This window comes from Legionella maceachernii (genome assembly GCF_900167045.1).
In the GTDB taxonomy this organism is placed as follows: domain Bacteria; phylum Pseudomonadota; class Gammaproteobacteria; order Legionellales; family Legionellaceae; genus Tatlockia; species Tatlockia maceachernii.
In genome coordinates, this window is the sequence record NZ_FUXJ01000016.1 from 1 (window position 1) to 57,671 (window position 57,671).

Sequence of the window (57,671 nt, forward strand, 5' to 3'; positions counted from 1 at the left end):
TAATGGTACTCTTTACGTAGGCTCTACGTCAGACATCATTAAACGAACTTGGGAACACAAAAATAAAGTCATTCCTGGTTTCACTGCTCAGTATAACGTACATATGCTGGTCTATTATGAAGCACATGAATTATACGTTGAAGCAGCACGACGTGAAAAACGTTTCAAAAATTGCCAAGACAATGGAAAATAAATTTAATAGAGAAACTAAACCCTGAATGGCGTGACCTGTATGAAGAAATTTGCCAATGATTTAGATCGAATGGATGCCGCGGACAAGCCGCGGCACGTAGGCGGCAGGTGAATTGTCAACAGACCCTAATCAATCATAAAGAGATTTAATACGTAGTAATGTGTTCATTTATTTGTTATGAGTAAAAGAAAAAACGTTAATCCCTGAGATTATTCTTTGGAAATAGCAAAAGAGCTTAAAGCCAAATTTAACTGAGTGATCAATTCATTCGGTGACATTTCTCCCACCAGCCGTAAATGGGTTAGCTCGTTTCCTAGCCCATTAAGGAATAAAAAAGTAGGGGGAGCAACGACATTAAATTGACTCAGTAGCGCTCTCTCTTGTGCTCTGTTTTCTGTGATATCCACCTTGACCACAATAAAGTCTTTTAATGCTTCTTTGACTTGAGGGTCGTTGAAAACGGTGGATTCCATCAGCTTACAAGAGGTGCACCAATCAGCATAAAAATCGAGCAAAATGGGTTTGCCCTTGGCCTTAGCAATTGCTTTTTGCAATCCGGATAGAGTTTTTACAGTTTTATTGGGTGTTGTTACTGTTGCCGTATTCGCAATTTGTAAACTGGCTAAGGGTTGCAAAGGATTGGTTGCTCCCATACTGGCACCTATTAAAACCAATAAACCATAAACCAGCAAAATGATGCCGAACCCTTGGCGGAATTTATCCAAGTTAGTCAGAGCGCGAGTAAGTGCTCCGCAATAAATGCCTGAGAAAACAAGCAGACTTGCCCATAAAGCCATACTCAAAGGCCCAGGTAGAATACGCTCTAAAAGGAATAGAGCGACAGCGAGTAATAAGACACCAAAAAATGACTTAACCGCATTCATCCATTTACCCGCTTTCGGCAGCCATTTTCCTGCCGAGATACCAATGACTAGGAGCGGTGTTCCCATACCAAGGCCTAGAAAAAATAAAGCAGAACTCCCCAAGACAGTGTCCCCAGTGTGGGCAATGTAACCTAAAGCCCCAATGAGCGGTGCAGTCACGCAAGGCGATAAAATGAGCGTGGATAGACAGCCCATAATGGCAGCACTAATGTAATGGCCGCTTGATTGACTCTGGCTCACATGGGCTAATTTGGCTTGCCAAGAAACAGGTAAACGCAAGTCATAGAATCCAAACATGGATAGCGCTAGCAGGATAAAGACCAGGCTAAATAGACCAATGACCCAAGAGGTTTGCATCACTACTTGCAAGTTACTGCCAATCTTCGCGACAAGAGCTCCTGCTATTGCATAAGTAAGTGACATGCTTAGGACGTAACTTAAAGAAAGTAGAAAGGCTTTGCGGAGAGATAGATCGTGCCCATGACCAACAATAATCCCTGAGAGCACCGGTACCATGGGTAAGACGCAGGGCGTAAAAGAGAGGAGTAAGCCAAAACCAAAGAAGCTCAGAATGACAATGGCCCAATGATGATCAAGAAAAACCGTTTCTATTGGGTCATTTTTGTCATTGGGTTGCTCTGGTACTGTCGCTTGTTGTGCTTCTAGAGCATTGGTTTCCATGCTCACATCACTCAATGCCAGGTTCTTATCAATGGTTAGTTTAATTTGTTTGGTTTCGGGCGGGTAACAAAAACCATCATCGGCACAGCCTTGGAATTGTACATTAATGAGACTTTCTCCGGGTTGTTCGCCGAGAATTGCTACAGGCAAAGAAAGCTGGTTGCGATAGACGGTGTACACTCGTCCCTGCTGATCAGTTTTTTGGGTTGCGGCAGGAAAACGAATCGTTCCTAAATGTGTATTGCTATTGGATTCTTCGGTTAATTTAATGCGATCACGATAAAGGAAATAACCGGGTTTCACTTGCCAATTGATGACAAAAGTGTTCGGATCCACCCGTTTTGTTTCAACTTGAAAGACTTCGGAGGCGGGAAGCGGTGTAGCATAGCTAACAATGGAAGCAATCCAGAATAGTATAAATAAAAACCATTTCTTCATGGTATGCCTTTCTTGTCTGTAAAATAGGTGACCATTGTAGTTCCCAGAATAAAAAAAACCAAAATTTTTTTTACTTTTCCCCTTGAAAGTTGCATTGTTGACCCCATTTGGCATGTCATCAGCAATGCATCGAGCGGTGCAGAGCTAAAAAGTCAGAGCTTACTCTGAGAATTATAGGCGATAATTAAAATCAGGAGAGAACAAGTATGAAAATTCGTCCTTTACACGATCGTGTTGTTGTTCGTCGTATGGAAGAAGAGCGTACCACAGCAGGTGGTATTGTTATTCCAGATAGCGCTACCGAAAAACCAATGCGTGGTGAAATCATTGCAGTTGGCCCTGGTAAAGTGCTGGAAAACGGTGATCTTCGTGCCTTAGCCGTTAAAGTGGGTGATGTCGTTCTGTTTGGTAAATACTCTGGTACAGAAGTCAAGATATCCGGCCAAGAAGTGGTTGTGATGCGTGAAGATGACATCATGGGCGTGATTGAGAAGTAATTTTAGATTAAGGAGACTGTAAGAATGGCTAAAGAATTACGTTTTGGCGACGATGCTCGTCAACAAATGCTTGCTGGTGTAAACGCATTGGCTGATGCAGTTAAAGCAACAATGGGTCCAAGTGGACGTAATGTTGTTCTGGAAAGATCATTTGGTGCACCTACTGTAACAAAAGATGGTGTTTCTGTTGCAAAAGAAATTGAGTTTGAAAACCGCTTCAAAAATATGGGCGCCCAAATGGTGAAAGAAGTGGCTGCTAAAACTTCTGATGCGGCTGGTGACGGTACCACTACTGCTACTGTATTAGCACGCGCTATCGTGGTAGAAGGCCACAAAGCGGTTGCAGCGGGTATGAACCCAATGGATTTGAAACGCGGTATTGATAAAGCAGTGGCTGCTGTAACCAAAAAATTGCAAGACATGTCTAAGCCTTGCAAAGATGGCAAAGCAATTGCACAAGTAGGTACCATTTCTGCGAATTCTGATCAAGCAATCGGCTCTATCATCGCTGAAGCAATGGAAAAAGTAGGGAAAGAAGGCGTTATTACTGTTGAAGATGGCAATAGCCTTGAAAACGAATTAGCTGTTGTTGAAGGGATGCAGTTTGATCGTGGTTATATTTCTCCTTACTTCATCAACAATCAGCAAAACATGAGTGCTGAGCTTGAGCATCCTTATATCCTCTTGGTTGACAAAAAAATCTCAACCATTCGTGACATGTTGTCCGTATTGGAAGGGGTTGCTAAATCAGGACGTCCTCTGTTGATCGTTGCTGAAGATGTGGAAGGTGAAGCATTAGCTACTCTAGTAGTTAACAACATGCGTGGTATTGTTAAAGTATGCGCAGTGAAAGCACCTGGTTTCGGTGACCGTCGTAAAGCGATGTTACAAGACATTGCTATCCTCACTGCAGGTGAAGTGATTTCTGAAGAAGTAGGTACTAGCTTAGAAAGTGCTACTCTCGACAGCTTAGGCACTGCAAAACGCGTTGTTGTGACCAAAGAAAACACTACCATCATTGATGGTGAAGGCAAAGCAGCGGACATCAATGCGCGTATTACGCAAATTCGTGCTCAAATGGAAGAAACCACTTCCGATTACGATCGCGAAAAATTACAAGAGCGCGTTGCGAAATTAGCTGGCGGTGTTGCAGTTATTAAAGTAGGTGCTGCCACTGAAATCGAAATGAAAGAGAAAAAAGCTCGTGTAGAAGACGCTCTCCATGCAACTCGTGCTGCAGTAGAAGAAGGCATTGTTGCGGGTGGTGGTGTCGCATTAATTCGTGCGCAAAAAGCATTAGACGGCTTGAAAGGCGAAAATGCTGATCAAGACATGGGTATTAATATCCTACGCCGTGCGATCGAATCTCCTCTTCGCCAAATCGTAGCAAATGCTGGTTACGAGCCTTCTGTCATCGTTAACAAAGTGGCTGAAAGCAAAGATAACTTTGGTTTCAACGCAGCTACTGGCGAATACGGTGATATGGTTGAGATGGGTATTTTAGATCCAACTAAAGTAACTCGTACTGCATTACAAAACGCAGCTTCTGTTGCTAGCTTAATGCTGACTACTGAGTGTATGGTTGCTGATCTACCTAAGAAAGAAGAACCTATGGGCGCTGGTGATATGGGCGGCATGGGTGGAATGGGCGGTATGGGCGGCATGATGTAAGCCTTCCATTTTGCTCAAAACTTAAAACCCGCCTTTTGGCGGGTTTTTGTTTTTGAGGCATTTAGTTAAGAAAGATAGACCAACGGGAAAATAGAATTAAGTGCGTCTTGCATAAACTGCAATGGATAAAATGACTAACCCCATTCCTAGACCTTGTAAGTAACTCAACTGCTCTCCAAGGATTAACCAAGCAAGCATCACGGTCGCTACCGGCATAATCGCTGTCGAAAGTGAGGCCATGGTTCCATCGACGCGTCGTGCGCCAAAATACCAGAAAACATAGAATAAACCCGAGCTTAAACCCAGGAAGATAAGAATTAACCAGGTTGAGGCAAAGAGCATTAAAGGATTAAAGGAAAAAAAAGGAATAAAGAAAAGTAAAATAACGGCATTAATCGCATTAATCACCGACGAAATTAAAAAAACTGGGAGCCGATTAACATGAAGCTTACACAACACATAATAAGTGGCTTCAGGAAGCAGGGAGAGTAAGATAATGGCATCGCCAAAAAAAGAATGATGTAAGCCAATCTTATGCCATTTATCCCATGCAATCACTAAAAGCCCAAGCGTTGCAAAGAGGATACAACCCCCTTTTTTCTTGGAGATCTGCTCTTTAAGAATGAGCCAACACATCAATGCAATGGTGGCAGGTAAGGCACTGGTGATAATGCCAGCAACATTAGCGTCGGTATAGTGTAATCCCAGAAGCATAAGGCAATTGAATAGCACACCTGCAGTCAAAGCCTGTGCAAAAATAAAATACCAATCTTGGCGGTTAAGTTGCGAAAAATGGTGGCGAAGACTAAGTCGCTTCGCAGGGGTTAGCCAGTGGAGTGGGAAAAGAATGAAAGCAGCTAGGACAAAACGCAGTGTGAGAATAAAAAGAAGAGGCAATGAAGAGACAAGGCATTTGGAGAAAACAATATTCAGCCCGACCATGAGTTGTGCAAGGATAAGGAAACAAATTCCTTGTAGAAAAGAATAGCTTCTGTTTTTTAACATAATAACTCTCAGCCAAAATGCGGATTTCCTGCAAAAGCATATCAGTTATCCAGAAAAGGATGCTTATCTTTTTTGCGCATAGTGTTTGCATTCAGCGTCATCTCACGCCATTGAGAGGGCGTTTGACCGAAGGCTTGTGTAAAACTTCGGCTAAAGGCAGCTAGATTTTCGTAGCCAATTTGATAAGCAATTGAGGCGATCGAAAGGTTCTCTGTGCTAAGAAGCAATTGCGCTCGCAAAAGTTTTTTCTTTCGCCAGTAGTCTGCAATCGTTTGCCCTGTCATTTTTTTAAATCGTCGTTGCAATTGGCTAATGCTGAGATGACAGAGCTGTGTTAGCCCCTCGATATGAATAGGCGCTGCAATGTGGTTGTCGATCCACTGTTTCACTAATAATACTTTATTATCGAGCACTGGTGCTAAAACTTGCGAGACCAATTTGAATAACAGGTTTTGTATTAAATAATCGGAAAAACTATCCTTCTCTTCTTGCAACAAGTAGCTTTGCGTAAAATGCAAGAATTTTAGAGTAGTGGTGGTTAACGTGAGAAACGCCGGAACCAAATTTGCATTAAACAAAGCGTTCGGTGTCGTCAGGTCGGCAATCAAAAACAGATTTTCTCGGCTAGCGGCAAAACAATGGATCGCACCAGGTGCGATAAAGGCGGCAGTGTTGCTATGGACAACACCTGAATAAACACCGTTTTTAAGTTCCATAATGCCGTTAATAGGTAAAACAAGTTGAGCAAAATCGTGGCTATGGCTACAATGCTCTGTTGCATATGAACGCAGAGATAAGGGTCGCTGATCAGAAATCATGAGAGTCAACTTTTAGCCCAATAAATAAATTAATTGATTATTATATCACCAACAATACCTAAATATGGTATAGTATGTCTTTTTAGCCGTCTATAGGATTTGTTTGTATGTCATCTTCTGATAAGTCTAATTCCAAAAAAATTAAACCCAATCATGAAGGCGCTTCCCGCGCTGTACGAATAGAGGTCTGCTACAAGATAGCAGAACGAGAGTCTTTCTTTGATGAAAAGGCAATAAAGGATAGTGATCACATTAGAATTCAATTGCCCGAAGGCTTTCTTTTAGTGTGATCTGCTGTTTAAACCGCACGCCACAAAGAATCCAGAAAATATTGCTTCGAGTCAGTAAAATTTCTGACAATTTCAAATCCTGTGGTGCGGGCCAATTTAGAGACTTTGGAAAAAGTGTATTTATGCGACGACTCCACGTGAATTGCTTCAAATTCTTTAAATTTAAATGCTTTTTTTAAAGCCTCAATATAAACAATCTGCGCTTTATTGCTGACGAGATAGCTCTCCATTCTTTTTAAATAAACATTGTATGTGCCATAATGATAAAACGATTCAATATTGAAGTTGGCTCCGAGCTCATGATTCATACGTCTTAAAAGATTTAAGTTAAATTCTCGGGTAATTCCACCCCGATCATTATAGGCTTGCATTAGCACATCAATGTCTTTAAGTAGATCAAAACCTATAAAGACATAGTCGCCTGGATGAAGAAAATTTCTCGTCATACCTAAAAATTCTTTTGTGGAATTCAAATCAAAATTGCCTATGCTTGAGCCTAAAAACAACACCAAATTGCGCTTTTTAGAAGTAGAACTTAACCATTTTATGCCATTCAAATAATCCGCATTTAGGGCTACGGTCTCAAGATGAGGGAGTTGCTGATTAAACTGCTCGATGATTTGAGTGAGGTATTTCTTTGAAATATCGATGGAGTAGTAGCTAAAAGATAAATGGTCAGTCAAAAAATAATCGATAAGTAGACGTGTTTTTATTCCTTCACCAGGGCCTAATTCAATAAGATTAAATTCTTCATTTTTTAATAAGAGGGATAAATCCTTTTTATAGTGGTCCAAAATTTCCAATTCGCAATCAGTCAGATAATAATCAGGATGATGGGTAATTTGGTTAAACAGTTCGCTGCCGTATTCGTCGTAAAAATATTTCGAATTGATTTCTTTATGCGCTTTTGAAAAACCAACGAGAACATCATGAGCAAATTCTTGTTTTTCATCATGAAAAAAGTTGACGTCATCGACAGCTAGAGTTTTAAATTTAGCAGACATGGTTTTCCCCTCTAATTATCCTTCGCTAAGCGAATTCCGCCAAACTGCCAGCGTTTTTCTGGTTGAAAAAAATTGCGATAACTTGCCCTAATGTGCGATTCCGGTGTAGCGCAACATCCTCCTCGTAGTACCATTTGGTTAGCCATAAATTTGCCATTGTATTCACCTAATGCACCCTCTAGAGGCGCATAGCCTGGATAGGGTTGGTAAGGGCTTGATGTCCATTCCCATAAATCACCAAAAAATTGTTGAGGTTGTGCTTGATTTTGGAGTGCTGATTCGGGATGGAATAGACCTTTTTCCATGAAATTATTATGGTGAGGTGTGATGTTTTTAAAGCGAACAAAATGTTCCCATTCTGCTTCTGAAGCCAATCTTGCTCCACGCCATCTTGCATAGGCATCAGCCTCGTAATAACTCATGTGACTGACAGGTTCTGCGGGATTTAATGGAATGAGTCCATGCAAACTAAAAAGATGCCACTCATTATCCTGGTTATGCCAATATAAGGGGGCTTGCCAATGGTTCTTTATAACACAATCCCATCCATCGGAGAGCCACCAGCGAGGCTCTTTATAACACCCAGCTTCAATAAATTCCAAATATTCTTCATTAGTGACTAATCGAGAAGCGATAGCATAGGGTGTTAAGTAGGTTTTGTGGTACGGACGTTCGTTATCAAAACAAAAATTTTCTCCACGGTAGCCGATTTCAACAATTCCCCCTTCCATATCAACAAAACTTAGTTTGGCCGGGGTGAGAGAAGGAGAGGCTTGCAGTGGATGGGATTGGTAAATAGGAAAATTGGGGTCATGAGAAAAATTATGTTTAATATCCATTAACAAGAGTTCTTGGTGTTGCTGTTCGTGATGAAGTCCAAGTATTACCAAGGGTTGAATTTCATTAAGCTGTAGGTCTGATATCTCTTCTAGCAAACTTAGCATATGGACATCAACGTGGTTGCGATAGGCATAAATGGTTTCCACTGTCGGTCTTGATAATAAACCACGTTTCGCCCGTGGATAGGGATGACCAATCGCTTGATAATAAGAGTTAAATAAATAATGAAAAGAGGAGTCGAACGGTTGGTAGTTGGCCAACCAATGCTTAAGAATAAATATTTCGAAGAACCAACTGCTGTGTGCCAAATGCCATTTAGGTGGACTGACGTCTTCAATGCTCTGAATGACATAATCTTCAATCGTCAGTGGTTGACAAAGATTCTCAGTTTGCTGACGCACGATTTTAAAGGCCTGGATAAGTTCCTTTCTCATTGAATGACCTAACATACGGGACATTAAATTAAAGTATAGTCGGATTTTAAAAGAGTGAATTTTTATTTAAATCAAGTAGGTTGGCCTTAGCGCTACCTGATCATACTGAATCTTCTACACACCCTTGAAAACCAGTCCAACTCAGTTCTCGATCTCCTGCGGCTTGTCCTGCGCTAAAAGGCTAGACTTCACGGACAAGCCGCAGGGCGTAAGGAAGAGGTATTAAGAAACAAAGGATAATCATAGGCGAATTGGTTAGGGCGAGGCTCAACCACTGCTAATTTAACTCTTCCAGAGCATTGACAGCTTCTAGCCATTCTTCCTCAGCCTGTGCTGACTCTTGTTGCAGGGTGTTTTGTTGTTGCAGTAATGTTTGCAATTTTTGTTGTTGTCCGTCTTCATAAAGCGTTAAATCCGCTAAGGTCTCATCTAGTTTAAGGAGGCGTTGGTGCAATAAATCCACCGTTTGTTCCAGTTTCTTTATACGATTTTGTAAGGTTTTTTTCTCTCGATAGGAATTGGTGTTGGGAGCTTGTGGCACTTCTTTGTTTGATTCCCTGTTTTGTAACCACTGGTGATAATCTTCCAAATCACCTTTGAAAGGCTTAACGTGCTGCTGATAAACCAGATAAAAATCGTCCACGGTTGTGCGCAAAAGATGGCGATCATGAGAAATCAATATAAGAGCACCTTCATAACTTTGCAGCGCAATTTCTATGGCTGAACGCATGTTAAGATCAAGGTGGTTGGTGGGTTCGTCAAGCAGCAAGAGATTTGGTTTTAACCAGACTAATTTGGCTAAAGCTAACCTTGCTTTTTCTCCCCCTGAGAAATGATGGATAGGCTTTAGTGCCATGTCACCAATGAAATTAAATCCGCCCAAATAATCACGAATGGTTTGTTCTCTGGTTTCAGGAGATAACGCTTGAATGGTTTCTACAGGGCTCAATTGATAATCCAATTCGTCCAATTGGTGTTGGGCGTAATAACCAATTTGTAAATTTGGAGAGCGATGGATAGTTCCAGACAGAGGGGGAAGGGCACCGGTTAATGTTTTAATTAAGGTTGACTTTCCTTCGCCATTGGGGCCGAGCAAAGCAATCCTATCACCTGGGTTGAGAACCAAGTTGATTCTATTTAATACGGCTGCCTTATCCTCATAACCCGCTGATACGTGATCACAGCGAATGAGTGGGTTGCCGGCACGGGAACAAGGGTAAAACTGAAAAGAAAAAGGAGAATCCACTTGCGCTTGGGCAACAATATCCATTTTGGCAATCGCATTCAGTCGACTTTGAGCTTGTTTAGCTTTCGACGCTTTGGCACGAAATCGATTCACATAGGTCATGAGATGATTTATTTTTTGCTGCTGCTTCTCGTACACCAGTTGTTGCAAAGCCAGTTGTTGTGCGCGTGTTTGTTCAAAACGGCTGTAGTTACCACTGTATAAATTGATGGTTTGTTGCTCTATATGAACAATATGAGTCACAAAAGCATCCAGAAATTCGCGATCATGGGAAATCAAAATAATGCTGCTGGGGCTTTGCTTAAGCCATTTTTCCAGCCAAAAAATGGCTTCCATATCTAAGTGGTTCGTGGGTTCATCAAGTAATAAGAGGTCTGCCGGATTCATTAAGCAGCGTGCAAGATTCAATCGCATGCGCCAGCCCCCTGAAAAGCTATTGACAGGAAGATTTTGTTCTTCGGCTTTAAAACCTAATCCTGCCATAATGGTCGCTGCTTTTGCGGGTTTACTGTAACCTGATGTCTGAGTGAGGCGTTCATGGCAAGCCAAGACTACACCGCCATTACCCTCTGTTTCTGCTTGGGCCAAACGTGCAAGCAAAGTGATGTATTCTTCATCCCCTGAAAGGACAAATTGGAGTGCGGGCTCAGTATTCTCAGGTAATTGCTGAGAGAGATGGCTAATACGCAATTGCGGATTAATTAAACATTCACCGGTATCAGCAGTTAGTTCACCTAAAATCAAACTAAATAAGCTGGATTTTCCACAACCGTTATAACCTACTAAGCCAACTTTTTGTTTTTCATAGATCGTTACATTTGCTTTATCGAGCAGGACTTTATTACCGCGAGAAAGAGTAACTTGATTTAAAGATAACATGGTTTAAGTACAAAAAAATTTACTGTCGCTATTTTAGCACAGGATATATACCCGTGATCTTTCAAAATGCTAGTTTTTGGACGACTTGTTTTTTTTGGCTGGGACTATTTTAAAAACGAGTAATAGCAACCCTTATTGGGAGTTTTTAAAATAGTCCCGGGCGGAAAAAGCAATAGACCAAAAATAGCGTTTTGAAAGATCACGAGTATATAGAGTATCGTCATTAAGATTTATCATTTCCACATCACATTACATCTATTTTTACTCGCTGCTTTGAGCATATTGATTAATGGCAAAGCTCTATGAGCCAGGCTTACAGGGTCATCTTGAAAGTCATCTTCTGCTGTTGGGGATTTTTCGGTTTCGTTTTGCTTGGATTGTGCAACCCCTTGCTCTAAACGCGCTAAAGCATCTGGAACTTCTTCGGCCACAATGGCACCTGGAACAGTGCCACTGTGGCCCATCAGGGTGAGAAGTCGTTTTGCTACGTGACCAAACATGGTGATATTTTCATAAGCATCGCAGGAGAAAGTGACTAACATAATTATTCCCTTATTTTTAAGCCAATTATTCTAAGGTTAGGGTAAAATTGAATGAAAGCAAAATGGTTTTGTCTCGCATAGCCAAACTATTTATAATATACCCCCCATCAAGTTGTCAGGTTGTAAATGAATAAACAAGATTTTTATTTTGACTTACCCGAAGAATTGATTGCGCAATACCCTCTACCGAATCGAAGTGATTCTCGTCTGCTCGCTTTTGATCGTCAAACAGGTCTCTGCACGCATCGTCAATTTAAGGACATCATTGATTTTTTGCAGCCCGGTGATCTGCTAGTGATGAATAATTCAAAAGTGATCCCAGCCCGATTACATGGCCATAAAGCAAGCGGGGGGAAGGTTGAATTATTGGTTGAGCGCTTATTGGCTGAAGATTCCTTTTTGGCGCATATAAAAGCCAGCAAGGCACCTAAGGCTGATACGATAATCCATCTGAATAAAGACTGGCAACTCAAAGTCATTTGTAAAGTGGATGATTTATACCACTGTAGGGTGTTGGGTAATGCGGAGCAGATGTTAGAAGAAATCGGGCATATCCCCTTGCCACTTTATATTAACCGCCCTGACGAATCAGTGGATGCTGAACGTTATCAAACTGTTTACGCGCTGCATAAAGGTTCAGTGGCTGCACCCACCGCTGGGTTGCATTTTGATCAAGCATTACTTCAACGCTTGAAAAATAAGGGAGTGAATATTGCATACTCGACTTTGCATGTAGGGGCAGGCACTTTTCGGCCGGTACGCACCGATGCGATCAAAGATCACAAAATGCATAGCGAACAGTTTACGGTGAGTGAGGCGCTTTGCCAAATCGTCAATGAAACCCGCGCAGCGGGTAAGCGAGTGATAGCGGTCGGCACCACATCGATGCGAAGTTTGGAAAGCGCGGCAGAAAACGGTATGCTTAAACCTTGCAGTCGCGATACGGATATCTTCATTTATCCAGGGTATCAGTTTCAAATCTGCGATGGGCTCATTACCAATTTCCATTTACCGGAATCCACACTACTCATGCTCGTTGCGGCTTTTATTGGTCATGCACAAACAATGATGTTGTACCAAGAAGCAATCGCCCAAAAATACCGTTTCTTTAGTTATGGCGATGCCAGCCTCTTGCTTTAAGCTAAAGGTATCCTTCATGAAGCATAAAAAGAAAACTTATTTTATCCCTGTCGTTACTTCCAAGGCTGGGACTTGTTTAACGTTGAAAAATTGGCAGGAGGTAGGAGCCGAAGGCTTATCTTATCATTTGCATGAACTACTCATGAAACCGGGGATGGACTTGCTGCATGATTTGCCTGATTGGCGAAGTTTTTGTGGCTGGCAAGGCACCCTTGTTCTCAATGCCAGTTTGATAAGTAGAGATAACAGTGGTATTTATGCCATCCGGTCCCATTTTGATGGCAGTGTGATACGTATCACCGAGGATGAGCTTTTTTCAATTGTTCTAAAATTAAACCCTGATGTCGTTATCTTCCCCTCTTGTTTTCTGGCTTACCTCACACGATCCAGTCAATCAATACCGAGTGGGCTTAACGTATACATTGCGCAGGATGATATTTCATCCACTTCGGGTGTAACCGATTTTGGTTGCTATTTGGCTTATGATCAAAAAAAACCATTCTCTGATTTTTTAAAATGCGTTAAAAAATACGAGGAGAAATCCGTGTACCTGGCAGGTGAATTTGATTTATTACAATTGGAAGAATTAGTCGCGCAAGGATTTTGTTTAATTGAGTCAGATAAACCAGCCAATGATGCCATCAAGGGCAAAATTTACACTCTTCAAGGGGATATTGCTATACTGGAGCCGCTGATGGCTGAGCAGCATGACGTGATTGATGCAACTTGTGGTTGTCCTACTTGTGAACAAGGGCTTACCAGAGCCTATTTACACCATTTATTAGTGCAAACCCCGTTGCTTTGTCAACGGTTTTTAATTCAACATAATGAGTATAATTATTTACAAGCGAGGCGATCGATAGAACTCAGCGAAAAATAAAATGAATCAAAGTCGGCTGGACTAAGGCCCAACCGAGCAATAATTTGACCTATTTTGAATTGAGTTTAGATAAAATCGCCTTGAACATGAAAAATTTAGGACGGGACTTCATTTACGTGAGGTTGAAATCTCGCTATGATGTCACGCTACCTAACAGGCCCTTATTTTTATCGGTATAGGAAGCAAAAAGAGATGCCTCTGGATGGCATTTAACAGCGAATTGAGGAGATTGGTATGAGTTTTTTGATAAGTGATGCGATGGCTGCAGGCACCGCAACTCCAGCAGCGGCACAACCTGACGGAACTTTTTCGCTGATCATGATCGCAGCTATTTTTGTAATCTTTTATTTTATGCTGATAAGACCACAAAATAAACGCGCAAAAGAACATCGCGAAATGGTGGGTAACTTGAAAAAAGGTGATGAAGTCGTCACATCAGGCGGGATACTCGGCAAAGTTGTGAGTATTGATGAACAATACATCAAAGTGGCTCTTGCTGAAGGCGTTGAAGTGACTCTACAGCGTGGCTCAGTGAGCGCAGTTTTACCTAAAGGCACTATAAAATCCCTTTAAGTTTGGTACTGGGAAAAGCACATGCAGAATAAATATCCTCTTTGGAAAAATCTAATGCTGATTGCTATTACGGTAATCGGCCTAATGTACGCGATACCTAATTTATACAGCGAAGATCCTGCGGTGCAGATTTCATCGCAGGCCTCTGTTGATCTAGAACAGTTAAAGCAGCAAGTTGAGACTCTTTTGGATAACGCCAAAATTCCCCATTATCCCATTACTGCATCTGGTGATCATCTGGAGGTTCGCTTTAACACGCCCGATACCCAGCTAGTGGCACGAGACCTCATTAAAAATGGGTTAGGTTCTCAATACACTGTGGCACTTAATCTTGCTCCTTCCACACCAAAATGGTTTAATCGCATTGGTGCAGAGCCCATGAAACAAGGGTTGGATCTCCGGGGTGGTGTTCACTTCCTTTTAGAAGTCGATGTTGATAGTGTCATTAATCGCCGTTTTGAAGGATTAATGAAGGGAATAGGCCAAAATTTGCGCGAAGCGGGCATACGGTACGCGGGAATTCGTTATATCGCCGATAAGGGAATTGAGATTAGTTTTCGCTCTCCAGACATTATGAATAATGCTGCTGCTGAAATTAAGGAAAAATTTCCTGATGCCATCCTAACTAAATCTGAAATTACCAGTACTATCACGATTTCATTATCGCCTACAGAGTTAAATTCAATTCGTCAAAATACCATCGAACAGACGATGAGTATTCTACGTAATCGGGTTAATGAACTGGGCGTTGGTGAGGCCGTGGTGCAACAACAAGGTGCAACTCGCGTTGGGGTTGATTTACCCGGTATCCAAGATGCAGCACGAGCTAAGCAAATTCTTGGTGGTACCGCAACCCTAGAATTTCACTTAGTGGATCAAGACAATGATGCGCAAATTGCCAAGCAGACTGGCGCTGTGCCCGTCAATGATAAGCTCTATATGATGGATGGGCGTCCAATCTTACTCAAGCGCCAAGTTGTTTTAAGTGGGGATTCAATCACCAGTGCTGTTTCAAGTTTTGATCAGCAATCTGCGACGCCTGCAGTCCAAGTTCAATTGGGTGGCGGCGGAGAGAGTTTCTTCACCAAGATTACGCGTGAAAACATTGGTAAGCGAATGGCGATTGTTTTTGTCGAAACCAAGACAACAACGCAAACGATCAACGGGGTAGAGCAGCGCTCGACCCATCGTGAAGAACGTGTGATCTCTGCTCCTGTTATTCAAACTGCTTTAGGTAACAGTTTCCAAATTACTGGTTTGGTTGATAGTAAAGAAGCAAGTAATTTAGCGCTATTACTGAGAGCAGGTGCATTGCCTGCAGTCATTTATCCGGTGGAAGAACGGACCGTGGGCCCTTCACTAGGTAAAGAGAATATTCACCGGGGTTTGGTTTCGCTGCAAGTAGGGATGGGGTTAATCTTGATCCTGATGCTAGTCTATTACCATTTCTTCGGTCTAGTCGCTAACATTGCGTTATTTATCAATTTAATTTTACTTAGCGCATTAATGTCCATTATTGGTGCCACACTCACTTTACCGGGTATCGCAGGTTTCGTGTTAACAGTGGGTATGGCTGTCGATGCTAACGTGCTGATTTATGAACGCATACGCGAAGAGTTGCGTCATGGCTTATCGCCCCAGGCTGCCATTCACGCAGGTTACGATCGCGCATTCTCAACCATTATTGACGCGAATGTCACAACACTGATTGTGGGTATTATTTTGTTTGCTGTGGGCACTGGTCCTGTGCGTGGTTTCGCGGTAATTCTTTGTTTAGGTTTACTCACCTCGATGCTAACCAGTATCACTTATACCCGAGCCATCGTAAATTGGTATTACGGTAGCCGTAATGTAAAAAAATTATCGATTGGTATTTAAAACGAGGCTTAGATGGAATTTTTTAATCCAAATTCAAACATCGACTTCATGGGCGCACGCAAGTGGACTGCCTTATTCTCTGCGCTTATTTTTATTGTCTCTATTGCTGCTTTACTGACTAATGGTTTGAAATGGGGACTCGATTTTACAGGTGGAACTCAGATTGAAGTCAGTTTTCCTCAAGCTGCGGACTTGAATGGCATTAGGGATAGCCTCTATAAAGTGGGCTTCAAAGAAGCACAAGTCGTTAGCTACGGAACTTCCAAAGACGTATTAATTAGCATTGCACCACGAGCGGATCAAGATCAAACCCTCATGGTCAATAAAGTTATGGAACAGTTACCAGGAGCAGTAAAACAGCGTGTTGATTTCGTGGGGCCGCAAGTGGGGCAAGAATTAGCGACGAAAGGCGCTTTAGCCGTTATTGTCTCTTTATTAGCGACCATGATTTACATCGCCATGCGATTTGAATACCGCTTAGCGGTAAGTTCAGCCGTGGCGTTGGTTCACGATCCTGTGCTAATTCTTGGCATTTTTGCCCTGTGGGGTATCGAATTTGATTTAAAAGCTCTCGCTGGCTTGCTGGCAGTGATTGGCTATTCATTAAACGACACGATTGTGGTTTTTGATCGTGTCCGTGAGAATTTTATTAAGATTCGTCGAGCCACGCCTCTGGAAATTATGAATATTTCCATTAACCAAACGCTGTCAAGAACCATCATGACTTCCGTCTTAACCTTGTTTGTTGTCGTTGCACTACTCGTTTACGGTGGGGAAACAATTCGCGGATTTTCTTTAGCGCTCATTATCGGGATCGTTATCGGGACTTATTCTTCCATTTATGTTGCAGGCGCTCTTGCAGTGTGGATGGGGTTAGATAGAAAGGATTTTCTTCCTTCTCAACGAAAAGAGATCGACGAAAGACCGTAAAAAAAAATTTGTCATCCTGAGCGCGAAGGACCTCCCGACTCTTGGCAGTAACCCCAAAGGAGATCCTTCGCTACGCTCAGGACGACAATCCCTTGTCATCCCGAGCAAAAAAGGACCTCCCGACTCTTGGCAGTAACCCCCAAAGGAGATCCTTCGCTACGCTCAGGACGACAATCCCTTGTCATCCCGAGCAAAAAAGGACCTCCCGACTCTTGGCAGTAACCCCCAAAGGAGATCCTTCGCTACGCTCAGGACGACAACCCCTTGTCATCCCGAGCAAAAAAGGACCTCCTGACTCTTGGCAGCAACCCCCAAAGGAGATCCTTCGCTACGCTCAGGACGACAACCCCCCTTGTCATCCTGAGCGGTAGCGAAGGACCTCCCGACTCTTGGCAGTAACCCCAAAGGAAATCCTTCGCTACGCTCAGGACGACAACCCCCTTGTCATCCCGAGCATAAGCGAGGGATCTCCCGACTCTTGGCATAGCGTATTCAAGAGGCCCTTCACTATATCGCTCAGGATGATAAGCTCACTCCAATAATGCATCTACCTTAGCTGCGCAAATAAAATCGTTATGCGTCAAGCCATTCAGCGCGTGAGTCATAAAGCGCACATGGCAATAGTTATAACCCACTTCCAGATCCGGATGATGATTTTCACTGTTAGCTATCCATGCTAAAGCATTCACAAAAGCCATGGTTTCATAAAAATCGGCAAAAGAAAAAGAACGCTTAATTTCTTTATTCGCTAGAACTTCCCAATTCTCGTGAAGTTGTGGCCTAAGGTTATGAATTTGTTCGATACTCAAGGCTTGGCCAATTCCCTCACAGGATTCACAATGTTTTTGACGTAAATCACTTTTCACGATGCAACTCCTCAAATTTATTTTTTCGTTTTCGATAAACAAATGGCTAGTTTATCCAGTAATAGGGTGTTTTGCTGGCTATTGCCTATGCTGATGCGTAAATGGTTAGGTAACCCGTATTGGCTTAAAGGGCGTACTATAATCCCATACCTAAGCAGATCTTGGTAGATGGTTTTCGCGTCAATCTGACAATCAATAGTAATAAAATTGCAGTGGGAAGGGCGATGTTTTATTTTTAATGCCTTAAAACCTTGAATAAGTTGTTGCATGCCTTGGGTATTCATTTTAAGACTTCGTTGAATAAACTCCTCATCGTCTAGAGCAGCGTGTGCTGCAGTAAGCGCTGTTTGGTTCACCATGAATGGGAGTTGAACACGTTGAACTAATTCGATAATTTGAGGATTTGCAATAAGATACCCTAAACGCAAGCCTGCAAGTCCATAGGCCTTAGAGAAGGTTCGCGTAAGAATTAGGTTTGGATAGTGGGCGAGTAACTCAATACTCTTTCCATCCCTTGAGCCATAAACATATTCATAATACGCCTCGTCTAAAACTACAATTGTTGAAGCAGGAATACGCGCCATTAGTCGCTTAATTTTCTCCAGGGGAATAAGTTGGCCTGTGGGATTGTTGGGATTGGCCAAGAAAATAAGCGCTGTTTGCTCATTACAGGCGTTAATTAGAGCCTCAATATCAACCTGCCAATCCGCGTTAAGCGCTATTTTTGATACTGGTATACCCAATGTTTGGGCTTGAAGCTCATAGGAAATAAAAGCGTATTCGTGAATTAAAATATGCTTTCCTGTATGTACGGCAAAGGTGATCAATAAAAAGAGAAAGAGTGAATCCGTGCCATTGCCAAACATCAACATCGCCTTATCGATAGCTAGTTTTTCACTCAATTTGCCTAATAATGGATGATTAGACGGTGAAGGGTAATTGGCAATTTGTGTGGGAGAGAGTTTTGCCAAGGCGTTGAGCACCAAGGGACTACAACCAAGTGGATTTTCGTTGCTGGCTAATTTAATGATGTCAGTTAAGCCGTGTTCACGAACAACTTCTTCGATGGGTTTACCTGGAATATAGGGCTTTAAGGATCGGATTCCAGAATGAGGAAGTTGATGATAATCACAGGGCAAAGGATTCTCCTTATTATTCATTGCGATATTCATCTTACCCAACAGCGCAATAAAATGGAATTGTTCTGCAGAGCTGTGCATGAAAACCTTTCATACCTGAGCGCATCTTGGACTTGCATTCCTTACCCATTCAACCTATTCTCTCTGCCGAGACAGCCTCAAGGAAAAAATATGGAAAAGCAAAAAGGGTTTTCACTCGTCGAAGTGTTAGTTTCCCTCCTCCTTATCACCAGTACGTCAGCACTACTCTTACGTCAGCAATGGCAGCTTAGCCAATTATTCAATCAATTGCTAATAAGCACACAGGACTTAATACAACGCGATAATGACTATGAAACATCATCCCAGCACACACTAAAGTGAATGCCGTAAACGAGTAGAAAAGAATGAGAAAGCAGCGGGGTATAAGCTTAGTTGAGCTCATGGTGAGTGTATTACTCACCAGTATTCTTGTGATTTTGGCAACCCAACAATACTTAGTCAGTAAACGACAGTACTTTCATGTGCACACTTTATTGGAGCAGGATTTTGAATTGCAATTAATCAATGACTTACTTCGAGACAGTGTACGCAGAGCCGGGTTTACTCCGTGCTTGAGTATCAACTCGTTACCCTTAGTCGATCAACGCAATAGCAAGACAAAGCTTTCCGCAATCGAAATCAACGAGAAGCATGATCGGTTGAAAATAAGGCGAATGAGCGAGTATTTTACTACGGTAATTAAAATACTAAGCCAAGACGTGTTATTGGTTAACTCAGAACTTCAATTTAATCCTCAACAGGTCCTCTTAATTGCCGATTGTTATCATGGAGAAATTCTACCCATTGCCTCCGTAAGAAAAACAACTCATGGCACCCTTATTAAGCTCACACGTGGCTTATCGTTCAATTACAGCAGCCCCATTTATCTTGGTGAATGGATAGAAGAATCCTTTTTTATACAAACCAATCGGCAAGGTAATCGTGCCTTATACTATCGACGGCTGCATGCCGAAGAGTTAACCGATCGCGTTAATACACTCTGGGTTAATTTAGAGACTCATCAAAGTCACACGTGGGTTAAGCTGATATGGGGACTTGAGCAAACGAAACCTTTGCAGATTGTGACTGAAGTGAGAGCAGGATGACTATCCCAGATAAGCAGAGCGGAATCGTATTAGTGACGATCCTGTTGTTAATCACGATGCTATCACTATTAGTGTTGACGCAAATGCAAGGGGTATTCTTAGATTATAAAGCAATTAATCAGCTTGCTGAAATGCACCAAGTGCTTTTTCAGCTTGAGAAAAGTGCTAAAAAATGGGTTACAACACCGCCTCGAGAATGTGTTATTCAAGCAAGGGATGTTAATGCTGTAGTTCGGCTTTTACAAAACAGGCAAGGTTGTATTTCAACACAGGAAAAGCAGCAATTTTATTATTTAGTCGAGGATCTCGGATTGTTTCCCTGCGTACAAACCGTTGTTGAAAAGGTTAGCTTCAGTACTCACCACTGGCGAATTAGCATTCTTTCGGTCAATCAACATGCAGCCGTTTTGCAGTGGCGTGTAGCAAAACGAGCACCGGCAGCAGCTTGCGAGCATAATGAGCCTATTTTTATTCAGGCCGGGTTAGTAAGTTGGCGCCATCTAAAGGCTCAGAAAAATTAAGAGATTGAGGGGAAGAATATTCGCGCTCAGCATAATCAGGTTGGTTTTCTCTTTCATGAGCTGAGTTGAAAAAAGAAAGATTTTTCGCAAAAGAGAAGGGTTGAAAAGAGGAGGAGGTTGGCACAGTCACGGTAACATAATCTGATACAACATTATTGAATTCTTGCTGTGAATCGACTTTACCCAGTTGTAAAAACTCATTATCCTCAAGTGCCATAATACGACTCGCTTTTGAGGGAGAGTCTTCGGTCTGTGGAGAGTAAATGCCTTCCAGATAACCTAATTGTTCTTGAAGGTGTTCTCTTAAAGTCAATTCATTGTATTTAAGCCAGAAATGTTTCGTGGCATAAACGAACCCAATGGCAGAAAGCGCTGCAATGGCAATGGCTATTCCTCCACCTGGAAAAAAGCACCAAAGCGCCATGATGGACACGATGAGGAGTGCTGAAACTAAATTAATTCTTACTGCTTCCATGCGTTTCTCATAACCAAAAACACGACGGGCATGATCCCGGTGTACGCTTAATGGGTCATTCCCATTTAGTGGGGGGCTTAATTTATATTGCATGTATTCTTGAAGTAAGCAGTAAATTTCCTTAATGACGTCCACCCCTGATCCCGCTACGAAAATGCCAGCGATAATAGGACTCATCGTTGCTCCTGCCATAAGTAGTGCGAAGGAGGCAGTTATCTTGGCTGAGGTGCTTAAAAGCAGAAAACAAATATCGCGGAAACGATTCGCGATGGTCATTTTTTTATTGGTATAAATGGAGTAAAAATTGTAAATACCAAAGCCAAAACCATAAAATAAGCCTATAAGAGGAACAGTAGAAATGGAAGAGAAGATGTTTCGAATAAATTCTAAGGCAAGATGTAATGTAGAGGTTGCAAATAAAAGACTTATAAAGGTTAAAAAAATCCCTCCTCCGGCCAAAAATAAGGTTAGTTTGTGTATCTTCGTTTTTTCGTCGATAAGATCAGTAATATAATCCGCTTGGGAATACCCTTTTCGTGCCAACAGTAAAAAGAATTGATAGATAGTGAGATCTTTTTCTCTAAAGTCACTTTGCCATTCGTCCTTGGAAATATTTAAACTTTTTAATATGGCCTTAATGCGCTTTTTTACTTCTGGAGTAGCTGAAATAGTTGTTTCATGGAAATGACGCTTTAAAGCCTCTAAATGGTCATCATAATAGTCCATATGATGTTTTAAATCGCTAGACTTACCCCCTCTAAAATAGACGTCAAGGTGATCTAAGCTTAAAATTAACAAGTTCAATTTATTCTTTCTCGTTTTTTGAATTCAGCAAGTACAAAGAAGCGAAATATTGCACAAAAAATAGTCTTTGGTCAAGTAAAACATTGGTAATATACCTCATTCGTCGCGCTCATAAATCCCATTATTTTTCTCCACAATCACGTCATGATTCGCTATAGTAGAACTTGATGCTTTGAGTGCAAGGGATTGTTTTATGAGTCGCGAACGGTTAGTAACGTTTCAATATTGGCCCCATGTCATTACGGCTATCATCATTGCTCTCGCTTTTGTTGGCTATCGCTATTTTGCATATTATTTTACTTACTCCAACGATGCTTATATATCCGCTAATATCGTCAATATGGCTTCAATTGTTTCAGGCCCTATCAGCAAAATTTATGTTCGCGAAAATCAAAAGGTTGTTAAAGGGCAAAAGTTAATCGAAATCGATCCCCGCCCTTACAAATATGCCCTGGATAAAGCGGCAGCAGATCTGAGTATCGCTAAGCTTAATTATAAAAATGAAAAATACGCCATCACTGTTGCCGCAGAAAAGCTTAAACAAAGCCAAGATCTTTTAAATTTGAGTAAGGATCATTTCATGCGCTTTCAAAAGCTTCAGGCCAAAGGCGATATCGCTTTCATTAAATTGATTGATCTTGAATCGCAGCTGAAAGAACAACAAGCTGGAGTGGTGGCTGCTTTTCAAAAACTTAAAATTGCTCAATTAAATTGGGATATCAATGACGTTTTGGCCGCCGAAGCAATTTATGATAAAGCGCGTTACATGTATGAACATACCATTGTACTCGCACCAGCTGATGGGTACATTACGAATTTCAATCTTCGCCAGGGACAATACATTAAAGTGGGTGAAGGCTTATTTACGCTAATAGAAAACAATCCCTGGTGGGTAGAGACACGTTACCGAGAAACGGCACTCCGGCTTATCAAACCGGGTGACAAAGCAAGAATCACTATCGACATGTACCCTGGTAAAGTGTTTCATGGACATGTCCAAAGCATTGGTTGGGGAATTAATCGAGTTCAGGCAGGAAATGTTGCGCCTTCGACGTTGCCTTATTTAGAAGCGACTGAATATTGGATTAAAATCGCGCAACGATTCCCTGTGCGTATTTATATTGATGATTTGAGCGCTGAGTATCCATTAAGAATAGGGGCTAGTGCAACGACATTCACTTATCACTGAGGTTAGAATTTTTAAGCTATTCCCAAAAACATTAGAAAATAGGGCTGCATTGCGAACGGCGATTGCCACATTAATCGCTGTGCTTATCGCTTTTTTTCTGCATTTGGATAAACCTTACTGGTCAGGCATGACGGTGGTTATCCTCGCTAATGTCTACACAGGAAGCATTATCGACAAGGCAATTTTGCGCATCGTAGGAACAGTCATTGGCGCTTGTATGGGTTATTTTTTGGCGGGGTTAGTGGTTAATAGCCTTCTCTTATATCTCCTTGCCAATTTTTTACTAATAAGCCTTGCTGTGTATTATTACAATTTTAGTCCGCATGCTTATGCTTATTTACTGGGTGCATTAGCAGCTTTTTTTGTCATTTCACAGTTAGCTGTCTCATCCGATGAAGCATTTTATGTTGCCATATGGCGTTCAGTGGAAATTGCACTCGGGGTTCTGGTTTCTGCGGTAGCTGCTTTATTTATTTTTCCAAATAAAATTCAAGATAGTTTAATCAACGATGTTAATTCAATATTCGATCAATTAAGTGATTTGTTGGATCAATTGCATCAATTACTATTAATGGACAAATCAAGTATTCAAGAACTTTCTACGAATAATTTTCAGCTAAGAAAGAAAATAAAAAAATCGACTGAAATCATTGGATTTATGCGACGAGAGTTGGGAATTAAGCGCGAACGAATTGATCAGTTTAGAGTATTGCTCGATCAATTTTATGCACTCAGTCGCTCAATCACGTATTTCCTTTCTTCCTACGAGCAGCAAAAGGAAGTAAACGATTTAACGGTATTTGAGAAATGCGTTTCTGAGATTTTTATTGCTGCCCAGCATGACTTACAGGTTCTGAAGAGCGCTTTTTTTGCAGAAAGGGAGGCGCAAGAAGGTTTAGAAATGGAAACAAAGTTAGCGCGTCTGCAGCAAGAAATGAGCGCTTTATCAATGAAACTTGATGAAGAAGCGACTTCGATGGCAACTATCAAGCATTATCTTAAGATATTGCCTTTATTGCAGCGAATTAATGCAGTCATTACTCATTTAAGTTATGTTTTAATTCATCGCCAAGAACCCATAAAGCAGGAAGCCAAGCTGATAAGCAGTCACCAACAGTTACGTAATGATCCTGACATCATTGTCAGTAGCATCAAAACAGGCTTAGCAGCAATATTAGCGCTTGGATTTTGGTTATTCACAAACTGGCCCAATGGATTACCGGGGATAGTCTCAAGTATTGTGATCTCATTGAAAAAAAACCTGTTTGAAATGAGCAATATCAGCGTGCATCGTTTATTGGGCTGTATAACGGGGGCCAGTGTTGTTTTACTGCCTTTAGCGTTCTTTTCCGTGAATCTATACAATTTTATGCTCATCCTGTTTTTTGCAATCTGGGGGTTTACTTATTTTTCATTTAAATATATACCCTATGGTTATATTGGTTTGCAAGCCAACATTGTTATTATCATTTTCATGGCTCAAGCTAGCGGTCCTCCCACAGAGCTTGAACCTGCTTTGGAGCGATTAGCTGGCGTGGTTATTGGTATTGTGTCGAGTTTTTTAGTGGGCAATGTGTTATGGCGCACGGATTATTTTTCGATTTTAGAAAGGCATTTGCATAAACTATATCGTTTTCTCCTTCATAACCTGAGTCAGTTATTACAATTGGAACCGAGCAAGGCGCAATTATATGACTTAACAGACCTTTTCTGGCTATGTCGTGGTTTACTCGAAGCATTCCCTGAAAGCCATTTTAAAGGAAAAAAACGACAAAGAATCACCCAGGCAAGAAGCTATTTTGAACAGATGGTTTTGATGCAAGCCACAATTGGTCATATTTATGATGCCATTGATCGGAATAAAGCGCACGCAACGGCTGCTAGTTTGGGGGTAAATTTACACGAATTAGAAGAGGCAGTTGTAGGGTTTTACCGTGCGGACACGCCGAAGAAAAGTGAGCAACTTAATCAATATCTCCATGAAAAGTTAGAGAAATTTAATCTGGCCATTCCTTATGCAAAATCCCCGACTGACGAGCTAGGCAATTGTATAGACTATGTCAACGCGTTGAATCAATTACAATTTTCGCGAATTGAAAAGCTATAATAGGCAACGTACGTTGCCTAGTTAACTCACTTAGGACCAGTATACTCTTTGAGAAAATCATCAATATCCTCAAACAAAGAAGGAAGTTCTTCAGCATCCAACGCAAAATCATCGTTAACCGGTGATGAATTTGGAAGTTGTGAAAGTAAAGTAGAGGTAGATACGCTTCTCACATAAAGAGTGGAGGTGGGAAGGGGGAGTGGAGATGTAGCTTGTTTTTTAGGAAGAGGAGCAGTTTGTGAACTCAGCGTAGCTTGTTGATGCAAAGGGGTGAGATCAATCGTATGCTTAACACAGACAGGTCCCTCTTTAATGACATGAGGGCTTTTAAAAAAAGCAGGTTTGTTATTTCCGATAGGCGCTGCTCGTTTGTCATATTCCTCCGATGAAGTAAGCTTCTGAAGGGGTCTTAAGGAAGAATCGACAGGAGGCTCTTGGGGGGTAGAGAATTGCCTGACTTGTTTCATTTGAGGTGGCAGAATGTTGTATGTGCTTACTGTCGGACCAAAAAAATAGAACGAACATGGCCTGGTTTGAAAAAGATGACGAGAATACGCTTCATAAACCTTAACGCCGCGTGGATTGCTCAAGAAATTTGTGATTAGAGGAGAGACTAAAAAAGCATTATCAAGCTTTGTCGCATTGGCTAAAGCTATCCCTAGGACCGTGTCCGGATTGCCAAGCATTCCATACTCAAAAACCACGCGATCAATTTGGGAAAACAGTAAAGCTTGATAATACGAGTTTAAGCCAATTAATTGGCAAATTATTTTTGTGGCGAAAGCAATTTGCTGAGGAGCATACTTAATTGTCGCATCAACCGCTTCAAAGTTGTTTAAGCCATTTCCTTCTCCCTCGGTGATAAGAACAATATGTCGATTACCCAACCCCCACCAATCTGCTTCATCGGGCGCGAGATATTGAAAATAGGCCGAATTAAAAGAAAGTCCTAATTCATGAATTTTATTATTTAAAATCCGCTGGATAGAAGCAGCTTCTTTACTTTCAAGAATAAAATAATTACGTCCATTTAGATGAGTTTTAAAAAAATAATAAGAGAAAAAAAAGCGAATATTTTCATCCCATAAAAAGACTTTTTCGAAATAAGGAGTACTGTCTATTCTTCTTTCTTTCATGATTCTCACTGCAGTTATTAAAAAACACTTCGGCAAAACACTAAGTAAATTAGGACTTGGTCCACACATTTAGAGGCGCATTTTATCATCGATGTTGGATCAAATCGCAATCTCCTTTTTCGTTAAGTAGTCCACCCGATTAATTTGGCAGAATAAACAATCACAACTATCCTTTTTATAAGCCTATGAAAAGGGAACATATAATCATGCCTAACAATTTCTTTTGCAAGTCAATAAGTGCAAGTATTATTATTTTTTTTTCAGCCCCTGCCTTTGCCGACGACCTTTCAAAAGACAGTTGGCTTAATAGTGTGAAAGAGTTTGCTCCAGCCGGAGTGTGCAAAAGTTTTATGGAAGATAAAGAATTAAGCAAAAGGCTTGAGAAGATAAAAATTGACTACGATAAGTGTTTAACCTTAATTCCCCTAAGTTTCGACAAATGTCAGACAAAATATTATTCGCAGATTCCTAATACCATTACTAAAGCAGACGCAGAGAAATGGGGAAACAAGCTAGGGGCATGCATTGGTGGCGATTTTACTGTGAATTATTTATTTCCTAAGTCGTCTCGCTAATGTTAATCTAATGATTGAAAGGAACTTTAGAATAACAATAACATGGACCTCAATGGATTACTCGCGTACGCTATAAACAACAATGCATCCGATTTACATTTATCTACTGGATTATCTCCTATTATCCGTGTCGATGGTCATTTAGAAAGGCTCAACTTACCTGTTATTGGTCAAGAGGAGATGGCTAGGCTTCTTCTCGATCTCAGGAGTAAGACACAGAATGACCTATTGCGAAAGGAAGCTGATGTTGATTTCGCTTTTCAATTTAATGAGCATTATCGTTTAAGAACTCATCTTTTTAAGCAAGCACGAGGAATCAGTGCAGTTTTTCGTGTTATTCCTGCAAAGGTTAAAACGTTTGAAGAATTAGGCTTTCCTGCTGTTTTCAAACAAATTGCATCCTACCCTAATGGATTAGTTTTAATTACCGGTGCGACAGGTTCAGGAAAAAGCACAACGCTTGCGGCGTTTATTCATTACATGAACTCACATTTTCAAAAACACATTATTACTTTGGAAGATCCTATTGAATTTATTCATGAAAGCAAAAATTGCCTCATTCACCAACGTGAGATTCATTGCCATACTCCGCATTTCACTGGTGCATTGCGCTCGGTTTTACGTGAAGATCCTAACATCATTTTGTTGGGCGAATTACGTGATCCTGAAACAATTCGGCTTGCGATAACGGCTGCGGAAACAGGCCACCTTGTTTTGGCAACCCTTCATACGACTTCAGCAGCAAAAGCCGTTCATCGCATGATTGATGCATTTCCAGGGGATGAGAAAACAGTGATGCGCGCCTTGTTGTCTGAATCATTACAAGCTGTCATCACGCAGACTCTATTGAGAAAAGCAGGAGGCGGACGTATGGCTGCGTTCGAGATTATGATTTGTACACCTGGTATTCGCAACTTGATTCGTGAAAATAAAATTGCACAAATCTATTCTTCTATTCAAACAAGCCAAAATTTAGGAATGCAGACCTTAGAGCAACATGTGACGAAGTTAATGGAAAGCAACTCGCTAGAAGAAATAATTTAAGAAATGATCTACAGCGATAAATTTCGCATCAGCAACACACCGTAAACCCCAAAAACCATGGTTCAATAGGAATTGATGCTTTAGAAATTCAAATAGCAGGAGGAATTTCGTCTAAACTAGAGTTAACAAGGGTCTCGCTAGCGGTATTTGCGCGACTTACTTTGATTAAGATTAAAATCCCGGCGCTGCTTGCTAAACCAAGGGTGGCCAGCATCATGGGTAGTACTGCGCCAATTTGGGCAATGAAGCCTGTAAAAACAGAAGTCAAGCCAAAGCAAAGCGCCATGACTGAACCAGTAACACCCATGACCCAACCTTGCTCGTTTCCATTCACTTGATTAGAAAAAATAGTAAGTAAGACGGAATAGGCAACGGATAAACTCATGCCGATCATCAACGCAGCCACCCAGGCTACCCATTCTTGGCTAGCGACCAATGTTAATAAAACCAAAGCAGCCGTGATCATTAATCCAACAATAACGATGGATTCAAAGGCATAACGCTTGGTGCAATAATTGACAATGTACCCGCAGCCTAAACTAAATCCAAGTCCCATCACCGCCAGGAAAAAAGAATTTTCCATCGTAGAGTAATGGTAAGTTTGCGATAAGTACATTGAGATAAAGGAGAAATAATTTGACCAACCAAAAATCATGATCAGCAAGACAAAAGAATATTTTTTTATCGAATCATGCTGAAATGCAGACATGAAAATGTGGACGGCATGATGCCATCGAATCGTATGCGTATTGCTGGCTTTTACAAAAGTTTCTTTGAAGGACCATTGCAGTAAAAAAGCATTGAATAGTGATAAAGCAGCAGCAAAATACATTGGCGTCTCAAAATTAAACCAGGAGACCAATCGATTGTCTGAGAGTAAACCACCGAAGATAGGACCAAAAACAAAACCTAAAGAGACTGACAGCAGGATTAGTCCAATATTACGCGCTTTGCGCTCTTCTGAACTTATATCGACAATCGCAGCCTGTGCAATAGGTTGGCTGCCTGAAGTAAACCCTGCAATGATGCGTCCTAAAATCAATAACCAAAAATGATGGTATGCGATAGCGAGCGCTGATAAAGAATAGCCTAGAAATGCGCCAACAAGACAGATCATCAGTGATTTTTTACGACCAATATTGTCGGAAAGATCACCTAAAATGGCGGCGCCGAAAAACCAACAAATCATAAAAATACCGATGGTTAAACCATAATAAAAATCACGCAAGCCTAAGCTCGTATCAACCGGCAAAAAGCCTGCTTGCGGTTCGATAAGAATGGTATTTAGTATCGGGAACAACAGCCCCAAACCCATGCCATCAATGAATAAAACCAGAAGAAGTGGGAGCATGGATGACAAGGAATTTTCTTTACGCATGATTTAAGCCTAAAATGAGATAGGTAATATTAATCGTAACTGACTTATTTGACAAATTTTTAATGAGATAATACATAATTTCTTGTCGTAGTAACTGTCTTGAATTGAAAAATTTAAGACAGTTCTACGATGGGTTTTTAATGGTGAGAGATTCTTAGATTTCTCTAAGATGACAATTGCTCGCGTAACCAGTTTTCAATCAATATTTTCAATACGGGTAAACTGACTGACCCATTTTTTAAGACCTGATTATGAAACGCGCGTATATCAAAACGATCTTTAAGTTGTTTTTTGGCTAAATCGCGTAAATTTTCGATTTCCGTTTTGCCAAGCATGTAAGAAGTGGCTTGTGCGGGAAGCATGATATAGCGGTCAACTTCTGCTTCAATAATTGCCTTACTCAGTGAAGTGTGACTCACTAAAAAATGAATCGCTTTTTCCCGCGACCAACCCATGGTGTGAATGCCGGTATCCACGACTAAGCGTGCAGCTCTTAGGATTTCATTCGATAGCATGCCTAATTTTGAAATGTCATCTTCATATAACCCCATTTCATCCGCTAGACGCTCCACATACAAGGCCCAGCCTTCCCCGTAACCCGAGTTCCACAAGTATTTGTTTAGACTTGGAAGGCCCTTATTCTCATAGGTTAAGGCAATCTGAAAATGATGCCCAGGTATTAATTCATGAAATAACGTGGCTTCTTGGTCGATGCGATTACGTTTCTGAGGTTCAAAGGTATTGATATAAAACACCCCTGGCTCTGTACCATCTTCACTCGGAGGGTGATATTCCCCAGATGCTCCTGTTTTAGCCCGGTATTCTGGGTAAGGTTTTATGGTTCCTTCCGTTTTGGGAACAATATCAAACCAATAGGGTAATTGGGATTTTGCTTTCTCAAGGGCTGCAAAATTGTAGTCGAGAAGTTCTTTTTCTGAAGAAAAATAATTTTGAGGATCATTTTGAGCGCGCTGGAAAACAGTGGCCACGTCGGAAGTGCCGTATTTTTTTAACCCAATGTCGCCGATTTCTTGAGATAATTTTTGTACGTATTGAAGGCCAAACTGATGAATTTCTTCGGGAGTTTTAGAGAGGGTCGTTTCCTGTTTTATCTTAGTCTGATAGCATTGATTTCCTGCGGGTAAAGCAGAAACACCGATTTCTTTTCTAGCCGAAGGTAGGTATTCATTCTCCAAATAATCAATGTATTTCATCAGAGAAGGATTAATTACCGTGCCAATGATACTGGCCATCTCTTGCTTAAAAACAGGATTGCCATCCCGTTCAGCAAAAGCAAAAAAAGGTGAGTCTTCCACCGGGCTATTGAGCATGATTTTAAGTTGGGCTAATACTCTTTCAATGGCAGGCTTGGGAGCTGTATACCCAAGAGCGAGGCCTTGTTTTAAATTAGCGATTTGATCATCCACCACCTGAGCAAAGGTCTGCCATCGTTTTAGGGCTAGATGCCTTGTTTCGACAGTGCCTACGGGTTGCTTTTCAGCCACAATAGCCATTTTAACATGCCATCCCCAGGCAGGATTCACATCCCAAAGCTCTTCTTTACAGATTCGGCTTGCTTTCTTGTTTTCCAACGTTTCTTTGAAAAGAAGATAGGTGCTATACACTGGGGTGTTTTCCAGGGCCTTCGCGTCCAGTTGAGATAAGGCATTGAGAAAATGGTCTTCTTGCTGTTGCCATTTTTCAGTGGCATCGCTGGAGTAATTGGTAAATCTATCCTGGTCTACATCCAATTTTCCCCAAAAAAGGCCAAGCTCGGGGGAGTAATCAAATAAGCTTTTTTCATAATCTGCTGCAATTTGAGAAAATTCAGTAACCATGGTTTTAGTTTCTATATCAGGATGGATGGAAGCACATAACTTTAAACTAGCTAAGGACATTATTAAATAGAGCAGGGCAACAAAGGATTTTCGTTTGAAGTGCATTTGTTTTAATTGAAATTTCGTAATAACAAGCATCATAATTGAAGAATTTTATAAAGCCAAGAGTTCTTAAACGCTACTGGAAGCACCTTGGGGAAACGCATTCATCGTCAATGGCAAGACCATACTTTGAGGTGTTTATCGTCTCTCCTATTATTCTAACTTTATATTATTTTGTAAAAATAATTGGCAAAAAGAATTTATATTATTCCTTTTTTCGAGTAAAATGTAGCTGTTTTTTTAATCTCTCTGGGATTTTTCATGACAATTTCTACAAAAAACCAATATTTGAAACGCGTACTAGAAGATTTAATTGCCTCCCACGAAACTGAAATTGACTACCTCCCCCTCGAAGTTGAATTGAAGCCCGAACACATCACTGAAGAAGACATTAATACTGTCCTGTCGTTTGTTTCGGAGCCGCGAAAACGCCTTTTTGTTTTTAAACTGGAAAATAATCCCAATGTAACTGAGCATCTTTTTTTTAGAGCCCGACGCGCTTTCCTTAATCAACTCGCTGAAATTAACTTACAAAGAGCTTCACATGAGCCCCAGATTAACCCATTAAAAAAAGAGCTGAATAATCCGCCGTCCCTAGTGCGAGCGGCGATTCAAATTCAAAAAAGCGTTCCTCGGCCCAAACAAGCCCGTGTTCTTAAAGCGAAACAAAAAGAACAGGTTCATGTCCTCGCAACCACCGATATTATTTCTACCCCGCTCGATGAACTCGCTATTTTTCCAAATCTCGCTCGGCAACTTCAAGCTTTAAACATTCACAATGTGCAAGACACGGCTTTGCAAACAATCAAAGAGCACGCACATGCCTTTACTGATGGAATTATCCCTGGCAATCTACCTAAGGGATTTTACATCGACTATGAAAAACAAACCTTTTGCTACACCAACACTCCGCATAGACTTCCGTCTGCTTTGGCGCCTGTGCTCAAAAAACCAAACCCCGTTAACTTGCCTGCAATCGAGCAACTGGAATCGTTATTGCCCACTGTCTCAAAACCAATCCTTGAGAATTTACTAGCTAACACCCAGCCAGCTCAAAAAGAAGCGTTAATAGCTATATTACCGGCGCATGCCAGGGAGATCGGAGCCCTTGTAAGTTTGCTAAGACCCGCTGATGCCGATTTTGTCCTCCCTCTACTGGTAAAACTATTTATTTTCGGCGGCGAAGCGCACATGTGCTTATTTATGCAGCTTCTTAAAACGTGCATAAACAAAAATATCAATATTGAATTTCTTAAAGACCAAGCCGCACAAAATGAATTTTTGATCCCGCAAGGACTTAAAAATCTACAAAAATTGCTCCAGCTTACAATCGAGCAAAGAGAGTGGTGGAATGCCCTGACTGCTGCCCATCTTCGCAATGAACAACACCACTTTGATTTCAATGCTTTTTTTGAAGCGTACACTCAAATTTTCTTAGCGCAGGTTACCGAGAAAAATTTGACTCTTCCACACCCTTGCCCCATTCAACATGACGGTCACTTTTTAATCACATTAAACCGGGTTATGGAGGTTTTGGAGAGAGCAAAAAACCCACAAGAGCAATGCTTACACTTAAGAAATCTCGATTGGGGACCAATCGGTGCACATTATGCCATGACTCAGGTCCCTAAAGCGACCCGTTTTCAACACGTCGCAGAGTGCATGAAGCTTAAAAATCCTGAAGATACCAGCGTTAATCTAGAGGCTGTGTATCAGCAAATTGAGGACGAACAATTTGATCTGAATGCTTGGTTATATCGATTTATAGGACAACATTGGAAGTCTGAAATTCGCTTAAGCGATATTCAAGCCCAATTTATTGAAATTCAAACGACTCCTGCATGGTCTAAGAGTCAAAAAAATCAATTGTGGTTTATTTTAGCTTGTGGTTTTGCTGATGACTCTCCAGTGAATACCGATAACTGGAAAAAAACACTTAAGCAGTGCATCAGTTTGCTTCAATCACTCGAAGAAAATGATCGCTCCGATTTATTAAAAGCGCTTGCTCGCTGTTTTAAGTTTAAGCCGTGTCCCTCACTGGTGCAGATCCAACAGTTGATTGAGCAATGCATTGAATTAAAAACCAGTTTTCCTGAGCGTAATTTTAAAAACGAACTCCTGATACCTTTCCTCGCATGCTTGGAAAACGAAGGATTCGAAATAATCAATACCTTGCAAGTTCGTGGGCAAAAAATCGGACAAGAACACGCAGATCAGTTAAAAACGATGGTTGCTTTCGCCACTTTATTACAAACCCATCGTCAAAATTTATCTCCGGATAGCATTAAGCTGCTCGCAGCGCTTAATGAGCCTGAACTTGCTGAACAGCAGGTTTTGGAACTTAAGCAAGTTATTGAGGATATGCAAGCTAAAAAAGGAGCACCTTTCGGTGCAGTGCTGTTGAGTCTGTTAGCGAAAATTAATATTGCGAAATCCCAAGCCTTACCCAATGTCCAACAAATTCAAATCCTGATCAGGGAGCTTGCTGATTTATCTGCCGCGATACCTGACGATTGTAAGAGCATCGAAAAACAAGAGCATTGGTTAAAAGATTTAATCATTAGCCGAAATGGTCTTCCTGGCTGCGTTTTAGGCAGTGGTGATATATCAAAACTTGACGACTTGATTGTTGATGCTCTGGTTGATGCCATTAAAAAGCGCAGTAATGTCCTGAAAATAAATGTTCTGAAAGAGTCTTTAGGGCGATATCTGCAGAGCAATCTTGTGCCTGAGCAATTAAGGGAGCAGTTAAATCGGGAATTGTGGCCTCTTTTAAATGCATTGGAAGAATTGATTGTTCTGCTGCAAAAGCCTAATGTGCAGTTTGAAGAAATCTTAGAAAAATTTAAATTTTTCGAAAAAAGAAAAACAATGTTGCTCGAAGGGGTCTATAGCGTAGGCCCTCTTGGTGAGTCGAAAGGCGAATACCTCTTAAGTTTTCTTCTTACTGGGGAAAGAAAGGAAGCGGACAATAAAACGGGAAGAATATTTGCTTCTGTATTAGCCAAAGTTCACGGCCTCATTCGCGAAGAAATTATCGCCTTTTTCAATGACGAAAAGAATAAAAGTACGGTAAAAGATTTGGATGCAGCAACGTCATTAAAATGGTTAGCCGCATTTAATGATACCCACACCGTTAATTTTTTATTTGAAGAAGAACTAGTGCAGAAGAAGGTCCTACCTGCTATTAGGAAAACGCTAGTGCAGCTCAATACGCAAGATGCTGCGTTTGAAGAAAGCATTCTTAGAGCAGCAGCAGAACTGGCTAAAGACAAACCTTCTGATCATGCACTCCAAGAGTATAAAATGAAGATAGAATCCATTGCGAGCTATCTCAATTTACTCATTGATATCAAAGATAAATTCGCTTTGCAATTTTCTGGAATCTACACGCAACTCAATACAGGCGCCTTAGCTCGGTTAAACTACTCGCAGAAACGGACACTTGTTAATACGTTACTGACAGCCAACCCTGAATCCTTAGATCTTTACTTAAAGCTCACCACTGCTGTATTAGATGAAAATCCTGAAGCGGATGAAGCAGCAATTGAACGTGCAGTAAACAGTTTAAAAACGTTATTTGAATTGGAAGGCTTGGAGGCCGAAACCCAAATCATGTTCTTTAAAATGAGCATGAACCATAATTTGCGAAACGTAAGTCCTTTTCCGCTTACTATCCTAAATGAATTAAAACAAGCCAATCTTGATGAAGAGTCGAAGTCATTAATTATCAAACAAATCATCCAGATCCTAAGGCAGATGCCTGATTCAGAATCCCCTGAGACGATACGTGGTTTAATCCAGCAAACGCAAATATTCCTTACTGAAAATCGCGAACAAGCTTCTTTATGCATTGCATTGTTAAAACGAGTGTCTCTCCAGGGATTTAGCCGTGATATCGGTTCTTATTCCGATATTCTTCGTCAGCTTGCCTCGCCTGCTAAAGAATATAGAGAAGAAAAGAAAGCAAGACTCATTAGGATTTTAACTAGCCTTGCTCAAAATCACAAAGATGATACCGTCACTTTGCCCATGTTACTGGATCTTACTAAACGATTAGGATCCCTTTCTCCTGTGGATATAGAGAGAGTTCTGCAATTATTTGCAACCCCTCCTTATCCTATTGCCGAAGGATTATACTTAGTTTTACTCGCTCCTGGATCAGAGAAGCTTCAACCCTATTGCCAAAGCTTCGATACCAATCCTTTCGCAAAGACGGGTGAGGCAAGAGCACTTGAGCAACAATTTTCTACTGCTCGGATTAAAGAAGCGCTGGTAAATTTACAAGATCTCATGCATGGGGTCGTTTTACCGCATTCTTTGCAATTGCAATTAGCAAGACAACTTTCCTATATCGACACTTTAGGTTATATCGACCCATTAAATCCTTATGATTTTCAAGGCCTTAAAAAACTCACCGCGTGTTCCCGTCAAGAATTAAAAGAGCGAGCCAATTTCTTGCTGGGCCAGTTACGCACTCATTCGTTACCGTCAGAGCAGCTTGAGTTAGTGCACATGGAGCTGTTGGCTTATTTGCGCGAAATTTATTTCCGCAGCACGGGCTTATTCCCTAACAGTACCCAAATGCTTGTGCTGTTGCTGTCACTGCACTCACCTGATACCAATTTGCTCATGCGTATTGAAACAGGTGAAGGAAAAAGCCTGCTTACGCCGATCCTTGCCGTTTTGCAATGGGCCCAAGGCGGAACAGTGGATGTGTGTACAGCAAATGGCACGTTGTTGAGTCGAGATTATGAAAATAGCTGTGCGCCTTTCTTTAAATTTTTGGGAATTAAGTCAGCTCTTATTCGAGCAAATAGTCAGCCTGAAGAGTATCAATTAAATGGCATTAACTGTTCCACAGGCGAAGACATGTCACTCTTTCGCCAAGCCACGAAAGAAGCGGGTAAAGAGGCCTGTGTACAAAACAAGGGCCCCATTCATTTTGTTATCGACGAGAGTGACGATGCGCTTTTAGATCAAAATACCCTTAATAAACTGGTTGCAGAAATTGAAGAGAAAGAAGAAAACAACCCTGCACAGTGGATTTACCCACTGACCTATCAATTTATCAATCTACCGATGTTCCGAAACACAGATCCCGCATTAGGGAAGGTGTGGGATGAAGAAGAAGATATTGATCAATTTCGGCTGTTTATCAATAAGGAAATCAATGAAAAATTTAATGGTGATGCTGATAAACAAAATTTTATTGCAGCAGCAAGTAACACGCAATTAAAAGAATGGATTCGTGCTAGTTGCAAAGCAGCACTCCTTGTAGAGAACAAGCATTTTATTGTGCGGCCGATAAAAGAAAAAGATGAAACAGGCAATGAAATAACTAAAAAAATCGTTTGTGTTCCCTTAGTCAAAAGTATACCCAAAGGGGGCTGTATCTTTACAGACGGTGTGCAGCAAGCCTTACAAGCACGTTTAATTGCTGAACGGAAAGACCAAGCGCGTTACTTTGTTATTGATGCCTATCCACCCGTACTTTCCAGCCAATCTATCCAAACTTTAATTCGTTTCTACCAATGGACAAAAGGGCGTATTCTCGGAATTTCAGGTACTCCTGGTGACCCAACCGAACTCCAATATTTGGCTACTCTTTTAGGAACCCAGGCGATTGGAGTGGCCCCTCATGCAGGGGATAAGCGAATAAAACATTCTCCTGTTTTTACTTTCTCTAGGAACGAAACAATCCGCGCTATCCATAAGGCGATAGACAACATAAAACGGCCTGTGACCAAACCTCACTTGGAGTTTGACGCAGATATACCCACGCAAACGCTCGAGGAGCGCGAGGGCTTTATTCGTCTCAAAGAGCGTGCTTTGCGAGACTGGAGTCACACGCAAACACAACCTGTTCTTATTGTGTGTGAAGACTTTGATGAAGCTCAAAACATTGGGAAAAGCTTTGCGGATTACCAAAAAGCAGGATTTAAGGTTCAGGTAGTTACCGGAAAAGAGAGCCCTGAAGAACTTGACCGCATTATTAAACAAGCAGGTCAGGCCAATACCATTACCATTGGTACTGCTATGCTTGCACGGGGTATTGACGTGAATCCTGGCGATCACCCTGAAGGACTGTTTGTTATTCAGCCTTGTATAGCCAGTGAACGAATGACGACGCAAATCGCTGGTCGTGCGGCTCGAAACGGTAAGCCGGGTCAATGGCTTCCTATTTATCAAGTCGAACCGCCAACTCACTGGCTAGAAAAAGTCATGTATTTTATTTTTCCTTGGTACCGCCAGCGCAAATGTCAAGTTACCGTTGCCGAGTTACAAGAAGAAATCAAAACACAAGCGAATGTCGATAGACTCTATACGCAAGCTATTGATCACGCCCAGCAAACCTTAATGCAACAAATTTTTGCATGGGAAAGTTTATTATTAGAACTCTATCCAACGGATCCCCAAGTACGTTCTGAACTTTATCAATGGCGTGAAACGGTTTTAAGTGAACTTACACAAGCCCAGGAAACCAGTGTCTCTGAAGAGACGCTTGAGTCGAGCATCACTCAATTTCAAAATGCGCTGTGCAAGATCTGGGGGGCCGCTAAAGAAGAGAAATGGTTGGCCAAAGCGCAAAAAGCACCGGGCCTTACTCCAAGACAAAATCTACAGATGAACTATTTGAAACAATTGGATTTAAGTCAGGAATTAAAAATCCAACGCGCATTGGAACAGAAAAGACCGCCTTTTGCTGCGGGAGCTGAAGTATTAACGCATTTCAATTTGGATGCTGCTATCCACGATAAAGCGGGTGCAGTGCTTGAGTTTACTCATCCAACAGAAGAAGTAAGAGAACGACTTGAGCTTGCTCAGGTTCGACAACTACTTCCTTGTTTAATCGGCGAGTTATGTAGTTTTTACCCGGACGCCATTCCTGCACTTTCTTCGCCGGATAAATCGAAGCTACCCCCATTGATACTCGAAGTATTTGCTTCGCTTCTAAATAAGGTCATTGGAAAAAACAAGATCTCATTTGGAGCGAGCAGGGAAGAAATTATTCAATCGATTACTCGTTCCTATCAAGACGATTTAAAACAAGCTGATATTGAGACCATTCGGGAATTATTGAGCAAAATTAAGCCATTAATTCTTGCTCATGACCAGTCTGAGAAGACTTCGATCGTCGATAAATTTAAAATGCAAGGTATAATTTTGACATTCAGTAATCTTTATGAGCAATCAGGCTTAACGGCGGATGCAGACTTAACCCAACTTAAGACTCACTATAGCCGTGAAATCATGAAATTACTTGCTGATTATCTTCTTAATGAATTTGCTTGGGTTAAAGAAGATCCGCAACCTCTTACCGCATTTTTAGAGCGTGAAGTGGCTATCAATGCGGCTGAAATGGTGTATGACATTGCTGAAAAGGTTTGTCGATCTCCAGGGAATGAAGAAAGAATCCATGAATTATTTGCTTGTCTTAAAAACCAACGCATCGTTTTACAAGATAAGTACTTGTTTTCAATAGGGCATCGTAACCCTCGGGAGGTAATCAATACGTCGCTTGCTGCAATAGAGGCATTGAATATGGCCCCTCACTGCGATCGCGAGTTTCAAGAGCAGTGCCATGATAAAGTGCTTTTTACCTACCACCTGAGGCAGTTTAGTAGCCTTTTGAGGCAAGTCTCTCTTTCTTTTAGAAGTACGGATGATCCTGTTTGGAAATACCTGGAAACGAAACTTGTCACTATCATCAACACCAGTGAAAATCAAAGTCATGTGATTATTCAACTCTATGAGGCTGTGGAGCGCTTTAGTACTTATCCTGCCTATTGGCCTTATCGAAATACGCTTAGTAAAATGAAAGAGCTGCTTGCCGGCTCGGTGAGTGCTTTAAACGATGATAATGGGTTAAAAAAGGATAGTCTAGAGGGTTTGTTTACACAAAAAAACACCCATTTAGCGTCCTTGCTTGATCTCAATGAAAATCAAATCCGTATTCAGAGTGGCTGCGACGGCATGCGGTCATACATCGAAATTCAGGTCCAAAACGCCCCTGTCATAGAAGGATTCACAGGATATTCCACCTGTGCCGCAACTCTTGAAGGAGAAAAAAGACGTCTCACGCAACAAAGAGAAACGTTTGAACAAAATCGCGAATCGTTTTTAAATTTATCCCGTAGGGACATTATAGAGACTCTTTCGCCAATAAAGAGGGCAGAATTCGAAAGGTTATTTAAATGGAAACAACTATTGGTGCTCGATTGGAACCAAGGTTTAGAGGAAGCCACAGTCAGCGAACTTCCTGAATCAATCCAGAAACTCTATAACCACGCTGAACAAGCAAGACAATGGATTTGGCCGATTTCTTTGATTGAACCTGGGCAATTGCGAGAAGTTTTTGGTGAAAAGTACAATACAATTTATGGTGATTTGCTTGAGCAACATACAAAATTATGTAAAGCACTTCAATCGATTCAGGAAAGAAAACGGGATGCTGAGCAAATTGTTGAAGAAAAAAGAAAAGCGATCCTCGGTAAGGAGAGCAGAGAAAAAGAACTTGATGAGGGAGGCTTTCGAGAAAAATTCGCGAATGGGACAGAAATTCTCGCTCTAAAACTTGAGCTTCCTACCCTTCGCGGAAATTTAATTAAAGCTCAAAAAACCGTAGAGGAATTAGGCGAACATGAACGCGATTGCTTACTAAAATTACAAAAGGTAAATGAACAACTCGATGAAAAAAAGAGGCCTTATGTGTCCATGCGTAAAGAGCAAGCTCAATTGAGCTTAGAAGGACACATTCAAGTCAATAGTAAAGCGCTTACTGAGTCGCTGGAGAGCGAATTTAAAGAAGCCGATACTGCTTTTGAGCAATTAGTGGAATTAGAAGCGGTCAAGTCTTGTTATCAAACGCGTCGATTTGATAATGTGAGTGAACTGTTACGATTTGAAGCGAGTCTTGCGCAAGAAGCGAGCCAGATCCCTGTCATATCGAACCGAGCAAGCAGAACTCTCGATCGATTATTCACCTTTTTCGATCGTGGAAGTTTGGCTCAGCCAATGGCAGAAGGTGAGGCTTTAATTTCTGGCCAAGGTAAAAGCCAGTTCACCCCAACAACCACTGCCATATAGGCAGTGTCATTGGAAGGAGTTTGCTTGGAACTAAGAGTGGTTTAAGCCAATGGAGATTTGAATAACACCCCAGAGCTTTCTACCGTAGTTTTAATTCGGTTGAGAAAGGAGATGGATTAAAGGATTTTAGAGTTTCTTTTTCTTCAATTTTTTTCGAAGCGATGTCCTTCGGATCGATAACTGATTTATCGTTAGAAGGCTTGGGTTCTAATGACAAAGGAGTCGGAGTATTTGAGATCTGTTGATTCTGATTTTGTGTTCGTAACTCTGGACTTGGTACAGGCAATAAATTACTCGCTAACTGCTGTAGGAATGCATCATACAACGCTACGGTTGGTAAAGTAATACGAATGTCGCATATATTTCCTTTCTCATCTTTAGCAACCTTAACGCAATCATTAGATAAGTGATGGCGTTCTTTAAATGCATTACACTCTTTTAAAATAGCTTCTAGGAATTTTTTAAATTCATTTTTTTGCACGGGAGATAATGAATCAAAAGTACACTCTAGAGTAATGCTTTTTGATTCACGATCCAGATTGACTATCAACAACTCTTTATCCATTAATTCGGCAATAATCGCAGGATCAAAAGTTTCTTCAGTGGATTGAAATGAATCAAGATCGTTACCCTTTGTCATGAAATCAGGTTCAAATTCGAGATCAAAATGGACGGCACCATCAATGGGTTTCTCTAATGGGCTGGACAGTGATTGATTCTCCTCTTGTTGGCTTTTTTTCTCTTCTGAACCACTCTCAGAACCACCACCCCCACCACCACTGCCGCCATGGCCTCTACAAATACGCTTTGGTAAGATTTCTCTGAAACACACTTTACAAAGAATTCGCGCCGCTTCGCTAGCCGCTTCTTGTTTCGCTTTTTCTTTCTTTAATTCTTGCAAGGTTAATGCAGTAGAGCTTTTTAATTGCTCCTCTTTCGAAGCGTCAGAGCGAGTTGGCTGTTCGTTTTTTTTCATGGCGAAATACCTAATTCAAAAGAGAAATTAATGATGAATATTAACCTAAAATTATAATTAAACTATTTTTTATGGAGTGACTTTTCAATGGATTTTACTCATTCTTTACAGCTATTTTTACAAAGAGAATAGAAGAAGGCAAATAATGTTTAGAAAATATACTTTGGATGGTATTATAGCGCCCCTTTATTCAGGAAAATACAAATGCATATCAGAAAAATTAAACTTGATGAAGATTGGTTATCACGCAATGTAAGACCTAAATTGTATAAAAACTTAAAAAACAGTGAAGTAAAAGGCCGGTTGGATTTGTTGTCTGGTGAAGAAATCGATCTGCCAATCACGCTGCAAAAAATTGAAAAAACAAGGTGTTATAAAGTAGGGGTGAATTCTAAGGTCACTGCGTTGATTGGTCGAGAGAAAAACTGTGAATTTAATGTTCCACTTTCATTATTAGACGAGGAGGGGGAAGAATATTGGCTGGTCACCGATAATGACAAGATCAAAGAAAACGAGGCAACCCATGGTGCCTTGTTTCGATCGCAGGAGCAGGCTGAAGAATTTGCTCAGATGTACCCGAATCTGCGAGATTTTTGCCAATCTAAACCTTTTAGGGAAGCCCCCATTTACCTTGCGATGAGTGAGGCTACTTATGGTCATTTTGAAAGAGAATTAAAGCATTATCAAGAAATAAAAAATGCCAAAGAAAAAGGCAAAGAACGATCTAAGCAATCTGTCGAAAGCCTATCCCTATTAGAAGCGGAGTACCTTCCTTCAAGACCGGTACTTGGTACTTATTATTTCTTTACATTGAATGAAATTCAGAGCCGGTTTTACATGCCAGATAATTCGCAAATTCGCCTTATTGCATTTTCTCCTTCCGTTACTCCTGAGATATTAATTAAATATTTTCCGATTTCCCTGTGGGTCCATGGTGAATTAATTAGACTGGGAAACGAAGGTGAAACGGTCGCTAAAATAGAAATTCCGCCTCAGCTCTTTAAAGTACCTGTGTCATCGACAGGTTTTTTTGGCAAAATTAAAGAGATGATTGGTTTAAAAGCAAAAGAGGAGAAACAGCAGCCCCCAGCAGCAAGTGGCGCTTCTCTGCAAGAAGCTCAACCTCCGCTTCCGAGTATTCGCTATTTAGTAGACAAAGGATTGTATAATAATAATTCTCATTCAGAAAAAGAGGATGACCAGCCTGCACAGCAATGTGCTGAATCAGCGGCTTTTTTATAGCAATTTAAGCAAAAATTGGATAGCCAGCTGATGCTGGCTATCCAGAGTTACTTTATCGTTAATATTGCCATAATATTTTTTGATTATACTTCTCTTGTAATCAGGAGAATATCGATGGAATACTGTGAAATTCTTGAGTGGCTATACGCATTAAAAAGAGAGAATTCTGAAAATAAAACACTCTTAGCGCTCATTAAGAAAACCAACAAATCGCTTGATAGAACGGTTGATGCTAAAGAAGCGCGAAATAGATTCATCGAGTTGCTAGAAGAGATTATTACTCTTCATGCCACAGCGAAAGGCGGCGATTTTAATTATCCAAATCCCCACGTTTCCGCCGGTATTATACTGGAAGAATTAAGAAAACCCTCCGGGGATAAATTATTTATATCCACTTACGATCAAAATTTACATAAAATTTGTAGTTTGACAGACCTTTTAGAAAAATACAGAGAACATCTGCATCAGGTTCTTTACGGCTATGCGGAAGAGTATTTTCCCTACAAGAAAACGATATTAACTGAGTTGCGCGACAGTTCACAGCTGAAAGATTACCCAGAAATAGCACTCGCTATAGATAAGATTAAAGCTGCTGAAGAGTATCTTAAAATTCTTCATAACAAAGAAACAAACTCTAGCGAAAAATTAAAATCATTTAAGTCTGCTTATCTCAAAGAGATAAATCTTGAAACAGGTGAGCATCTGTTTGAAAAACGGAGAGATACTTTGGGAATAATCATTGCAAAATTAGTTGTATCTCTACTCGTTGTCCCCCTCTTTTTGGGCATATGGAAAGTGAAAGGTCAGGAAGTGGACCAGGAAGTAAAGAAAATTTCAGGGCCTTTTTCTCCACCCACAGCCGTTTAGTCCCTTTGTTTTCTGAAACGAATTCACTTTTGATAAAGGATTTCTGTAAGCAGCGCGCCTCCTTCATAGAACTCTTCCAGCTTCGTTGAATGAGTGGCTTTAAAGTTGAGTGATTCATAAAATTTGCGGGCTTGCGTGTTGCCTTCTAAAACCCAAAGAAATATTTTTTTATACCCCAACGCTTCAAGCGCTGAAATAGCAGCGACGCATAACTTAGTTCCTAATCCCTTTCGCCAATAATTAGGATCTAAATAAATTGCACTTATTTCTCCGGAGGAGTCATCCGCATTTGAATCTCGAAAGCGGCAAACACTAGCAAAACCAATTACATTACCTTCTACTTCGAGCACTAATACTTTGATGCCTTGTTGGAGCAATTCTTGCCATTGTAGTGTTTTTTCTTCTATCGATAAATTATTTAATATCGACTCTGGAATAAATTCTTTATACATCCCTTGCCATGAACGTATGTGTGTTTCAGCAATAGCTTGAGCATCCCGTAAGGTTGCTGCTCTGATGGAATAGTTTAATCGTTTATTCATAGGATCTCGTTTGGTCAGTTCAAAAATCTTTAATTGAGTAAATCGGCTGCGGACAAGTTTTCTCTTAGTATAAATGATAACAGCATCTCTATCATGAGCATAATTTAATAGGGGGGCAACTCCGCTCTTTAGCCTCACAACTAATGTTGGTCCAAAGCCTAATCGACTTGGAGTGATGCGGGCTCTTGTCCCTTCATGGATCAATTTTTGCTAGTGATCTTTGAACTACCCCACGAATGAATCATTAAAATGGACTTTAACACGAAAAAGGATGGGCTTTATTTATTCAAATTATTTGGGTTTGAAATAAGACTGGATTGGACCTGGATTTTTTTGGCCATTCTTATTACTTGGACATTGGCTGATGGCTATTTCCCCATAAAATTTCCCGGGTATAGCCAAGGGTATTATTGGATTATGGGGGTTACTGGCTCATTAGGGCTTTTTTTATCAATCGTTCTGCATGAGCTGTGTCACTCCTTAGTTGGGCGATTATATGGGATTCCTATCGCAGGAATTAAGCTTTTTATTTTTGGGGGCATAGCGAAGATGGAGACAGAGCCCCCGAGTCCTAAAGCAGAGTTTCTAATGGCTGGGGCCGGCCCTTTGCTTAGTCTTAGTTTAGGTGTCGCTTTTTATACGCTTTATCGAATCGGTATTCACATGAATTGGCCTATTTTGATTAGTGGTGTAATGCACTATTTAAGCATAATTAATTTTATTGTCGCCGTTTTTAATTTACTTCCTGGTTTTCCATTAGATGGAGGACGGATATTTCGTTCAATTCTGTGGTGGTGGTCCAATAATTTAAAATGGGCAACGCGAGTGGCTTCCCAGGGTGGAACTTGGTTGGGTTTTAGTATGATTTTCCTTGGCATCATCCAGCTTATTCAAGGTGCTCTCATCGGTGGTCTATGGATGATTTTAATTGGTTTTTTCCTGCAATCCATCTCAAAGATGTCCTATCAAGAACTCTTTATTAAAGAAATATTCCGCGGAGATTCGATTAAAAAATACGTTAAAAAAGATCCAATCTCTGTTGAAGCAGAACTAACGCTTCAACAGTTAGTGGAAAATTATTTCTATCGTTACTACCACAAACTCTATCCAGTCGTGCAAAATGGAAAATTAGTCGGAAGTATCTCTTTTGACATAGTCAGTGAAATAGAGAAAGAAAAATGGCCTCAAACTCAAATCATTCAGGTGATGTCTGAATGCTCAGAAGAGAATGTTGTTGATGTTGAAACCGATGTGGCAAAAGTGCTAGAAATCATGAGAAACCATACCATAAGACGTTTGATTGTGACTCAGCAGGGTAAACTCTATGGAATAATTACTCTTAAGGATTTAATGGATGTTATTTTTATCAAGCGCGTGCTTAGAGGGTAAGCATAAAGGGATTTTGCTTTATTTCCTTGCTGGATTCGTACCAAGAGTGCGGAGATCCTTCGCTTTCGCTCAGGATGACAAGCTTTTGTTAAGCCTAATGACAGGTTTTGTCGTCCCGAACGTAGTGAGGGATCTCCTTGATAGGACTCCCTAGCCCAGAGAGTGGAGGTTTTTTGGTCCCACTTAAGATGAGCGCACAGTCTTACTGAGATGAAATTGCAGAGCGAACGAACATTCACATTTTACGCGCTAAAAAATCCTTGATAAACCTGAGGCTTTCGGTCCATCATCTATTTTTTTACCACTCGATTCTTCGGAAGCTGGTGGTAATAATGGAGACTCGTTTACCAAATATTGGGATTCAAAAAAAGCCAAAGGCGAAAGCTGTATAAATTCTTTCCTAGAAAGATAGCGTTTAGCCAGTGTGCAGTGAGAAGGATTCACTCGTGGGCGTATTAAAAACGGGTGTTGATTGATCAGCGGTTTTTTATAAAGCGAAGCATTATCATTCGTTTCTTTTTCGGGGCATTTCCTTTTGAAGGAAGGGAAATTGGTTTGGCCAGTGGGGGGTATTAAATGGCACCGGTATTGCGCGTACACTTGACTAAGAAAATGATCAAATAGCTCGCTTTCTACTATGAGGTTTCTAAAATAGGAAATCAAATCAACATGGATACTGAGATCATTGAGTTGCTTGAGAATTTCTAAAATATGATCTAAATCAGGCTTAACTTGGTAATCTATTCTAATAAGTTCTATTCTTTCTAATGTTTTCGCTTGAGTAATCACTGAGAGGCCTAATGAAAAATCAAGTGCTTGTAGCTGAGCGGGCGTGTGAAGGATCCTCTTAAAATCTTCGATGTAAATCGCATCTTCATCGGTGGCTTTGGATAAAATAATGGCTAAAGCAAATAAATCGCAGGCGAATTCTTTCAGGGGGATTGACCCGTCTTTCGCCTGCTCATGTTTTTTATACATTTTATCAATAAGTGTTAAGTACACTTGCGGAGGAACGGAGTTAGGAAATAGATCATTCAGTTGCAAAATAAGAGTCGCTAAGAAAGAAGCAGCTTTTTCGCGCTCTGTTTCTTTCACTTTAGACGTTAATGCGATAAGAATGTTGTAAACCCACATTATAAGTCACACGCTGCAAATAAAAGTTTCCGGATTCTAAGGTTATTTTGACCATTTATCAAATTAATTGAGTTATTTCAGGACAAATTTTTTAGTGGGGGTGAATTGCAAACTTTGGGTTGTTCGTAATACGCTGTTAATAACATAAGTAATTGCTCCCTTTTCATAAAGGGTACGGTATCCTCTCGTATTTGATTATTTAAATAAGAGACAGCTTCTCTTAATAGGTCAAGATTAGGTTTCTTTAAGTGCTGTAAAAGAGGGGCTAGAGTGTTTGACGAGCCCGTTTGTATTCTTGGCAACAGGGTGTGAAATGCTTTCGCTAAGACTGTCAAAAGCGTCTCATGGTTAGGAACGAATTTTTTAAGTTGACATTGAGTAATCAACAATTGACATTGATCGTGGTGATTTAAATTGAATAAAGGGTCTAAGTCTTCGGAATCAATCGTTGGATTTTGCCAGGATGCTCGCCCATGTTGTCGATCAATGGTTAAGTCATAAGTTAAATTGTCTTCACAGAATTGATGCACAATCTCTAAAACCAGCATCATTTCATGTGGATCATAACAGGTAATAAGGAGTGGGGCTTTCTCATTCTTATTGTCTAAAACATGCCATAGAATTTGACACATGTCTAAAATGAGCTCTTTAGGCATTTCTTCATGGTCACTTAAAAATTCCGGATGACGCCAGAGGATACCATGAGCATTGGATATCACCGATATGGGGGGATCATTCGCCATATTAGAGGAAATATAAGTCTGCTTAACACTCGGGGATTTTTGTTGTAAAACACGCGTATTGAATCGTAAATCGTTTCGATTGATGTCACAGCCAAAATAATTCACTTTAGTTCCTCTTGAGCGCGCTAAGAGCTCTAAACTTGCTACCTCTAACGCAGTACCACAAGCAACGCTCACGATATTTAATGCCTCATGACTGGCTGAATTCGTTATGAGATTTCGAATGGGTGGTAAAAGCGCGTAAGCAATACGAAAATGTCTAAGATTGAATAAGCTTGGGCTTGGATAGTGATTAAAGATACGAGGCATAAACAATTAAAAATTTCCACTTAGTGAAAATATATTGTACAATTTAATCGTTTTAATAACAACCAAAGTCCTGGTTTATCTTAAATAATTTAGGCGCTTTGTAAAAAAATAAATCAAAATCCCTCAGCGCTTAGCGGATGAAAGATTAGGGCTTCACTTCATGGCAATGTCTATCCACTTCTACCCATCCCAACCCTAAAAGGTTTGTCTTCCTCTACGTATTGCGATTTCATCACGTCAATCACTTCAGCAATGAGTTTGTCGCAGCCACCTTTTCGTTCACCCCCTTTTATGTTGGCATCAAAAAAACGGCAACGGCCTTGATTTTTTCGCCCTAAATAAATTTCATGATCGGCACTTGGCTGCGGATAGGTGATTAAAAGATGGTTATTTTCCTCTAATAAATCAGTGAGGGTTTTTTCTGTTAAATCATTTTTTTCAATCGTTAGATCGAAGTGTGGGATATTATTTTCTTTAAAGGCAAAATGGTCGACATCGGATTCGCCTGATTCCAATTCTCTATTTTCTTCTTCGATGGACAAGGCTAAAAATTTTTTATCGTCTGCTAAATAGTCTTTAGGCTTTTTACCTTTTAAAAGAAGGTCCAAGTAAGCATTGCTCATTGGCCGACACATTCCTACTACCTGACCCTGATCATTTACTCCTTGACCATATTTTTCTAAAACTTCCCCTTGCGTGGTAAAGGGAGTGAGCTCCTCTTTTTTGGGTAGAAGGGAACAGAAAAAAGTACGCATCGCTATTCTCCCTATAAAAATCAGGGAAATCATAACACAAATTGATTAAAAAAAGCCAAAAGGATCGGATTAATACAGGGTAAATGCGGCTGATTTTTGAACATAAATAATTCTATTTTGAATTGTCGTTGATCTTTACGCGTGATAAATGGTCTTTTTAGTTTATGTGGTTCTAATAGGCGCCTTTACTCTGGCCTTAATATCAGAATCCTTTTAGATTGGGATTCTGATATTAAGAGCGTATTAGAATTTTAACCCGTTTTTCATTTCTTGATGAAAATCAAGGTAATCATGCACAGTGCCAATGCCCAGTCCATCTTCGTGTATGACATAGGGATTCATTGCGGCTTTTGTTGTGCCTAAGAGAGTATGGGCTAAATAGCCTGCTTTAGCATAGGTCATTTTTCGTGGGTCGGCTTGATCCCCTTTCTTAGCTTCCTCTTGGAGTTCTTCTCGAAAAGAGTTAGCAATTTTTTTCTCATTTTTTATGGTCTTTGCTTGTTTTTCCAAGTTATGCTGATATCCCTCCCCAGGGTGATCCTCTATCTGGGTTCCTCGTTCAAAATGTGGTACGTGGTTTGGATGTAAATCGACTCCCTCTTTATCGAGATGCTGATTGACGGCCTGTACACGAGGTGGCGCTTTTTCATGCAATATTTTGCGTTGTGGAAATTGGTATTCATAACTTTGATCCACATTAGAGGTTAATGCAGCCTTTATAACCCCCAAGGTTGCTGCAAACAATCCTGGATACCTTTTCTGGTCCTGATCCTTACTCTTTGACGCCGTATTTTCAGTCCTCGCTCTCACGTTTATACCTCATTAGTGCTTAGTAACGTATAAACTCTAACCAAAAAACATTAAGTAAATATTAAATTTGAACAAATTAATCAAATTAAATATGGTTTGATAGCAATAAAGTCAAAATTCTTGCTAACAATGAGCGAATTGAAGATTTGATTAAGAGGCGAATGTAATCAATGGAAGCTAGTCGCGTTAGCTGATACCCGAGTGATTTAATTGAAGAACGTGGTTGCCGCAAGGCGACAACCCGAGTGATTTTGTCAATTCTTGGTCACTTAAGAACAGGGATTCGTTACCCCGTTTACTGTACAAGAGGAAGGCGGTGTACTTTGATTATTAACCACGCCGGGTGTTAAGCTGATCGCCGATGCGGTCTGTCCTGTTACAGTGATGGAGCTGGCATTACCCGTGAAATCAATTTCATTAGTGGAGGTCAGTGCTGTGATACCGGAAGCAATTGTACCGGGAGTGCTATTGGTGTTTGCAACGTCAATTGAGGAGCCATTCAACGTAGTGATAACATTAGCCCCTACAGGACCATTGAGTAACATACCATAAGCCCCTAAACCACTTACATTTCCGCTAACATTAACCGATGAATTTAATAGACTTCCCGTAGTGCTGCCAACGAGGGTTGAGCCATTAATGCCCACTAAGAGCAATGGTGCCTCACCAGTACTATTTACCTTAATTGTTGAATTATCCAAACTAAAATTACTGGAGACGCTGACACCACTAATCGTTACTCCTTCACCTAGCACGTTTACAGTGGAGTTATTCAGTACAAGATCCGCTAAACTACTCACACCGGTGATGCTAGAAGAAGTACCTTGAACAGTGACATTAGAATTATTAAATTGGGTCTGCGCAGTATTTAGAACACCAATGATGCTACTCGTTGTAGAACCAGTTGCGGTAATGGATGTATTGGTGATCGTTGTTGTTCCAGTTGCAAAAGCCCCAAGCAGACTGGATGCTCCATTTGAATTAGCCTGAATAGAAGAATCTAATAACTGCAGCGTTTGACCTTGGACACCAAGGATATTATTTGCCGATGAACCCGACATCTTAATAGAAGAGTTTTCTAACGCAACGTTATTATTGAGAGAAGATACTCCGGTCATCACCACTGAGCCTGAGTTGCTTGAAGTCACACTTATATTGGTAGCAGACAGTCCTACTGGGCCTGATCCGCTGCTCACCCCAAATAGCTGGCCATTCCCAATGATAAATATCTGAGAGCCTAGAACTTGAATTGAACCTGTATTACTGAGGATGCCAATGGCACTTTGCGGTGCTGTATCGAGCGTAGTAATTGCCCCACTACTGGCAAGAATAGCTACCCCTTGAGCAAAAATATTATTTTGAGCAAAAAGTCCCCAGGCTTGCCCTATATTAGAGATGACACTAAAGGTAGAATTGTACGCGAAGATAGAGTTCGCTGAGACCGCATAATTGTTGAAAATTTTCGTCGCAGTATCAGTAATTCTAATGTTGCTGTTAAAAATTTTAGCAATGTTTTGTGCAAATACACCGATAGGGTCATCACTTGACGAAAGCTCAATAAGCGAATTTAGGACGGTTACATCATTAAGCCCATAAAGACCATACTGTGTGCCTTTTCCAGTCTGCTGTATTACCGAATTATACAGAAACAAATCCAACCCTGAAGAAACGCCTGCATAGAAGATATCTCCCGATCCCTGGACATTTAGGAATGAGCTGCCTACTACCACGCCATTATTACCACTCACTGCATAGGCGCTACCGGCCGCATTTTGATTGGTTACCGAAATAATGCTATTTAAGGCGATGGCTTGATCTTGACTAAGAATGCCATAAGCATCACTTGAATTGGCTGTTTCTCTTGGTGTTGCCGAGACGTTAATACTTAACGCATCGACAACCGCATTATCACCCGTATAGAGGCCAAACACTTTGGGTGCCCCTGTGCCGGTAGTAAACAGCGCAACATCTTTTGCAAGTATACTGCCTCTCGCTCCCACTGCGGCTACTGCATCGTATCCTGTTCCAGTGATAAAGGCAGGGATAACTTGATTCGTATTGTTAACCTGTAAATCTGCAAGAGCCCCTGTGCCCAACCACCATAGACCACCTACAATCAAAGGACGGTTGGTTCCGCTAGCCGGTTGGGAAAAATCAAAAGTGCGTCCAAAAAGGCTTTGACCATTATATAGATAGATAAATCCATTTGTACCAGTAGTAGAAGGTAAGGCATAAGTCCCCGTAGCAAGCCATAATGACGCATTAGGAGCGGCTGAATTAATACCATCGATTACACTTTGGCTAAGATCTGAGCAAGGATTGTCTGCGGTACAACTCGAGAAATCAACGAAGGCTTGATTCATTCCTAAAGGGCTGAAAAACCAAACGTTAGAAGCTAAATCAAAGGTAGCCCCTGTCGGTACGAACGCTTCTCTAACAGGTGTGACCAATCCATAGGATTGACGTGCTTGGTGCCGAATAATCGGCTCTTCCATGCGGTTGCTTATTTGGTTAACTTGCGTGTGGTCTGGGCCGCCAAAACTGTAGCGTAAGCCAACGGAAAAGCGATTTTTATTTTGATTATCATAATTATTTTGTAAGAGGATTGAGGCATTGCGATTGAAATAAATTTCAACGTTAGCTTGCACACCACTTACTTTTCTCGCATTAGGAAAGTCAAAATAATACCCTCCGCCACGTAACCATCCGCCTTTCAACAAAGGGATATAGACCCCTGCCTCTGCTTCTCCGCCATTGCCAATCTGGGTGGTTAAACCCACGGGGGTGTCTACCCAGCTATGACCTTTACCCAAAGCAAGGTATTTCACACTTTGCCTTGTGTAGTTTAAGTACGATTGAGGAAGCTGGGAGGCCATCAGAGTAGCATAAATATGCTGACGTTTCTCGACCGGGAAATACCCTTGAACGCGCAGCTCATAATTGTTGAATAAAAGTTCTATTCCAGGATTTAATAGCCAGGCTTGACCGTGTTTTTTGATATGCTGATTGTCTGCAAATAAGTATCCACCCAGGATAGCGCCATTATTCCCCCAACTAAGCAGATGGCGTGCGCCAGCGCCAAGACTCAAGACATGATTATTCCTCTCACCGGCGAAAAAGCTGCCATCAACAAACCATAGCTTGTTCCCCGTGCCAAAAACAGGCACCATGGCATCCACAAATCCTGAGAGCTGGCTTTGACCGCCGGCTAGACCCTGGGTAGTATAACGATTAGTCCAAGGTTTGGCTGAAGGGGAAAGCAGAGTAACCTCATGACTCCATGCTTCTGCACAGAATACCGTTAAAGCAGCAATGAGGGGGTTTAACTTTAACACGTGCCTTGGCATAAGATTATCCCTAACCTAATATAAAAAGTCCTCCCTGTTATTTATCATAGAATTATTATGGGGTATAGAGGAAACGACTTTTTTTCAGCACAGTCAGCGCGACCTGGATGATAACCCTTAAAATGGGCCTAGCTTTTTGCAAGTGAAAAAACTAGTAAAACAGGTGGCAGGCACAGCGCTAAAGGAGTAACATCGCTCTTTCGCCTCTAGAATGGCGTTATCTGCTACTCGAAAGTAACTGCCGATCCAAATATAACCGAGACTATCCATTGCTTTGCATTGCCACCATGGGCGGATGGATTGCCCATTAACCAACGCATCGCAATCCTCTCGAGTGACTCTGCATGTTCTTGGGCGCTTACTCTCTTTTTTGCATAATGTCATTGCATTGCGCATAGAAGACCATTCGCTGCTACTGTAAGCCATGAAGTTTTTCTCAGTAAGATCACGGGAATTGCATTGCCAGACCACCATGTCGATTGCTGCATGCGGTGAAGAAATCCAGAGAGTTAAAAAAAGTGCCGGTATCCCTTTAGATAAATGCATGATTTTCTCCCTAACTTACCTGAACACCTACTGCATTAAGAGGACATATTAATTAAAGTGTAATCCAAATAATCAATCATGATGTCTAGAAATTTTCCAAAATGTAGTCGGATGCCATATTCTGCTTATCTCTGGGGGCCGCTGCAACCTAGAAAAGAGATTAAATATCGGATATTCTTGCCGCCCATAGACTAGAATGGATTAACCCATTAAGTAAGCGCTAATAAGCTGAATTTAAAATCATTTGCTTGAATGTTACACAGTGCATGGCAGCCCGAGGTCGATTTATTGGAAACTTTAATGCAAAAAAAATCCTCTAATAATGTTCAACGACTCATTGTATTTTTTTACATGGTAATACTGTGCGCTCCTCTGATCGTAGTATCCACTCAAGCTAAACTCTTTGATTCTTTTTCAGTCAATGAAAATACGAAACCCGTTGCTCGTCCGTCGCAACGCGTGAAAGGATTTTTTAATCGAGAATGGCAGTCTTTTGGGGAGCAGTTTTTCCTGCAAAAACTGGGAGGATTGCGTTCTTTTTTGATTCTTTCTTATAACGAAGCAATGCATCATTTATTCCGAATAAATCCTCAGAAAAACTACCTCAGGGCGGCACAATTTGGCTATTACCCAATGGATACGATCGTTCGATTAAACAATGATGTGATTCATTATGAGGCTTTTCGCCCCCATTACCAACGTGCAGCGCGTCGGTTGCATGTGCTGCAAAATTTGTTTGATCATTATGGTGTAAAATTACTCGTTGTCCTAGCACCTTCGAAGGTACAAGTCTATCCAGAGTATGTCGCTTCCTATCTTATAGCTCCTCCTGACATTATTCGGAATAAGGTGTTGAATTATGGTGATGTTTTAGCGGAAAATGGCGTTAATGTGCTTAATATCCAGCGTATTTTCTCTGAGAAAAAATTAAATTCCGCATGGCCTTTCTTTACTGACACGAGTTTTCATTGGAGCTTTTGGGCAAGTTGCCTTGTAACCAATGAAATTTTACACAAAGCGGAGGCTTTAACTGGACAGCCTTTTTTTGACATTGATTGTTCGCATGTTTCCTACGAGAAAGCTAAGTGGCAAGATAGAGACATTGCTGAAATTCTGAATCTCTTTTCTAAAGAAACGATTATTGGAAAAGCTCCTTTTCCAATAATCTCGCCGAAATCCACCCCAAAGAGCAGCCGCGAGTACAAAATTGCCATCGTAGGAGACAGTTTTTCAGAACATATCATTTATACGCTTACAAAAGCGCTTCCGCTTTTAAGTTGGAAACCAAATTGGTTAACGTTCTATTCTTATTTCCAATCTCGCCAAATAGTGCTGCTCAATGGAAAGAGTAAGCAGACTTCGTTTGATAGGGAGCGGGTTTTACCTGAGCTATTGAAAAAAGAATTGGTCATCTTAGAAGTCTATGATGCCAATGTGGTTCGCGATGCTAACGGCATTAACAATATGGAATACGGTGCAACTTGGTTTTTATTAAATAAATTATTGCCAGAACTCAATGATGGGGCAATGAATCCAAGAAATTTTCTGACAAGTGGCTGGGAAGCCATCGGCAATAATGGGTGGCGTACGACAAGTAAGTCAGCAAATTTTGTGATAAGAACAAACCAAAGCGGTGAAACCACCCAATTGTTACTCGATATCGAAAACCGATCCACGAAAGAAAAAGGGCCCCATGCACTGACTTTTTCGATTGATGGACAGCCCATTCACTCTCTCAACATCCATCCAGGTCGTCAAACCCTCAAGCTATTAGTGCCCAATACTATGCAATCACAGTTATCCGATCCGTTGTTAACAGAAATAACCTTATCCAGCAACACTCAGCCTTTAGATCTCGTTTTGCATCATGCGCAAATAACGGGTACCGGAAGAAAAATCGCAAATCATCAAAGTCCCTTTCATCAAGAAGAACCAGCCAGTCAGCCCATCAATACGATTGATTTATTTTCAAATGAATCTTATGAAAATTTAGACGTGGAGGGATTAAGTGCAATGGAAAGCAATGGCAAAGAAAACTGGTGCTGGGGCTTAGGTCCAGAAACAAAAATCCGATTTTATGTTGATCCTCAACTGCCTGATTCTGCTCGACAGCTATTATTAACATTTGGCTTTAAAAATGGGATGTCGCCTAAGCAAGCGGTAACTGTTCGACTGAATGGAAAGGATATCCTTTACTTTCCCTCTCAAGAAATCAATAAGCAACAACAGGTAGATAGGCGCTTAAAAATAGTGACTCAAAAGGGAGTTAATGTTTTAGAGTTTATCTACAACGATTGGAATCATCGAAAACAAGAATTTAGCAATACCGGAGATCCTCGACAACTTGCTGTTGCATTCATGAATTTGTCTTTGCAGGGAGCGAACAATGAGACGCTTACAAAAAATTAGCCGAGGAGAAAACGATGTTATTTAACTCTCCTTTTTTTCTTCTGCTTTTTCTGCCGTTATTTTTGATTTTTTATTTTTTGATGCCGGGTATACGATTACGCAATATGCTCATTGTAGTATTTAGTGTGGTTTTTTTTGCTTGGGGGGATCCTATTTTTATTGAGTATGTCATTGCTGGAACCTGGATAGATTATCTAATCATTAAAAAGGTATTGTCCAATCCCAATCGCAGTGAACAACTGAAAAAAGGGGCGCTAATTCTTGCTATTCTACTCAATGTCGCAGCGCTGTTATTTTTTAAATACGCTAATTTTTTCATTGACCAATTTGAGCCGCTATTCCATTTAACGGGTATCTCCAAACCTTCATGGTACCCAGTAGCACTCCCTTTGGGAATCTCATTTATTGCCTTCCATAAAATTAGTTTTATGGTTGACCTGTATAAACATCGAACCGCTCCTCCAGCCTCATTCGTTGATGCATTGGTCTATATCCTTTTTTTTCCACAGTTAATTGCAGGTCCTATTGTTCGTTATCAGGAAATTAACCAACAAATTAGACTACGCTTACACAGCAGCGAAGATTTTTTAGCTGGGATGTTTCGTTTTACTTGCGGATTAGGGAAAAAAGTATTGATTGCTGACCCTTGCGGTGAAATAGCAAATACTGTTTTTGCCCTGGCTCCTGGAAGTTTACCCGTTTATGATGTTTGGATAGGAGCCATTGCTTACACTATTCAAATTTATTTCGATTTTTCCGGCTATTCGGACATGGCCATAGGCTTGGCTAGAATCGTAGGATTTAAGTTCCCAGAAAATTTCAATCAACCTTACCTTGCCAAAAGTGTAACCGAGTTTTGGCAGCGCTGGCACATGACGCTCTCCAACTGGATGCGGCTTTACCTCTATATTCCTCTTGGCGGAAATCGAGTCCAACCTTGGCGTATGTACCTTAATTTATGGATTGTATTTTTAATTTCGGGATTTTGGCATGGGGCCTCATGGACTTTTATTGTGTGGGGCGCTTACTATGGTTTTTTTCTCACAATAGAAAAATTTTGTTCAGCACGCGGATGGGTCCCTACTATTCCAAATTGGATGAAAAGACTATTCACTCTTTTTATTATTATAAACGCGTGGGTATTGTTTCGAGCAAGTTCACTGGAGTATGCGTGGAAGTTTATGGGGCGCATGTTAGGCGTAGTCCCTCAATCACTGCCTACTAGCCAGCCTCTGGCCGTTTTATTTGCTGATCATGATTTAGCGACATTAATAATAGGCGTATTGATTGCGTTAATTCCATCACCGCAATGGCTTGTGCGTTTTGCTACCGTTGAAGAGTCTATTTCAATAGGCGTGTTACGCTGGGTATACGGCAATACCTTGTTTTTAACCTCTGTAGCTAGCATCATGGCCTATGGGAGTACGACCTTTCTTTACTTTCATTTTTAAAAAGATTAATTCGATAAAATTGCCTATTCCTCGACCCTAGGGTGGCTTTGGGTGATCAAGATCTCTCAACTCTTTATATTATATTACTTCAGCACGAATGGGACTTAATGATCAACAATTGCAGCTTAGTCCTTTGTCTGGAAGTTTGTTTGCCCTAAAAACAACCTCTAGAGGCCTCTCGGAACCTTATTTCATTCAAATCCCGCCACAAGTAGTAAAAGAATATCCAGTTGATTGAATTTTGATCATTCAATGGTTATACTAGCTTATCTGTCTTATTTTTGAGCAATCTCCATGTACACACGATCTGAAATAAAGTATCCCTTTCTTCGCCGAGTTACTGAAAATGACTATCAACGCGTTTGGGAAATATGGATGCAAGACCATATTATTCAATGGATGTCTTTCACAAAAAAAGAATTAAATGCTTTTAAAGAAACATTCAACCGCCTTAATCAACAAAGCGATATCTACGTGATGGTCGATTTCATTAATGAAGGAGAGACCATCGTAGGTGTACGCCGTATTAAGTATCTTTCAGGGCCGTATGACCATGTGGCAGAGTTTTGCTCAATGGGTGTTGATGCCCAATACCTGAATAAAGGGTATGGCAAAATTTTTTGGAAAGAATTTGAAGAAATCGTAAAACAAAATCCCAAAATTAAGTGTATACGTTTCACTCAAAGCGGAGGCAATAACAAAGCGTTTCATTTGTCAGACTCAATAGGTTACCAAGCGGAAGCCGTATTTCCAGATTGGTTGCAGCGATCTGGAGAGGTACCAGAGAGTCATTATTATCTTATTGAGCGTTTCAGTTATAAAATTATCGATCCTGAGTTAGTTGAAAAAGCTAAATTAATACCGTCTAAAAAATACCAACCTCGACTTCCCGATCTTTTAGATAAAACTTCAAGTCAACTGACAGTACAACTTGTAA

Annotated in this window: 43 protein-coding genes and 1 pseudogene (1 of these 44 running past the window's edge); 23 read left to right on the forward strand and 21 right to left on the reverse strand. The window is 40.8% G+C overall.

What is annotated here, in order from left to right; translation table 11 throughout:
* Positions 1 to 252, forward strand: a pseudogene (locus B5D33_RS16390) (GIY-YIG nuclease family protein); the annotation flags it as partial.
* Positions 253 to 402: 150 nt separating this feature from the next.
* On the opposite strand, the gene dsbD reads toward B5D33_RS16390, so the two are convergent.
* Positions 403 to 2,196, reverse strand: coding sequence for a protein-disulfide reductase DsbD (dsbD, locus tag B5D33_RS12995; protein ID WP_058451789.1), 1,794 nt, complete (start codon positions 2,194 to 2,196; stop codon positions 403 to 405).
* Between the two features lie 206 nt (positions 2,197 to 2,402).
* On the opposite strand from dsbD, the gene groES reads away from it, so the two are divergent.
* Together groES and groL are read left to right on the forward strand one after the other, a co-directional pair.
* Positions 2,403 to 2,693: a co-chaperone GroES gene (gene groES / locus B5D33_RS13000; RefSeq protein ID WP_058451788.1), complete on the forward strand. Its 291-nt coding sequence runs from the start codon at positions 2,403 to 2,405 to the stop codon at positions 2,691 to 2,693.
* 24 nt (positions 2,694 to 2,717) lie between these two features.
* Complete coding sequence (gene groL / locus B5D33_RS13005) at positions 2,718 to 4,364, forward strand: chaperonin GroEL (protein WP_058451787.1); 1,647 nt, start codon at positions 2,718 to 2,720, stop codon at positions 4,362 to 4,364.
* Between the two features lie 96 nt (positions 4,365 to 4,460).
* Here groL and B5D33_RS13010 read toward each other — a convergent pair whose 3' ends face one another.
* Positions 4,461 to 5,369: a DMT family transporter gene (locus B5D33_RS13010; RefSeq protein WP_058451786.1), complete on the reverse strand. Its 909-nt coding sequence runs from the start codon at positions 5,367 to 5,369 to the stop codon at positions 4,461 to 4,463.
* Between the two features lie 41 nt (positions 5,370 to 5,410).
* Positions 5,411 to 6,187 carry an AraC family transcriptional regulator gene (locus B5D33_RS13015; RefSeq protein WP_058451785.1) on the reverse strand — a complete coding sequence of 259 codons (777 nt, stop codon included), beginning with the start codon at positions 6,185 to 6,187 and terminating at the stop codon, positions 5,411 to 5,413.
* Between the two features lie 107 nt (positions 6,188 to 6,294).
* Here B5D33_RS13015 and B5D33_RS13020 point away from each other — a divergent pair, with 107 nt between their 5' ends.
* The gene (locus B5D33_RS13020; RefSeq protein ID WP_058451784.1) at positions 6,295 to 6,477 is read left to right on the forward strand and encodes a hypothetical protein; all 183 of its coding nucleotides are present in this window, start codon (positions 6,295 to 6,297) and stop codon (positions 6,475 to 6,477) included.
* 8 nt (positions 6,478 to 6,485) lie between these two features.
* On the opposite strand, the gene egtD is transcribed toward B5D33_RS13020, so the two are convergent.
* The 4 genes from egtD to B5D33_RS13040 all read right to left on the reverse strand — a co-directional run bounded on the left by egtD (position 6,486) and on the right by B5D33_RS13040 (position 11,422).
* A complete protein-coding gene (gene egtD, locus B5D33_RS13025; RefSeq protein ID WP_058451783.1) occupies positions 6,486 to 7,481 on the reverse strand; it encodes an L-histidine N(alpha)-methyltransferase in 996 nt (331 codons plus the stop codon).
* Between the two features lie 11 nt (positions 7,482 to 7,492).
* Positions 7,493 to 8,755 (reverse strand): ergothioneine biosynthesis protein EgtB, encoded by a 1,263-nt coding sequence (gene egtB, locus B5D33_RS13030; RefSeq protein ID WP_202972388.1) that lies wholly within the window; start codon positions 8,753 to 8,755, stop codon positions 7,493 to 7,495.
* A 277-nt stretch (positions 8,756 to 9,032) separates the two neighbouring features.
* Positions 9,033 to 10,880, reverse strand: a complete 1,848-nt coding sequence (locus B5D33_RS13035; protein ID WP_058451781.1) for an ABC-F family ATP-binding cassette domain-containing protein — start codon at positions 10,878 to 10,880, stop codon at positions 9,033 to 9,035.
* Between the two features lie 233 nt (positions 10,881 to 11,113).
* Complete coding sequence (locus tag B5D33_RS13040; protein WP_058451780.1) at positions 11,114 to 11,422, reverse strand: DUF1840 domain-containing protein; 309 nt, start codon at positions 11,420 to 11,422, stop codon at positions 11,114 to 11,116.
* A 126-nt stretch (positions 11,423 to 11,548) separates the two neighbouring features.
* On the opposite strand from B5D33_RS13040, the gene queA reads away from it, so the two are divergent.
* From queA to secF, 5 genes are all read left to right on the forward strand, one after another.
* The gene (gene queA, locus B5D33_RS13045; RefSeq protein ID WP_058451779.1) at positions 11,549 to 12,562 is read left to right on the forward strand and encodes a tRNA preQ1(34) S-adenosylmethionine ribosyltransferase-isomerase QueA; all 1,014 of its coding nucleotides are present in this window, start codon (positions 11,549 to 11,551) and stop codon (positions 12,560 to 12,562) included.
* Positions 12,563 to 12,578: 16 nt separating this feature from the next.
* Entirely contained in the window at positions 12,579 to 13,442 is an 864-nt protein-coding gene (locus B5D33_RS13050) for a tRNA guanosine transglycosylase family protein (protein ID WP_058451778.1), read from the forward strand.
* 234 nt (positions 13,443 to 13,676) lie between these two features.
* Positions 13,677 to 14,015 carry a preprotein translocase subunit YajC gene (yajC, locus tag B5D33_RS13055; protein ID WP_058451777.1) on the forward strand — a complete coding sequence of 113 codons (339 nt, stop codon included), beginning with the start codon at positions 13,677 to 13,679 and terminating at the stop codon, positions 14,013 to 14,015.
* 21 nt (positions 14,016 to 14,036) lie between these two features.
* Complete coding sequence (gene secD / locus B5D33_RS13060; RefSeq protein WP_058451776.1) at positions 14,037 to 15,893, forward strand: protein translocase subunit SecD; 1,857 nt, start codon at positions 14,037 to 14,039, stop codon at positions 15,891 to 15,893.
* A gap of 12 nt (positions 15,894 to 15,905) precedes the next feature.
* Positions 15,906 to 16,823, forward strand: a complete 918-nt coding sequence (gene secF, locus B5D33_RS13065; protein ID WP_058451775.1) for a protein translocase subunit SecF — start codon at positions 15,906 to 15,908, stop codon at positions 16,821 to 16,823.
* Between the two features lie 530 nt (positions 16,824 to 17,353).
* Here the strand turns inward: secF and B5D33_RS13075 are convergent.
* Both B5D33_RS13075 and hisC read right to left on the reverse strand, forming a co-directional pair.
* Positions 17,354 to 17,689, reverse strand: a complete 336-nt coding sequence (locus B5D33_RS13075; protein WP_058451992.1) for a 4a-hydroxytetrahydrobiopterin dehydratase — start codon at positions 17,687 to 17,689, stop codon at positions 17,354 to 17,356.
* Between the two features lie 17 nt (positions 17,690 to 17,706).
* A complete protein-coding gene (hisC, locus tag B5D33_RS13080) occupies positions 17,707 to 18,828 on the reverse strand; it encodes a histidinol-phosphate transaminase (RefSeq protein ID WP_115304962.1) in 1,122 nt (373 codons plus the stop codon).
* A 171-nt stretch (positions 18,829 to 18,999) separates the two neighbouring features.
* On the opposite strand from hisC, the gene B5D33_RS13085 reads away from it, so the two are divergent.
* The 3 genes from B5D33_RS13085 to B5D33_RS13095 are packed head-to-tail and all read left to right on the forward strand — an operon-like array spanning position 19,000 to position 20,476.
* Positions 19,000 to 19,191, forward strand: coding sequence for a prepilin-type N-terminal cleavage/methylation domain-containing protein (locus B5D33_RS13085; protein WP_058451993.1), 192 nt, complete (start codon positions 19,000 to 19,002; stop codon positions 19,189 to 19,191).
* A 23-nt stretch (positions 19,192 to 19,214) separates the two neighbouring features.
* Positions 19,215 to 19,955 (forward strand): PilW family protein, encoded by a 741-nt coding sequence (locus tag B5D33_RS13090; RefSeq protein WP_058451994.1) that lies wholly within the window; start codon positions 19,215 to 19,217, stop codon positions 19,953 to 19,955.
* Positions 19,952 to 20,476, forward strand: coding sequence for a hypothetical protein (locus B5D33_RS13095; RefSeq protein ID WP_058451995.1), 525 nt, complete (start codon positions 19,952 to 19,954; stop codon positions 20,474 to 20,476). The genes B5D33_RS13090 and B5D33_RS13095 overlap by 4 nt, the downstream gene beginning before the upstream one ends.
* On the opposite strand, the gene B5D33_RS13100 is transcribed toward B5D33_RS13095, so the two are convergent.
* The gene (locus B5D33_RS13100) at positions 20,424 to 21,755 is read right to left on the reverse strand and encodes a hypothetical protein (protein ID WP_133141003.1); all 1,332 of its coding nucleotides are present in this window, start codon (positions 21,753 to 21,755) and stop codon (positions 20,424 to 20,426) included. The two genes, B5D33_RS13095 and B5D33_RS13100, sit on opposite strands and share 53 nt — an antisense overlap.
* Positions 21,756 to 21,948: 193 nt before the next feature.
* Here B5D33_RS13100 and B5D33_RS13105 point away from each other — a divergent pair, with 193 nt between their 5' ends.
* The gene (locus tag B5D33_RS13105) at positions 21,949 to 22,944 is read left to right on the forward strand and encodes an efflux RND transporter periplasmic adaptor subunit (RefSeq protein WP_058451997.1); all 996 of its coding nucleotides are present in this window, start codon (positions 21,949 to 21,951) and stop codon (positions 22,942 to 22,944) included.
* Positions 22,919 to 25,051, forward strand: a complete 2,133-nt coding sequence (locus B5D33_RS13110; RefSeq protein WP_058451998.1) for an FUSC family protein — start codon at positions 22,919 to 22,921, stop codon at positions 25,049 to 25,051. Before B5D33_RS13105 ends, B5D33_RS13110 begins: the two co-directional genes overlap by 26 nt.
* A gap of 26 nt (positions 25,052 to 25,077) precedes the next feature.
* On the opposite strand, the gene B5D33_RS13115 is transcribed toward B5D33_RS13110, so the two are convergent.
* Complete coding sequence (locus B5D33_RS13115) at positions 25,078 to 26,187, reverse strand: hypothetical protein (RefSeq protein ID WP_058451999.1); 1,110 nt, start codon at positions 26,185 to 26,187, stop codon at positions 25,078 to 25,080.
* A 206-nt stretch (positions 26,188 to 26,393) separates the two neighbouring features.
* Here B5D33_RS13115 and B5D33_RS13120 point away from each other — a divergent pair, with 206 nt between their 5' ends.
* Positions 26,394 to 26,762, forward strand: a complete 369-nt coding sequence (locus B5D33_RS13120) for a hypothetical protein (RefSeq protein WP_058452000.1) — start codon at positions 26,394 to 26,396, stop codon at positions 26,760 to 26,762.
* Positions 26,763 to 26,804: 42 nt separating this feature from the next.
* Positions 26,805 to 27,806 (forward strand): type IV pilus twitching motility protein PilT, encoded by a 1,002-nt coding sequence (locus B5D33_RS13125; RefSeq protein ID WP_078767457.1) that lies wholly within the window; start codon positions 26,805 to 26,807, stop codon positions 27,804 to 27,806.
* Between the two features lie 88 nt (positions 27,807 to 27,894).
* Here B5D33_RS13125 and B5D33_RS13130 read toward each other — a convergent pair whose 3' ends face one another.
* Complete coding sequence (locus B5D33_RS13130; protein ID WP_078767458.1) at positions 27,895 to 29,184, reverse strand: MFS transporter; 1,290 nt, start codon at positions 29,182 to 29,184, stop codon at positions 27,895 to 27,897.
* 164 nt (positions 29,185 to 29,348) lie between these two features.
* Entirely contained in the window at positions 29,349 to 31,127 is a 1,779-nt protein-coding gene (locus tag B5D33_RS13135; RefSeq protein WP_234802512.1) for a DUF885 domain-containing protein, read from the reverse strand.
* A 258-nt stretch (positions 31,128 to 31,385) separates the two neighbouring features.
* Between B5D33_RS13135 and B5D33_RS13140 the strand changes: the two genes are divergently transcribed.
* The gene (locus B5D33_RS13140; RefSeq protein WP_065240034.1) at positions 31,386 to 40,214 is read left to right on the forward strand and encodes a preprotein translocase subunit SecA; all 8,829 of its coding nucleotides are present in this window, start codon (positions 31,386 to 31,388) and stop codon (positions 40,212 to 40,214) included.
* 79 nt (positions 40,215 to 40,293) lie between these two features.
* Here B5D33_RS13140 and B5D33_RS13145 read toward each other — a convergent pair whose 3' ends face one another.
* Positions 40,294 to 41,190 carry a hypothetical protein gene (locus tag B5D33_RS13145; RefSeq protein WP_058453078.1) on the reverse strand — a complete coding sequence of 299 codons (897 nt, stop codon included), beginning with the start codon at positions 41,188 to 41,190 and terminating at the stop codon, positions 40,294 to 40,296.
* Between the two features lie 204 nt (positions 41,191 to 41,394).
* Between B5D33_RS13145 and B5D33_RS13150 the strand changes: the two genes are divergently transcribed.
* Complete coding sequence (locus B5D33_RS13150; RefSeq protein ID WP_058453079.1) at positions 41,395 to 42,432, forward strand: hypothetical protein; 1,038 nt, start codon at positions 41,395 to 41,397, stop codon at positions 42,430 to 42,432.
* Positions 42,433 to 42,462: 30 nt separating this feature from the next.
* On the forward strand, positions 42,463 to 43,299 hold the full coding sequence (locus B5D33_RS13155) for a hypothetical protein (protein WP_133141004.1): 837 nt from the start codon (positions 42,463 to 42,465) through the stop codon (positions 43,297 to 43,299).
* A gap of 23 nt (positions 43,300 to 43,322) precedes the next feature.
* Here the strand turns inward: B5D33_RS13155 and B5D33_RS13160 are convergent, their stop codons facing one another.
* Positions 43,323 to 43,841 (reverse strand): GNAT family N-acetyltransferase, encoded by a 519-nt coding sequence (locus B5D33_RS13160; protein WP_058453177.1) that lies wholly within the window; start codon positions 43,839 to 43,841, stop codon positions 43,323 to 43,325.
* Positions 43,842 to 44,090: 249 nt separating this feature from the next.
* On the opposite strand from B5D33_RS13160, the gene B5D33_RS13165 reads away from it, so the two are divergent.
* Positions 44,091 to 45,230, forward strand: a complete 1,140-nt coding sequence (locus B5D33_RS13165) for a site-2 protease family protein (RefSeq protein ID WP_058453081.1) — start codon at positions 44,091 to 44,093, stop codon at positions 45,228 to 45,230.
* Between the two features lie 249 nt (positions 45,231 to 45,479).
* Here the strand turns inward: B5D33_RS13165 and B5D33_RS13170 are convergent, their stop codons facing one another.
* The 6 genes from B5D33_RS13170 to B5D33_RS13195 all read right to left on the reverse strand — a co-directional run bounded on the left by B5D33_RS13170 (position 45,480) and on the right by B5D33_RS13195 (position 52,874).
* Entirely contained in the window at positions 45,480 to 46,364 is an 885-nt protein-coding gene (locus tag B5D33_RS13170; RefSeq protein ID WP_058453082.1) for a hypothetical protein, read from the reverse strand.
* A gap of 77 nt (positions 46,365 to 46,441) precedes the next feature.
* Positions 46,442 to 47,416 (reverse strand): hypothetical protein, encoded by a 975-nt coding sequence (locus B5D33_RS13175; RefSeq protein ID WP_058453083.1) that lies wholly within the window; start codon positions 47,414 to 47,416, stop codon positions 46,442 to 46,444.
* Between the two features lie 170 nt (positions 47,417 to 47,586).
* Positions 47,587 to 48,171 (reverse strand): hypothetical protein, encoded by a 585-nt coding sequence (locus B5D33_RS13180; RefSeq protein WP_058453084.1) that lies wholly within the window; start codon positions 48,169 to 48,171, stop codon positions 47,587 to 47,589.
* Between the two features lie 243 nt (positions 48,172 to 48,414).
* A complete protein-coding gene (locus tag B5D33_RS13185; protein ID WP_058453085.1) occupies positions 48,415 to 48,981 on the reverse strand; it encodes a hypothetical protein in 567 nt (188 codons plus the stop codon).
* Between the two features lie 269 nt (positions 48,982 to 49,250).
* Entirely contained in the window at positions 49,251 to 52,328 is a 3,078-nt protein-coding gene (locus B5D33_RS13190; RefSeq protein WP_058453086.1) for a beta strand repeat-containing protein, read from the reverse strand.
* A 117-nt stretch (positions 52,329 to 52,445) separates the two neighbouring features.
* Entirely contained in the window at positions 52,446 to 52,874 is a 429-nt protein-coding gene (locus B5D33_RS13195; protein WP_058453087.1) for a hypothetical protein, read from the reverse strand.
* Between the two features lie 300 nt (positions 52,875 to 53,174).
* Here B5D33_RS13195 and B5D33_RS13200 point away from each other — a divergent pair, with 300 nt between their 5' ends.
* From B5D33_RS13200 to B5D33_RS13210, 3 genes are all read left to right on the forward strand, one after another.
* Entirely contained in the window at positions 53,175 to 55,283 is a 2,109-nt protein-coding gene (locus tag B5D33_RS13200) for an alginate O-acetyltransferase AlgX-related protein (protein WP_160158650.1), read from the forward strand.
* 14 nt (positions 55,284 to 55,297) lie between these two features.
* The gene (locus B5D33_RS13205; protein WP_058453089.1) at positions 55,298 to 56,734 is read left to right on the forward strand and encodes an MBOAT family O-acyltransferase; all 1,437 of its coding nucleotides are present in this window, start codon (positions 55,298 to 55,300) and stop codon (positions 56,732 to 56,734) included.
* Between the two features lie 294 nt (positions 56,735 to 57,028).
* Positions 57,029 to 57,671, forward strand: the 5' end (the start) of a protein-coding gene (locus tag B5D33_RS13210; RefSeq protein WP_058453090.1) for a GNAT family N-acetyltransferase. Its footprint extends 731 nt past the window's final position; 643 of the gene's 1,374 nt are visible here — the first part of the coding sequence; the start codon lies at positions 57,029 to 57,031; the stop codon falls past the right edge of the window.

What these genes read in the sequence shown, in the direction of transcription:
- B5D33_RS13050 (WP_058451778.1), top strand. Translation starts at nt 12,579, where the DNA reads ATGAAGCATAAAAAGAAAACTTATTTTATCCCTGTCGTTACTTCCAAG.
- B5D33_RS13150 (WP_058453079.1), top strand. Translation starts at nt 41,395, where the DNA reads ATGCATATCAGAAAAATTAAACTTGATGAAGATTGGTTATCACGCAAT.
- groL (WP_058451787.1), top strand. Translation starts at nt 2,718, where the DNA reads ATGGCTAAAGAATTACGTTTTGGCGACGATGCTCGTCAACAAATGCTT.
- B5D33_RS13035 (WP_058451781.1), bottom strand. Translation starts at nt 10,880, where the DNA reads ATGTTATCTTTAAATCAAGTTACTCTTTCTCGCGGTAATAAAGTCCTG.
- B5D33_RS13145 (WP_058453078.1), bottom strand. Translation starts at nt 41,190, where the DNA reads ATGAAAAAAAACGAACAGCCAACTCGCTCTGACGCTTCGAAAGAGGAG.
- secF (WP_058451775.1), top strand. Translation starts at nt 15,906, where the DNA reads ATGGAATTTTTTAATCCAAATTCAAACATCGACTTCATGGGCGCACGC.
- B5D33_RS13125 (WP_078767457.1), top strand. Translation starts at nt 26,805, where the DNA reads ATGGACCTCAATGGATTACTCGCGTACGCTATAAACAACAATGCATCC.
- B5D33_RS13085 (WP_058451993.1), top strand. Translation starts at nt 19,000, where the DNA reads ATGGAAAAGCAAAAAGGGTTTTCACTCGTCGAAGTGTTAGTTTCCCTC.
- B5D33_RS13140 (WP_065240034.1), top strand. Translation starts at nt 31,386, where the DNA reads ATGACAATTTCTACAAAAAACCAATATTTGAAACGCGTACTAGAAGAT.
- B5D33_RS13010 (WP_058451786.1), bottom strand. Translation starts at nt 5,369, where the DNA reads ATGTTAAAAAACAGAAGCTATTCTTTTCTACAAGGAATTTGTTTCCTT.
- B5D33_RS13115 (WP_058451999.1), bottom strand. Translation starts at nt 26,187, where the DNA reads ATGAAAGAAAGAAGAATAGACAGTACTCCTTATTTCGAAAAAGTCTTT.
- secD (WP_058451776.1), top strand. Translation starts at nt 14,037, where the DNA reads ATGCAGAATAAATATCCTCTTTGGAAAAATCTAATGCTGATTGCTATT.
- B5D33_RS13120 (WP_058452000.1), top strand. Translation starts at nt 26,394, where the DNA reads ATGCCTAACAATTTCTTTTGCAAGTCAATAAGTGCAAGTATTATTATT.
- B5D33_RS13155 (WP_133141004.1), top strand. Translation starts at nt 42,463, where the DNA reads ATGCTGGCTATCCAGAGTTACTTTATCGTTAATATTGCCATAATATTT.
- B5D33_RS13190 (WP_058453086.1), bottom strand. Translation starts at nt 52,328, where the DNA reads ATGCCAAGGCACGTGTTAAAGTTAAACCCCCTCATTGCTGCTTTAACG.
- queA (WP_058451779.1), top strand. Translation starts at nt 11,549, where the DNA reads ATGAATAAACAAGATTTTTATTTTGACTTACCCGAAGAATTGATTGCG.
- B5D33_RS13160 (WP_058453177.1), bottom strand. Translation starts at nt 43,841, where the DNA reads ATGAATAAACGATTAAACTATTCCATCAGAGCAGCAACCTTACGGGAT.
- B5D33_RS13135 (WP_234802512.1), bottom strand. Translation starts at nt 31,127, where the DNA reads ATGCACTTCAAACGAAAATCCTTTGTTGCCCTGCTCTATTTAATAATG.
- B5D33_RS13165 (WP_058453081.1), top strand. Translation starts at nt 44,091, where the DNA reads ATGGACTTTAACACGAAAAAGGATGGGCTTTATTTATTCAAATTATTT.
- B5D33_RS13020 (WP_058451784.1), top strand. Translation starts at nt 6,295, where the DNA reads ATGTCATCTTCTGATAAGTCTAATTCCAAAAAAATTAAACCCAATCAT.
- B5D33_RS13195 (WP_058453087.1), bottom strand. Translation starts at nt 52,874, where the DNA reads ATGCATTTATCTAAAGGGATACCGGCACTTTTTTTAACTCTCTGGATT.
- yajC (WP_058451777.1), top strand. Translation starts at nt 13,677, where the DNA reads ATGAGTTTTTTGATAAGTGATGCGATGGCTGCAGGCACCGCAACTCCA.
- dsbD (WP_058451789.1), bottom strand. Translation starts at nt 2,196, where the DNA reads ATGAAGAAATGGTTTTTATTTATACTATTCTGGATTGCTTCCATTGTT.
- B5D33_RS13170 (WP_058453082.1), bottom strand. Translation starts at nt 46,364, where the DNA reads ATGTGGGTTTACAACATTCTTATCGCATTAACGTCTAAAGTGAAAGAA.
- B5D33_RS13175 (WP_058453083.1), bottom strand. Translation starts at nt 47,416, where the DNA reads ATGCCTCGTATCTTTAATCACTATCCAAGCCCAAGCTTATTCAATCTT.
- B5D33_RS13090 (WP_058451994.1), top strand. Translation starts at nt 19,215, where the DNA reads ATGAGAAAGCAGCGGGGTATAAGCTTAGTTGAGCTCATGGTGAGTGTA.
- B5D33_RS13105 (WP_058451997.1), top strand. Translation starts at nt 21,949, where the DNA reads ATGAGTCGCGAACGGTTAGTAACGTTTCAATATTGGCCCCATGTCATT.
- egtB (WP_202972388.1), bottom strand. Translation starts at nt 8,755, where the DNA reads ATGAGAAAGGAACTTATCCAGGCCTTTAAAATCGTGCGTCAGCAAACT.
- egtD (WP_058451783.1), bottom strand. Translation starts at nt 7,481, where the DNA reads ATGTCTGCTAAATTTAAAACTCTAGCTGTCGATGACGTCAACTTTTTT.
- B5D33_RS13095 (WP_058451995.1), top strand. Translation starts at nt 19,952, where the DNA reads ATGACTATCCCAGATAAGCAGAGCGGAATCGTATTAGTGACGATCCTG.
- B5D33_RS13205 (WP_058453089.1), top strand. Translation starts at nt 55,298, where the DNA reads ATGTTATTTAACTCTCCTTTTTTTCTTCTGCTTTTTCTGCCGTTATTT.
- B5D33_RS13200 (WP_160158650.1), top strand. Translation starts at nt 53,175, where the DNA reads ATGCAAAAAAAATCCTCTAATAATGTTCAACGACTCATTGTATTTTTT.
- B5D33_RS13130 (WP_078767458.1), bottom strand. Translation starts at nt 29,184, where the DNA reads ATGCGTAAAGAAAATTCCTTGTCATCCATGCTCCCACTTCTTCTGGTT.
- B5D33_RS13015 (WP_058451785.1), bottom strand. Translation starts at nt 6,187, where the DNA reads ATGATTTCTGATCAGCGACCCTTATCTCTGCGTTCATATGCAACAGAG.
- B5D33_RS13040 (WP_058451780.1), bottom strand. Translation starts at nt 11,422, where the DNA reads ATGTTAGTCACTTTCTCCTGCGATGCTTATGAAAATATCACCATGTTT.
- B5D33_RS13180 (WP_058453084.1), bottom strand. Translation starts at nt 48,171, where the DNA reads ATGCGTACTTTTTTCTGTTCCCTTCTACCCAAAAAAGAGGAGCTCACT.
- groES (WP_058451788.1), top strand. Translation starts at nt 2,403, where the DNA reads ATGAAAATTCGTCCTTTACACGATCGTGTTGTTGTTCGTCGTATGGAA.